Origin of the sequence: Streptosporangium album (assembly GCF_014203795.1) — a bacterium.
GTDB classification, from domain to species: Bacteria; Actinomycetota; Actinomycetes; order Streptosporangiales; family Streptosporangiaceae; genus Streptosporangium; species Streptosporangium album.
This window is the reverse complement of the sequence record NZ_JACHJU010000002.1, coordinates 896,554-954,026: the sequence shown is the minus strand read 5'-3', so window position 1 is coordinate 954,026 and position 57,473 is coordinate 896,554. Positions and strand designations below refer to the sequence as shown.

Annotated in this window: 52 protein-coding genes and 1 riboswitch (2 of these 53 only partly in view); of the genes, 10 read left to right on the top strand and 42 right to left on the bottom strand. The window is 70.2% G+C overall.

All coding sequences use genetic code 11. The annotated features are described in order from the left end of the window. The 3 genes in view from FHR32_RS28235 to FHR32_RS28225 are tightly spaced (each overlapping or abutting the next) and all read right to left on the bottom strand, a layout consistent with a single transcriptional unit that may run on beyond the window. A protein-coding gene (locus tag FHR32_RS28235) for an RluA family pseudouridine synthase (RefSeq protein WP_184757548.1) crosses the window boundary here: on the bottom strand, positions 1-127 show its 5' portion. The gene continues 803 nt to the left of window position 1, outside the view; only the first 127 of its 930 coding nucleotides appear in the window; the start codon lies at positions 125-127; its stop codon lies off the left edge, out of view. Next, entirely contained in the window at positions 120-725 is a 606-nt protein-coding gene (locus FHR32_RS28230; protein ID WP_312882729.1) for a signal peptidase II, read from the bottom strand. The genes FHR32_RS28235 and FHR32_RS28230 overlap by 8 nt, the downstream gene beginning before the upstream one ends. Further along, positions 689-1,108, bottom strand: a complete 420-nt coding sequence (locus FHR32_RS28225) for a TraR/DksA family transcriptional regulator (protein WP_184757547.1) — start codon at positions 1,106-1,108, stop codon at positions 689-691. Before FHR32_RS28225 ends, FHR32_RS28230 begins: the two co-directional genes overlap by 37 nt. Before the next feature lie 455 nt (positions 1,109-1,563). On the opposite strand from FHR32_RS28225, the gene ileS reads away from it, so the two are divergent. Continuing rightward, positions 1,564-4,728, top strand: a complete 3,165-nt coding sequence (ileS, locus tag FHR32_RS28220; protein WP_184757546.1) for an isoleucine--tRNA ligase — start codon at positions 1,564-1,566, stop codon at positions 4,726-4,728. Between the two features lie 139 nt (positions 4,729-4,867). Here ileS and FHR32_RS28215 read toward each other — a convergent pair whose 3' ends face one another. The 18 genes from FHR32_RS28215 to mraZ form a co-directional block, all read right to left on the bottom strand. Next, entirely contained in the window at positions 4,868-6,364 is a 1,497-nt protein-coding gene (locus FHR32_RS28215; RefSeq protein ID WP_184757545.1) for a hypothetical protein, read from the bottom strand. Between the two features lie 64 nt (positions 6,365-6,428). Further along, the gene (locus tag FHR32_RS28210) at positions 6,429-7,286 is read right to left on the bottom strand and encodes a DivIVA domain-containing protein (RefSeq protein WP_184757544.1); all 858 of its coding nucleotides are present in this window, start codon (positions 7,284-7,286) and stop codon (positions 6,429-6,431) included. A 49-nt stretch (positions 7,287-7,335) separates the two neighbouring features. Beyond that, entirely contained in the window at positions 7,336-7,623 is a 288-nt protein-coding gene (locus tag FHR32_RS28205) for a YggT family protein (protein ID WP_184757543.1), read from the bottom strand. Positions 7,624-7,705: 82 nt separating this feature from the next. Beyond that, the gene (locus tag FHR32_RS28200; protein WP_184757542.1) at positions 7,706-8,209 is read right to left on the bottom strand and encodes a cell division protein SepF; all 504 of its coding nucleotides are present in this window, start codon (positions 8,207-8,209) and stop codon (positions 7,706-7,708) included. A gap of 120 nt (positions 8,210-8,329) precedes the next feature. Next, positions 8,330-9,034, bottom strand: coding sequence for a YggS family pyridoxal phosphate-dependent enzyme (locus FHR32_RS28195; RefSeq protein WP_184757541.1), 705 nt, complete (start codon positions 9,032-9,034; stop codon positions 8,330-8,332). Positions 9,035-9,124: 90 nt separating this feature from the next. After that, on the bottom strand, positions 9,125-10,516 hold the full coding sequence (ftsZ, locus tag FHR32_RS28190; RefSeq protein WP_184757540.1) for a cell division protein FtsZ: 1,392 nt from the start codon (positions 10,514-10,516) through the stop codon (positions 9,125-9,127). Between the two features lie 225 nt (positions 10,517-10,741). Next, positions 10,742-11,452 (bottom strand): cell division protein FtsQ/DivIB, encoded by a 711-nt coding sequence (locus tag FHR32_RS28185; RefSeq protein WP_221466241.1) that lies wholly within the window; start codon positions 11,450-11,452, stop codon positions 10,742-10,744. Positions 11,453-11,465: 13 nt separating this feature from the next. After that, positions 11,466-12,872, bottom strand: coding sequence for a UDP-N-acetylmuramate--L-alanine ligase (gene murC / locus FHR32_RS28180; RefSeq protein WP_184757539.1), 1,407 nt, complete (start codon positions 12,870-12,872; stop codon positions 11,466-11,468). A 57-nt stretch (positions 12,873-12,929) separates the two neighbouring features. Continuing rightward, positions 12,930-14,018, bottom strand: a complete 1,089-nt coding sequence (gene murG, locus FHR32_RS28175) for an undecaprenyldiphospho-muramoylpentapeptide beta-N-acetylglucosaminyltransferase (protein ID WP_184757538.1) — start codon at positions 14,016-14,018, stop codon at positions 12,930-12,932. Positions 14,019-14,093: 75 nt separating this feature from the next. Then, positions 14,094-15,371, bottom strand: coding sequence for a putative lipid II flippase FtsW (ftsW, locus tag FHR32_RS28170; RefSeq protein WP_184757537.1), 1,278 nt, complete (start codon positions 15,369-15,371; stop codon positions 14,094-14,096). Positions 15,372-15,402: 31 nt separating this feature from the next. Continuing rightward, positions 15,403-16,794, bottom strand: a complete 1,392-nt coding sequence (gene murD, locus FHR32_RS28165) for a UDP-N-acetylmuramoyl-L-alanine--D-glutamate ligase (protein WP_184757536.1) — start codon at positions 16,792-16,794, stop codon at positions 15,403-15,405. A gap of 40 nt (positions 16,795-16,834) precedes the next feature. Then, positions 16,835-17,893, bottom strand: a complete 1,059-nt coding sequence (gene mraY / locus FHR32_RS28160) for a phospho-N-acetylmuramoyl-pentapeptide-transferase (RefSeq protein WP_184757535.1) — start codon at positions 17,891-17,893, stop codon at positions 16,835-16,837. Next, on the bottom strand, positions 17,890-19,287 hold the full coding sequence (locus FHR32_RS28155) for a UDP-N-acetylmuramoyl-tripeptide--D-alanyl-D-alanine ligase (RefSeq protein WP_184757534.1): 1,398 nt from the start codon (positions 19,285-19,287) through the stop codon (positions 17,890-17,892). Before FHR32_RS28155 ends, mraY begins: the two co-directional genes overlap by 4 nt. Positions 19,288-19,299: 12 nt before the next feature. Further along, positions 19,300-20,844 (bottom strand): UDP-N-acetylmuramoyl-L-alanyl-D-glutamate--2,6-diaminopimelate ligase, encoded by a 1,545-nt coding sequence (locus FHR32_RS28150; protein WP_184757533.1) that lies wholly within the window; start codon positions 20,842-20,844, stop codon positions 19,300-19,302. A 37-nt stretch (positions 20,845-20,881) separates the two neighbouring features. After that, a complete protein-coding gene (locus tag FHR32_RS28145) occupies positions 20,882-22,621 on the bottom strand; it encodes a peptidoglycan D,D-transpeptidase FtsI family protein (RefSeq protein WP_446696840.1) in 1,740 nt (579 codons plus the stop codon). A gap of 686 nt (positions 22,622-23,307) precedes the next feature. Continuing rightward, positions 23,308-23,799, bottom strand: a complete 492-nt coding sequence (ftsL, locus tag FHR32_RS28140; RefSeq protein ID WP_184757531.1) for a cell division protein FtsL — start codon at positions 23,797-23,799, stop codon at positions 23,308-23,310. Next, positions 23,786-24,778 carry a 16S rRNA (cytosine(1402)-N(4))-methyltransferase RsmH gene (gene rsmH / locus FHR32_RS28135; protein ID WP_184757530.1) on the bottom strand — a complete coding sequence of 331 codons (993 nt, stop codon included), beginning with the start codon at positions 24,776-24,778 and terminating at the stop codon, positions 23,786-23,788. Before rsmH ends, ftsL begins: the two co-directional genes overlap by 14 nt. 223 nt (positions 24,779-25,001) lie before the next feature. Continuing rightward, positions 25,002-25,433 (bottom strand): division/cell wall cluster transcriptional repressor MraZ, encoded by a 432-nt coding sequence (mraZ, locus tag FHR32_RS28130; RefSeq protein WP_012889563.1) that lies wholly within the window; start codon positions 25,431-25,433, stop codon positions 25,002-25,004. A 490-nt stretch (positions 25,434-25,923) separates the two neighbouring features. Between mraZ and FHR32_RS28125 the strand changes: the two genes are divergently transcribed. Genes FHR32_RS28125 through FHR32_RS28115 form a run of 3 tightly spaced genes read left to right on the top strand, consistent with a single transcriptional unit; the run spans position 25,924 to position 30,565 of the window. Then, positions 25,924-26,901 (top strand): AAA family ATPase, encoded by a 978-nt coding sequence (locus FHR32_RS28125; protein WP_184757529.1) that lies wholly within the window; start codon positions 25,924-25,926, stop codon positions 26,899-26,901. Next, the gene (locus tag FHR32_RS28120) at positions 26,901-28,154 is read left to right on the top strand and encodes a DUF58 domain-containing protein (protein WP_221466240.1); all 1,254 of its coding nucleotides are present in this window, start codon (positions 26,901-26,903) and stop codon (positions 28,152-28,154) included. The genes FHR32_RS28125 and FHR32_RS28120 overlap by 1 nt, the downstream gene beginning before the upstream one ends. Further along, positions 28,151-30,565 (top strand): transglutaminase TgpA family protein, encoded by a 2,415-nt coding sequence (locus tag FHR32_RS28115; protein ID WP_184757527.1) that lies wholly within the window; start codon positions 28,151-28,153, stop codon positions 30,563-30,565. Before FHR32_RS28120 ends, FHR32_RS28115 begins: the two co-directional genes overlap by 4 nt. Before the next feature lie 117 nt (positions 30,566-30,682). Here FHR32_RS28115 and FHR32_RS28110 read toward each other — a convergent pair whose 3' ends face one another. The 8 genes from FHR32_RS28110 to FHR32_RS28075 form a co-directional block, all read right to left on the bottom strand. Next, positions 30,683-31,090, bottom strand: coding sequence for an SCO2097 family morphological protein (locus FHR32_RS28110; RefSeq protein ID WP_184757869.1), 408 nt, complete (start codon positions 31,088-31,090; stop codon positions 30,683-30,685). 147 nt (positions 31,091-31,237) lie between these two features. Continuing rightward, positions 31,238-32,458, bottom strand: a complete 1,221-nt coding sequence (gene dinB, locus FHR32_RS28105; protein WP_184757868.1) for a DNA polymerase IV — start codon at positions 32,456-32,458, stop codon at positions 31,238-31,240. Between the two features lie 55 nt (positions 32,459-32,513). Next, positions 32,514-33,272: a class I SAM-dependent methyltransferase gene (locus FHR32_RS28100; RefSeq protein ID WP_184757526.1), complete on the bottom strand. Its 759-nt coding sequence runs from the start codon at positions 33,270-33,272 to the stop codon at positions 32,514-32,516. 195 nt (positions 33,273-33,467) lie between these two features. Next, positions 33,468-33,878 (bottom strand): transcription antitermination factor NusB, encoded by a 411-nt coding sequence (gene nusB / locus FHR32_RS28095; protein ID WP_184757525.1) that lies wholly within the window; start codon positions 33,876-33,878, stop codon positions 33,468-33,470. Further along, positions 33,878-34,438, bottom strand: coding sequence for an elongation factor P (gene efp, locus FHR32_RS28090; protein WP_184757524.1), 561 nt, complete (start codon positions 34,436-34,438; stop codon positions 33,878-33,880). The genes nusB and efp overlap by 1 nt, the downstream gene beginning before the upstream one ends. A gap of 25 nt (positions 34,439-34,463) precedes the next feature. Beyond that, positions 34,464-35,531, bottom strand: coding sequence for a M24 family metallopeptidase (locus tag FHR32_RS28085; protein WP_184757523.1), 1,068 nt, complete (start codon positions 35,529-35,531; stop codon positions 34,464-34,466). A gap of 128 nt (positions 35,532-35,659) precedes the next feature. Next, on the bottom strand, positions 35,660-36,952 hold the full coding sequence (locus FHR32_RS28080) for a dicarboxylate/amino acid:cation symporter (protein WP_246467453.1): 1,293 nt from the start codon (positions 36,950-36,952) through the stop codon (positions 35,660-35,662). A 320-nt stretch (positions 36,953-37,272) separates the two neighbouring features. Then, positions 37,273-38,313 carry an LLM class F420-dependent oxidoreductase gene (locus tag FHR32_RS28075; RefSeq protein ID WP_184757521.1) on the bottom strand — a complete coding sequence of 347 codons (1,041 nt, stop codon included), beginning with the start codon at positions 38,311-38,313 and terminating at the stop codon, positions 37,273-37,275. Positions 38,314-38,485: 172 nt separating this feature from the next. Here FHR32_RS28075 and FHR32_RS28070 point away from each other — a divergent pair, with 172 nt between their 5' ends. Continuing rightward, positions 38,486-39,382, top strand: coding sequence for an endonuclease/exonuclease/phosphatase family protein (locus tag FHR32_RS28070; protein WP_184757520.1), 897 nt, complete (start codon positions 38,486-38,488; stop codon positions 39,380-39,382). A gap of 65 nt (positions 39,383-39,447) precedes the next feature. On the opposite strand, the gene FHR32_RS28065 is transcribed toward FHR32_RS28070, so the two are convergent. The 5 genes from FHR32_RS28065 to FHR32_RS28045 form a co-directional block, all read right to left on the bottom strand. Further along, positions 39,448-40,365, bottom strand: a complete 918-nt coding sequence (locus tag FHR32_RS28065) for an NmrA family NAD(P)-binding protein (protein ID WP_184757519.1) — start codon at positions 40,363-40,365, stop codon at positions 39,448-39,450. Between the two features lie 176 nt (positions 40,366-40,541). Next, positions 40,542-41,135, bottom strand: coding sequence for a nucleotidyltransferase family protein (locus FHR32_RS28060; RefSeq protein ID WP_184757867.1), 594 nt, complete (start codon positions 41,133-41,135; stop codon positions 40,542-40,544). A 20-nt stretch (positions 41,136-41,155) separates the two neighbouring features. Next, positions 41,156-42,262: an XdhC family protein gene (locus FHR32_RS28055; RefSeq protein WP_184757518.1), complete on the bottom strand. Its 1,107-nt coding sequence runs from the start codon at positions 42,260-42,262 to the stop codon at positions 41,156-41,158. Then, the gene (locus tag FHR32_RS28050; protein WP_312882728.1) at positions 42,255-43,346 is read right to left on the bottom strand and encodes a vWA domain-containing protein; all 1,092 of its coding nucleotides are present in this window, start codon (positions 43,344-43,346) and stop codon (positions 42,255-42,257) included. Before FHR32_RS28050 ends, FHR32_RS28055 begins: the two co-directional genes overlap by 8 nt. Beyond that, a complete protein-coding gene (locus FHR32_RS28045) occupies positions 43,330-44,226 on the bottom strand; it encodes an AAA family ATPase (protein WP_376773398.1) in 897 nt (298 codons plus the stop codon). The genes FHR32_RS28050 and FHR32_RS28045 overlap by 17 nt, the downstream gene beginning before the upstream one ends. Positions 44,227-44,443: 217 nt before the next feature. Here FHR32_RS28045 and FHR32_RS28040 point away from each other — a divergent pair, with 217 nt between their 5' ends. Together FHR32_RS28040 and FHR32_RS28035 are read left to right on the top strand one after the other, a co-directional pair. After that, entirely contained in the window at positions 44,444-45,784 is a 1,341-nt protein-coding gene (locus tag FHR32_RS28040; RefSeq protein WP_184757517.1) for a TrkH family potassium uptake protein, read from the top strand. Then, positions 45,777-46,445 carry a potassium channel family protein gene (locus FHR32_RS28035; RefSeq protein WP_184757516.1) on the top strand — a complete coding sequence of 223 codons (669 nt, stop codon included), beginning with the start codon at positions 45,777-45,779 and terminating at the stop codon, positions 46,443-46,445. The genes FHR32_RS28040 and FHR32_RS28035 overlap by 8 nt, the downstream gene beginning before the upstream one ends. Before the next feature lie 88 nt (positions 46,446-46,533). Here the strand turns inward: FHR32_RS28035 and FHR32_RS28030 are convergent, their stop codons facing one another. From FHR32_RS28030 to FHR32_RS27995, 8 genes are all read right to left on the bottom strand, one after another. Next, positions 46,534-46,992, bottom strand: coding sequence for a PH domain-containing protein (locus FHR32_RS28030; RefSeq protein ID WP_184757515.1), 459 nt, complete (start codon positions 46,990-46,992; stop codon positions 46,534-46,536). A gap of 189 nt (positions 46,993-47,181) precedes the next feature. After that, positions 47,182-47,652, bottom strand: a complete 471-nt coding sequence (ribH, locus tag FHR32_RS28025; RefSeq protein WP_184757514.1) for a 6,7-dimethyl-8-ribityllumazine synthase — start codon at positions 47,650-47,652, stop codon at positions 47,182-47,184. A 55-nt stretch (positions 47,653-47,707) separates the two neighbouring features. After that, a complete protein-coding gene (locus tag FHR32_RS28020) occupies positions 47,708-48,922 on the bottom strand; it encodes a bifunctional 3,4-dihydroxy-2-butanone-4-phosphate synthase/GTP cyclohydrolase II (protein ID WP_184757513.1) in 1,215 nt (404 codons plus the stop codon). Then, positions 48,919-49,581 (bottom strand): nicotinamide mononucleotide transporter family protein, encoded by a 663-nt coding sequence (locus FHR32_RS28015; protein WP_184757512.1) that lies wholly within the window; start codon positions 49,579-49,581, stop codon positions 48,919-48,921. Before FHR32_RS28015 ends, FHR32_RS28020 begins: the two co-directional genes overlap by 4 nt. Continuing rightward, positions 49,578-50,186: a riboflavin synthase gene (locus FHR32_RS28010; protein ID WP_184757511.1), complete on the bottom strand. Its 609-nt coding sequence runs from the start codon at positions 50,184-50,186 to the stop codon at positions 49,578-49,580. The genes FHR32_RS28015 and FHR32_RS28010 overlap by 4 nt, the downstream gene beginning before the upstream one ends. After that, complete coding sequence (gene ribD / locus FHR32_RS28005; RefSeq protein WP_312882727.1) at positions 50,187-51,329, bottom strand: bifunctional diaminohydroxyphosphoribosylaminopyrimidine deaminase/5-amino-6-(5-phosphoribosylamino)uracil reductase RibD; 1,143 nt, start codon at positions 51,327-51,329, stop codon at positions 50,187-50,189. Between the two features lie 123 nt (positions 51,330-51,452). Beyond that, a riboswitch (FMN riboswitch) is annotated at positions 51,453-51,583 on the bottom strand. Between the two features lie 106 nt (positions 51,584-51,689). Next, a complete protein-coding gene (locus tag FHR32_RS28000) occupies positions 51,690-52,517 on the bottom strand; it encodes an oxygenase MpaB family protein (protein WP_184757510.1) in 828 nt (275 codons plus the stop codon). 268 nt (positions 52,518-52,785) lie between these two features. Further along, entirely contained in the window at positions 52,786-53,613 is an 828-nt protein-coding gene (locus tag FHR32_RS27995; RefSeq protein ID WP_184754848.1) for a transposase family protein, read from the bottom strand. Between the two features lie 234 nt (positions 53,614-53,847). On the opposite strand from FHR32_RS27995, the gene FHR32_RS27990 reads away from it, so the two are divergent. The 3 genes from FHR32_RS27990 to FHR32_RS27980 all read left to right on the top strand — a co-directional run. Beyond that, positions 53,848-54,849 (top strand): ABC transporter permease, encoded by a 1,002-nt coding sequence (locus FHR32_RS27990; RefSeq protein ID WP_312882726.1) that lies wholly within the window; start codon positions 53,848-53,850, stop codon positions 54,847-54,849. Between the two features lie 17 nt (positions 54,850-54,866). Continuing rightward, entirely contained in the window at positions 54,867-56,648 is a 1,782-nt protein-coding gene (locus FHR32_RS27985; protein WP_184757508.1) for an ABC transporter substrate-binding protein, read from the top strand. A 106-nt stretch (positions 56,649-56,754) separates the two neighbouring features. Beyond that, positions 56,755-57,473 carry the 5' portion of an ABC transporter permease gene (locus FHR32_RS27980; RefSeq protein WP_184757507.1) on the top strand. It continues 262 nt past the right edge of the window, so only the first 719 of its 981 coding nucleotides appear in the window; it begins with the start codon at positions 56,755-56,757; the stop codon falls past the right edge of the window.

The following is a 57,473-nucleotide window of genomic DNA, read 5'->3' as shown; positions in this document are numbered from 1 at the left end:
GCACGTCGCCGGAGACGATCAGCTCGGCCGCGCGCGTGCGCGAGAGGCCGAACAGCCGGGACAGGGCGGCGTCGAGGCGCTCGCCCTCCAGACCCTCGGGGACCGGGAGGCTCCGCTGCTCAGCCATCGCTCTTCTTCTCTCCCGTGTCACGCGTGCCGTCGATCTGGTAGCCCCGCCAGGCGAGGAAGACGGCCAGGATTCCGCCGCAGACGATCGCCGAGTCGGCGACGTTGAAGACCGGGAAGTGCCCCGGGAAGGTCTCGATGAAATCGACCACGTGTCCCTGGAACGGTGACGGCCTGCCGAAGCCCGAGGGCCAGCGGAGGACGCGGTCGGTCAGGTTTCCGAACGCCCCGCCGAGCATCAGGCCGAGCGTGACCGCCCACGGCAGGCTGCGCAGTTGCCGCGCGGTGCGCAGGATCGCGATCACCACTCCGGTCGCGACGAACGTGAAGACGATCGTCATGCCGGTGCCGATGCTGAACGCGGCCCCGGAGTTAAAAATGACCCGGAATTGGAGCAATCCGGGGATGACGACAAGCGGCTCCTCGCCTTCGAGCGTCTTCAACACGACGGTCTTCGTGACCAGGTCGAGTATGTAGACGATCGGGGCGATCGCCGCCAGCACGGCGATCCGCCGCACCCCGGACGGGGCGACCGAGGCCGCCCCGTCGACGGTGTCGCCGGTCAGCGGCGCTCCTCCCGCTGCTTGCAGGCCACGCACAGCGTCGCCCTCGGGAACGCCTGAAGACGCTCCTTGCCGATCGGCTTGTGGCACGATTCGCACACTCCGTAGGTTCCCGCGTCGATCCGGGCGATCGCCCGCTCGTTCTGCGCGACCAGGTCGCGTGAATTCAGGGTAAGGGCGATCTCGCGTTCCCGTTCATACGTGCGGGCCCCGGCATCCGCCTGGTCGTCTCCCGCACCGTCGGCCACATCACTTGAGGCGATCTCGGTCTCGGCCTTACTGATCTCCCGGTTCAGCTCCTGGATCTCTGTGGCCAGTCGCTCGCGGACCTCCGCGAGCTCCTCGGCCGACCAGGTGACGACGGTACTGTCCTTCGACGGCGCTACCGCGCTCCCGTCTGCGCGTACAGTCGCGGCCATGTCGGCCTCCTTGCTCGATCGGACCGTATCCAATGCGGTAAACGGTGCGGGCAGCCTAGGTCTTTCATAACAGAACGGCAAACGACCCGCCGTGATGTTTACCACTCCCGTAACATCCGGCACCTTCCTCCCGATTCCCGCGCGCCCTCGACAACCGGGAAGCTTTGGGCAGGCCGGTGCGTTATCGTTTGAGTTCGCAAGGCGTTGATGGGGACAGCCACCTCCGTGCCCCCTCGCACGAGCGACCCGGGGACGGTGTGAGCCCGGGGCGAGGCCCGGAGGGAGAATCACCCCGGAGCCGCCGGAAGAACGGTTCTCGCGACCCAGTAGACCCGGCAGCGGACCAAAGTAAGAGGGCCTTCTCTCGAGAAGGTCAAGGAGGGTGGTACCGCGGGGCCGTCACGGCTTCGTCCCTCCACGCCACTGCCGGCTCCAGCGTGGAGGTCCCACCCGTCATGTCCGCCTATTTCCGTTCTCTTCCCGCGCAGGTCGACCTGCCCGCGCTTGAACACGAGGTGCTCGACCGCTGGCGGGACGGCAAGATCTTCGAGCGCTCGGTCGAGCAGAACACCGGCGGCCCCAACTGGGTCTTCTACGAGGGCCCGCCCACCGCCAACGGCATGCCCGGCGTGCACCACGTCGAGGCCCGCGTCTTCAAGGACCTCTTCCCCCGCTACAAGTCGATGCAGGGCTACAGCGTGCCCCGCAAGGCGGGCTGGGACTGCCACGGCCTGCCCGTCGAGGTGGCCGTCGAGAAAGAGCTCGGCCTGTCCGGCAAGAAGGACATCGAGGCGTACGGCGTCGCCGAGTTCAACGACAGGTGCCGCGCGTCGGTGCTCCGGCACGTGGACGCCTTCGAGGACATGACCGAGCGGATGGGCTACTGGATCGACCTGTCCCAGGCCTACCGCACGATGGATCCCGCCTACGTGGAGTCCGTCTGGTGGTCTCTCAAGGTCATCTTCGACAAGGACCTGCTGTTCCGCGACTTCCGGATCACCCCCTACTGCCCGCGCTGCGGCACTGGCCTGTCCGACCACGAGCTCGGCCAGCCGGGCGGCTACGAGACCGTCTCCAGCCCGTCGGTCTACGTCCGCATGCCCGCCACCTCGGGCCCGCTGGCCGACCTCGGCGCCTCGCTGCTGATCTGGACCACCACTCCCTGGACGCTGGTCTCCAACACCGCGGTGGCCGTGCACCCCGACGTGACCTACGTGGCGGCGCGTCCCGCCGGATCCGACGAGGTGCTGGTGGTGGCCGAGCCGCTGCTGGTCTCCGCGCTGGGCGAGGGCGCCGAGGTGCTGGCCACCTTCCAGGGCGCGGAGCTGGAGCACACCACCTACTCCCGCCCCTTCGACCTGGTCGACATCCCCGGCGCGCACTACGTGGTGCTCGGCTACTACGTCACCACCGAGGACGGCACCGGCCTGGTCCACCAGGCCCCCGCCTTCGGCGCCGACGACCTGACGACCTGCAAGCGGTACGGCCTGCCGGTGGTCAACCCGATCGGTCCCGACGGGCGCTTCCTCGACAGCGTCCCGCAGGTGGGCGGGCAGTTCTTCAAGGAGGCCGACGAGGGCCTCACCGAGGATCTGCGGGCCCGCGGCCTGCTCTACCGGGGCGGCCACTTCGAGCACAGCTACCCGCACTGCTGGCGCTGCCACACCGCGCTGCTCTACTACGCGCTCCCCGCCTGGTACATCCGCACCACGGCGATCAAGGAGCAGCTCCTCGCCGAGAACGAGAAGACCAACTGGTACCCCGAGACGATCAAGTGGGGCCGCTTCGGCGAATGGCTGCGCAACAACGTCGACTGGTCGCTGTCGCGGTCACGTTACTGGGGCACCCCGCTGCCGCTGTGGATCTGCTCCGCCGACGAGTCGCACGTCACCTGCGTCGGCTCGCTGGAGGAGCTGGGCCAGCTGTCGGGCCAGGACGTCTCCGCGCTCGACCCGCACCGCCCCTACGTGGACGACGTCGCCCTGCCCTGCCCCACCTGCGGGGCCGAGGCACGCCGGGTGCCGGACGTGATCGACGCCTGGTACGACTCGGGGTCGATGCCGTTCGCCCAGTGGGGCGCACCGCACCGCAACGCCGACATGCTCGAGGCGGCCTACCCCGCGCAGTTCATCTGCGAGGCCACCGACCAGACGCGTGGCTGGTTCTACTCGCTGATGGCGGTCGGCACGCTCGTCTTCGGCAAGTCGTCGTACGAGAACGTACTCTGCCTCGGCCTGATCCTCGCCGAGGACGGCCGCAAGATGAGCAAGCACCTGGGCAACGTGCTGGAGCCGCTCTCGCTGATGGACGACCACGGCGCCGACGCGCTGCGCTGGTACATGGCCTGCGCCGGTTCGCCGTGGGCGGCCCGCCGGGTGGGGCACGGCGCGCTGGAGGAGATCGTCCGCAAGGTCCTGCTGACCTACTGGAACACCGCGTCGTTCTTCACGCTCTACGCCAACGCCGAGTCGTGGTCGCCGTCCATGCTCGCCGAGGCCCCGCCGCCCGCCGAGCGACCGCTGATCGACCGCTGGGCGCTGGCCGAGCTGCACCGGACGGTGGCCGAGGTCACCGCGTCGCTGGACGAGTTCGACACCGCCCGGGTCGGGCGGCGGCTGGCGGACTTCCTCGACGACCTGTCCAACTGGTACGTGCGGCGCTCCCGCCGCCGTTTCTGGTCCGGTGACGCCTCGGCGTTCGCCACGCTGTACGAATGCCTGGAGACCGTCACCCGGCTGATGTCGCCGGTGGTGCCGTTCATCACCGACTACGTCTGGGACGTGCTCCGCGACGCCGGCAGCCCCGTCTCGGTCCACCTGTCCACCTGGCCCTCCGTGACCGAGGATCTGCTGGACCCCGCGCTCTCGGAGCAGATGGCACTGGTCCGCCGCCTGGTGGAGCTGGGCCGCTCGGCCCGCGCCTCCAGCGGGGTCAAGACCCGCCAGCCGCTCGGCCGCGCGCTGGTGGGTGCCCGCGGCTGGGCCGCGCTCTCCCCCGAGCTGCGTGAGCTGATCGCCGACGAGCTCAACGTGCAGGGACTGGAGGATCTGTCGGGCATGGGGGCCGACCTGGTCTCCTTCACGGTCAAGCCCAACTTCCGGGCGCTGGGCAAGAGGTTCGGCTCGCAGACCAAGCTGGTCGCCGCGGCCGTCACCGCCGCCGACGCCGGAGAGCTCGCCCGTGCCCTCCGCGCGGGGGCGGCGGTCTCGGTGGACGCCGGCGAGCTGGGGGCGGTCGAGCTGAGCGGCGAGGAAGTGATCGTCACCGAGCAGCCGAAGTCCGGCTGGGCCGTGGAGACCGGGGCCATCGGCACCGGCACCGGCGAGACGGTCGCCCTCGACCTGACCATCACCGACGACCTGCGCCGCTCCGGTCTGGTCCGCGATGTCGTCCGCCTGCTCCAGGAAGCCCGCAAGTCGACCGGCCTGTCCATCTCCGACCGGATCGACGTGTGGTGGTCCACCGGCGACGGCGACCTGGCCGAGGCGCTACGCACCCAGGGCGGAACGGTCTCCGGTGAGGTCCTCGCCGTCTCCCTCACCGAGGGCGCCGTCGACGGACTCCCCACCCACCACGACGCCGACCTCGGCCTGACCTTCCAGCTCCGCCGTACCGTCTGATCTCAGGCAGCCGGTCCCCTCCCCCGGAGGGGACCGGCGTGTGACAGCGCGAAGGGCCCCGGGAGGAAAATCCTCCCGGGGCCCTTCGCGCTGGTGCGGCCGATCCGGAGTGACGTCCGTGATCCGGCCGGTGTCCTCCCTAGCGGTCGGCCTGGCAGACCGAGCAGCCGCTCAGACCCGCCTCCTCGGCCTCGGCCCGGGGCATGGTCTCGATGCCGTCGCCGTCCGTGCCCTTGATGAGGGGGCAGATGGAGCTGTGGAAGCGGCGGGTGCCGACGATGACCTTGACCGTTCCCGCGTCCCCCGGTCCGGGCCCGTCCTGCACGGCCGGGATCCCGTGGGGAGCGGTGTCGGTGTCCTCGTCGTCCTCGTCGGGGGCTTCCTCGGGGACGTCTTCTTTCTGGCCGCCCACCGAGGTCTCCGTCTCCTCCGAGGTGGAGTCGGCCGACACCGGCTCCCCGGCGCGCCCGGGTGCGGTCTCAGCCGGCTCCACCGGCTCGGGGGTGCCGTCCGCCTCCGCGGACACGGGCTCACCGAGGGAATCCTGCTCCTCGGCGGAAGGCTCCCGCTCGGCAGGGCCGGGCGGGCCATCGGATCCGGCGGGCGTGGCCGGGGTCTCGTCCTCGGCCACACCGGGCCTTGCCTGGCTGTCGGGCTGGACGGGAGTCTCGGCCTTGGCGGGACCCGGGGGGACGGATTCCGGCTCCGCCGGCGCCTCGTCCCCGGAGTCATCGGATCCGGCCGGCGCCTCCGGGGCGGAAGTGACGGATGCGACCGTCTCGCGGCTGAACCAGCTGGTCGCGGCGGAGTCGTCGGAGGTCTGCGACGGGGGCACCGCGGACGGCTCCTGCACCGGCCGGTCGGCGGGCTTGCCCGCACGCAGCGGCGGTGCCGGTTCCTGGGGCTGTGCCGGCCCCTGAGAGGCCGGGGAGCCCTGGGCGTAGGGCCGGGCCTCGGCGGCCTCCTGCGGGCTGGAGGAGGTGACAGGTCCGTACGGCGGATTGAAGCGGGCGGTGGCGGCGCCGGACTCACGGGTCTCACCGGCGGCGGGCTCCTGAGACGGCGTCGGGGACGCGGCCGGCTCCTGCGCCCCGCGGGAGGCGTCCCGCGGCTGGTTCTCGCGGGTGAGCTCGGGCAGGCACGTGGTACAGGGCGTGAAGCCCTCCTCCCGCGCCTCCTCGTGAGTGAGCTCCTCATGATCTCTGCCGGCCAGCTGCCTGCACCCGGCGACGTGGTACCGCTTGCGACCGGGGATCACCAGGACGATCGCCTGGGCGTCCAGGAGCCCCCGCCGCACGGCGGAGGCCCGCCCCGCCACCGGACTCATCCGGGGCTGGGGCGTGGCCGTCGCCGTCTGCCGCATGCCCTGTGGCGCCATCGCGTGCGGGGCCGAGGGGACATGCCGGTCGGACATCATGTGCGGTGCGGGCATCGGCCCGGCCGGGACCGGTCCCTTGGGCGGGAGCGGAGTCGACCCGGTGTGCCCACCGCTGGGGAACAGCTCATGGCGGCGCAACAACGCCCCGATCACCAGGAAGACCGCGGACAGCACGCTGACCGCGATCGACCACATGACCAGAAAGGCTTGGCCCAGCACAAATCCCGCGATGAGCAGGACGATGGCCGTGACCACCAAACCAGCGCTGATAAGGATCACAGAACAACTCCCGGATACGGGTCAGAGGGAATGACCCGACACCCTAGCGGCGGTCGTTGTGCGGACCGTCAACGCCCTGGAAGGCGCCCGAATGCTGCGACGGCTCACCGCCGAACGGGTTGGGGCCACCCTGGATCGGCTGCGGACCACCCTGAGGAACGGAGTGCGACATGGCCGGGGGGCCGCCCACCATGGGGAACCCGCCACTGCCCTCGGCAGCCACGTTCAGCTCGGCGAGCTGGTTCTCCAGGTAGAGCTTCAGGCGGCTGCGGTACTCGCGCTCGAAGCTGCGGAGCTCCTCGACCTTGCGCTCGAGCTCGTCGCGGGTCTGCACCAGCGAGCCCATGGCCTGCCGGTGCCGTTCCTGCGCGTCACGTTCCAGCGTCTCGGCGCGGGAGCGGGCGTCACCGATGACCTGCTCGGCCTGTCGACGCGCCTTGCCGAGGATGTCGTCGGCCTCGCGACGTGCCCGGGTCACCGTCTCGTCCGCCTCCCGGCGGGCATCGGCGATCGCCTGGTCGGCCGTCTGCTGGGCCAGCGCGAGCACGCGGGCAGCGGTGTCCATGTTGTCCTCAGCAGGGGGCATTCCCATACCAACGGGAACAGGCTGCTGGTGCTGCACCGGCTCGGGGGCACGCATGGGCTCCGGCTGCGGCATCATCATCTCGGGCTTGGGCTCGGCGACGGGGGCGGGCGCCATGGCCATCCCCATCCCGCCGGGCACCTTGCCCCGCAGGCACTCCGCAAGCTTGGCGCGGAGCTCCTCGTTCTCCTGGATGAGACGGTCCAGCTCGGACTCCACCTCATCGAGGAAGGCGTCTACCTCTTCCTCGTCGTAACCCGGCCTGAGCCGGGTCGTACTGAATTGCTTGTTCCGCACATCAGCGGGCGTCAGCGGCATTTCGGTCTCCTTGGCGCGCTTGGAGTCTGTCCGGAGGGACGGTACCCGATCAACGAAGCGCGGACACGAGTTGGATCAAGACCAAGACCACAATGAACAGCACTGTGAAGCTTAGGTCAAAGGCCACCGTACCTAACCGGAGTGGTGGAATGAAACGGCGGAGGAACTTGAGAGGTGGGTCGGTCACCGTGTATACGGCCTCCGCCAGAACGAGGACGACCCCTGTCGGCCGCCATTGACGCGCGAACGCCTGTACCGTCTCAAAGATCATTCTGCCGATCAGCAGAACGAGGTAGAGGGACAGGACAAGGACCAAGATCTCGCTAACGATCCCCACGGTCTGTCCCCGCCTCCACTTCGCTCCGCCATCCCCGGTCTTGTCGGGACCTGTCCGGCCAGTCACTGTTCATGGTGGAACTCTAGCTCTGGTTGAAGAACCCGCGTTCCGCGATTCGGGCCTTGTCCTCGGCGGTCACCTCGACATTGGCAGGGGACAACAGGAACACCTTGTTGGTAACACGTTCAATGCTGCCATGTAGGCCAAAGACAAGACCTGCCGCGAAATCGACTAGGCGCTTGGCATCGCTGTCAACCATCTCGGTCAGGTTCATGATGACCGGGGTGCCGTCACGGAAGTGTTCACCGATTGTCCGCGCCTCGTTGTAGGTGCGGGGATGAAGCGTCGTGATACGCGCCAGATCGGTCGTGCGGCGCTCTATGACAGCCGTCGCGGGCCTCGGGGCGGGCACGCCGGGGTCAGTGTCGTCATCGCGGTCGTGGACCGTGCCAGGCCGCTCGTCGCCGACCCTCCGCGAGTCGTCGAAGTCGTCGTACTCGTCGTCGGAATAGCTGTCATATCTCTCGTAGCGGTCGTCCTCCACAAGACCGAGGTAGACCGCCATCTTGCGCATCGCGCCGGCCATCGCTACTTCTTCCTCCGCCTTACTCCGATTTGCCCGGGGCGGTAGCCGCACCCCCTTGGAGCTCACCACCGATCGACCTCTATCTGGATACGCGGACGCCAAGGTCCACTTGAAGGGACATTACCTGACTAAGGGCTTCCTGCGACCGAGCAACGCCGTACCGACACGCAGGTGTGTCGCGCCATTCGCAATAGCCTCGGACATATCACCGCTCATACCTGCCGAGATGACGTCGGCTCCCGGGTGGGCATCCCGTACGGTCTGCGCGATCTTCCGCAACTCCGCGAAGGCCCGGCCCGGCTCCCCGCCCAGAGGCGCCACCGCCATCACCCCGCCCAGACGCAGGCCCGGGGCGGCGGCGAGGGCCTCCGCCAGCGCGGGCACGTCCTGTGGCCGCGCGCCGCCCCGCCCGGGATCGCCGTCCAGGGCGACCTGCACCAGGCAGACGACCTCCCGGCCCGCCCTGACCGCCTCCTGGCTGAGTGCGGCCACCAGGCGTGGGCGGTCCACCGAGTGGACGACGTCGGCATAGCCGACCACGGAACGGGCCTTGTTGGTCTGCAACTGGCCGACGAAGTGCCAGACGAGGCCGAGCCCGGCGCATTCGTGCGCCTTTGCCGCCGCCTCCTGGTCGCGGTTCTCCCCCACGTCCGTCACGCCCAGCGCGGCCAGCAGACGCACGTCAGAGGCGGGATAGGTCTTGCTCACCGCGATGAGTGTCAGCTCGTCACGGGCACGGCCGGCGGCCCGGCAGGCTTCGGCGATCTCCGCCTCGACCCGGGCCAGACCGGCCGCGATCTCATCACGTCGTGTTGCTTCCGTCACATCTCCGCCGTTCAGTTACCGACAAACCGGCGGAATCCATCTTCCCTGCTCCAGCCGAGTGATCCGTCGCTCACCCGGCCGTGAGGAATGTCACTTCAGGAAGTCGGGAACGTCGAGCTCCTCTTCCTGCTCCTCGAAGATCACCGGACGCCGGCGGGCGGGGTCGGAGAGCCTCGCGGAGATGGGGGTGGGCTGTGACGGCTCGGGAGCCGGGCGCGGGATGGACACCGGCGGGGCCGGCGGCTCGTCAGCGCGGGGCTGCTCAGCCTGCTCAGCGGGGAGATGCGCCGGCGGCTGGGCGGGGTGGATCTGCTGAACCGGCTGCGGGGCGGGCGGTATCGGCATCTCCGCCGGGGCGGACGAGGGGCCGGCGACCGGCCGGGCGTGCGGCTGTGGTTGCTCGGCCCTCGGCTCGGGCCGGAGCTCGGTCTTCACCGTGGGAGGCGCCGGGCGGGCCGGTGGGGCCGCGGGGGCCGGACGCGGCGCCGGCTGCTGACGGGCGGCCGGCTGCGGCATGACGGCCTTGGTCTCCGCGACGGGCTCGTCGAACCCCGCCGCGATCACCGTGACACGCACCTCGTCGCCGAGGGCGTCGTCGATGACCGTGCCGAAGATGATGTTGGCGTCCGGCGCCGCGGCGTTGGAGACGAGCTGAGCCGCCTCGTTGATCTCGAACAGGCCGAGGTCCGAACCGCCGGCGATCGAGAGCAGCACGCCGTGCGCGCCGTCGATGCTGGCCTCCAGCAGCGGGCTGGAGACGGCCATCTCGGCCGCCGCGACCGACCGGTCGTCACCGCGCGCATGGCCGATGCCCATGAGCGCCGAGCCTGCGCCGGACATGACCGACTTCACATCGGCGAAGTCGAGGTTGATCAGACCCGGAGTGGTGATGAGGTCGGTGATGCCCTGGACACCGGAGAGCAGCACCTGGTCGGCCGCCTTGAAGGCGTCCAGCACGCTCACCTGCCGATCGGAGATCGACAGCAGCCGGTCGTTCGGGATCACGATGAGGGTGTCGACCTCCTCGCGGAGGGTCTCTATGCCCGCCTCGGCCTGCATCGCCCTGCGCCGGCCCTCGAAGCTGAAGGGCCGGGTGACCACGCCGATGGTCAGCGCGCCCAGCGAGCGTGCGATGTTGGCCACCACCGGGGCGCCGCCGGTGCCTGTGCCACCCCCTTCTCCGGCGGTGACGAACACCATGTCGGCGCCCTTGATGACCTCTTCGATCTCCTCGCGGTGGTCCTCGGCCGCCTTGCGCCCGACTTCGGGGTTGGCCCCCGCGCCGAGGCCGCGGGTGAGCTCACGCCCGACATCGAGCTTGACGTCGGCGTCACTCATCAGCAGCGCCTGAGCGTCGGTATTGATGGCGATGAACTCGACGCCCTTGAGTCCCTCCTCGATCATCCGGTTGACGGCGTTGACTCCGCCTCCGCCGATTCCTACAACCTTGATGACCGCGAGGTAGTTCTGCGGTGCTGCCACGACGAGGGGCCTTTCCGCTCGTTGACTTGCAATTTCATGCGGCACGGGGCCCGTGCCGTCGTTTCCAAAACCCTCACCCTCAAGTTGAGATTTAGATTTATGTCAACCTGAGGAGTGATACGGACAGTAGGAGTTACGCTCCAGGCGGGTCAACTAACCGCGCCGCAAGCGCGCCCGGCGTGTCGCAGGCCGTCCTTTTCCGGGAGCGCGCGCGACCGGCCAAGATCACTTCACCGTCACGACGTCGGGCGAGCTCACGTCATAGGTGTCGGCCGGACGTTTCAGCAGCGTAACGAGGATCTTCGCTTTGTCCGCCGCACGGTCCCGGCCGCCCCACATGACCGTGCGGCCGTCCTTCAGACGCAGCGAGACGGTCTCGGGCGAGGGGGCGAGCATCTCGGCGATCCGCGGAATCAGATCATCCGGCATTGCCTCCATGACCGCCAGCGCCGCGCCGGTCGCCGGATCGCCGACCTGCGGATGGTCCACGCGTAGCACCGGAAGCGTCGGCGGCGCGACATCCCTGACCTCGGTCATCACGCCATGGCGGTCCATGAGGGCGTAGCGGGTGCCGACCGGCACCACCACGACCGGCTCACGCTCCACGACCTCCACCACCAGCGTGCCAGGCCAGCCGCGGCTGACCGTCACCGACTGGATCTGCCGGATCTTCATGATCCGCTCCTCGACCTCGGGCACATCCACGGTGGCCAGGGGCCTGCCCTCGGGCACCCCCGTCGCCTGCTGGATCTGCTGGGCGGGGATGCCGAGGTTTCCCCGCACCTGGATGTCCCGCACTCCGAGCACGGAGGAGAAGAACACCAGCCAGGCGGCGATGCCCACCACCCCCACGGTGAGCAGGGCCAGGAAGGCCGACCTCCACACCCCGTTCACCGCCTCACCCCGTCCGGCGGCCCGGGCTCCGGCGTCCCGCATCCCCTGCCGCGGGTCACCTGGCGGCCAGCTCCGCCACGATGCGGGGGCCCAACTCGGTCACGTCGCCCGCCCCCATGGTGAGCACGATGTCACCGGGCCGGGCCCGGTCGGCCACCAGGGCGGGGACCACGTCGCGCTGCGGCGCGTAGGTCACCTGACCGGGCGGAAGAGGGACCTTGCCCGCCACCAGGGCCCCGGAGACGCCCGGCTCGGGATCCTCACGGGCGCCGTAGACGTCCAGCACGATGACCTCGTCCGCCAGGCCGAGGGCCGTCGCGAACTCGTCGGCGAAGAATCTCGTCCGGGAGTAGAGGTGCGGCTGGAAGACCGCGACGACCCTGCCGGATCCGGAGAACGACGCCACCACGTCCCGCGCCGCGCGCAGGTCCGCGGCCAGCTCGGTAGGGTGATGCGCGTAGCTGTCGAAAACCGCCACTCCCCCGGCCTCGCCCTTGGCCTCGAAACGGCGCTTGGCTCCGGTGAAGGCGGCCAGGCCGTCTCGTATCTCGTCGAAGGACACACCCAGCTCCGACGCCACCGCGATGACCGCGGTGGCGTTGAGCGCGTTGTGACGGCCGGGTACGGCCAGCCTGACCTCTCCGCGGCCGTCGACCACGAAGGAGATGCCCAGGCCGTCGGGGACGATCCCGCTCACCCGGAAGTCGGCGTCCTCGGCCTCGCCGTACGTGATCACCTTCAGGTTCCGTGCGCGGGCGATGGGGATCAGCGCGGCCGAGCCGGGATCGTCGGCACAGATCACCATGGACGTGCCGACCCGCTCGACGAATCGGGCGAAACTGTCGTAGACCGCGCGCGGCTCACCGTAGTTGTCCAGGTGGTCCGGCTCCACGTTGGTGACCACGGCGATGTCCGGCGCCAGCATGAGGAAGGAGCCGTCGCTCTCGTCGGCTTCGGCGACGAACACCCCGCCCGCGCCTTCGTCCGCCCCCAGACCGGTGGTCACGAGCTGACCGCCGACGCAGTAGGACGGATCGACGCCGCACTTCTGCAGCGCCACCGTGAGCATGGAGGTCGTCGTGGTCTTGCCGTGGGTCCCGGCCAGGGCGACCCCGGTACGGCCCGCCATGACCGAGGCCAGCGCGGCGGCCCTGGGGATGACCCGCAGGCCCTGGCTGAGCGCCTCGCCCAGCTCGGGATTGGAGTCGCGGATCGCGGTGGAGACCACCACCGTGTCGACGTTCTTGATGTGCGAGGCGGCGTGGCCGATGTGGACCCTGCCGCCCAGCTCCCGCAGCTCGGTCACCATGTCCGAGCCGCGCGCGTCACTACCGGAGACCGGCACGCCCCGCTTGAGCAGGATGCGAGCGATGCCGGACATTCCGGCGCCGCCGATCCCGATGAAGTGGACGCGCCCGAGCTCCTCGGCCGCGACCGGATCCACCAACTTGACCAGACTCATCGGTCGCTCACCCCTCCTCATTCGCTACGCGGACGGCCCCGTCCCTCGACCGGCCCATCAGGCCCTCCCCCCCGCCGCGATCTGCAACACCCTGTGGGCGAGCGTCACATCGGCGTCTTTCCGGCCCATCCTGGAGGCGGCCTCCGACATGGTGACCACCCGCTCGGGGTCGGACAGGATGGGCAGGACGTTCTGGATGATCCACTCCGGTGTCAGGTCGGCGTCGTCGATCATGAGGCCGCCGCCGGCCTGCACGATCGGCTCGGCGTTGAGCCGCTGCTCCCCGTTTCCATGCGGAAGCGGGATGTAGGCGGCGGGCAGGCCCACCGCGGTCAGCTCGGCACACGTCATGGCGCCGCTGCGGCACAGGGCGAAGTCGGCCGCGGCGTAGGCCAGATCCATCCGGTCGACGTACTGCAGCGCGACGTACTGCGGGTCACCGGGCGGCGGCTCCTGCTCCAGCGTGTTCTTCGGGCCGATGACATGCAGGACCTGCACCCCCGCCCGGCGCAGCACCGGACCGGCCGCCAGGGCCGCCCGGTTGAGCGATCGTGCGCCCTGGGAGCCTCCGGTGACCAGCAACGTGGGCAGATCGGCCTCCAGGCCGAACCAGGAACGCGCCTTGTCACCCACGGAGAGCCTGTCCAGCGTGACGATCTCACGGCGGAGCGGGATGCCCACGTATTCGGCGTGGTTCAGCGGCGTGTTCTGGTGACCGGTGAACACGTGGTCGGTGAGCCGCGCGCCCAGCCGGTTGGCCAGGCCGGGTCGCGGGTTGGCCTCGTGCACCACGATCGGCACACCGCGCCGCCGCGCCGCGAGGTAGGCGGGGGTCGCCACGTAACCGCCGAAACCGACCAGCACGTCGGCCTGAACCCGGTCCATGATGCCGGCGGCGGCGCTGATGGCGCCCGCCAGCCGTCCGGGCACGGTCAGCAGCTGGGGCGTGATCGCCCGGGGCAGCGGCACCGCGGGCACGAGCTGCAGGTCGTAACCCCGGGCCGGCACCAGTCGCGTCTCCAGACCACGCTCTGTGCCAAGGCACGTGATCCCGATGTCGGGGACCAGTCGGCGGAGCGCGTCGGCAAGGGCCAACGCCGGCTCGATGTGACCGGCCGTCCCGCCGCCGGCGAGGACCACCCTCATGTCGGTCCTTTCACTTATCTCACTTATCGTCTTCCTTGGACCTGCCGTCGTTTCCGCGCAGGACCGCCCAGTCGCCTATCGTCTCGCGCGGGCCGGCCGCCGTTTCTTGACCGGACCACCCAGGCCAAGCCAGCTTAGGCCCCGCGCCACCGGTCCGGGGCCACGCGCCGCCAGAGCTTCACGCGCGCCGGGCTCATGTTTGGCGAAGGCCAGCAGCATCCCCAGCGCGGCGAGCGTCGACAACAGCGCCGACCCACCGTAGGAGACCAGCGGCAGCGGGATGCCGGTGATGGGCAGCACCCCGATGACGGCCCCGATGTTGACGAGCGCCTGACCGACGATCCAGGCGACCGCGGCGACCGCGGCGAGCCGGACGAACGGGTCCTTGACCCGGCTGGCCACCCGCAGGCCCGCATAGCCGAGCAGGCCGAACAGAGCCACCACGACCAGGGTGCCCATCAGGCCGAGCTCCTCACCGAGGATGGAGAAGATGAAGTCGCTCTCGGCGTGCGGGGTCCAGCTCCACTTCTGCCGGCTGGAGCCCAGGCCGAGCCCGAACCAGCCGCCGCTGCCCATCCCGATCTTCCCCTGGACCAGCTGGTATCCCGCGCCCTGCGCGGTGCCCTGCGGGTTGAGCCAGCCCTCGATGCGCTCCGAACGGTAGCCCTCAGAGCTGATCATCGTGATGGCGGCCAGCACGATGACCGAGAGGATGCCGCCGAACAGCTTCAGCGGGGCGCCCACGACCCAGAGCAGGGCCAGAAAGATCATCATCAGGACCAGGGTGGTGCCGAGGTCGCTGCCCAGCATCACCAGGACGGCCATGATCGCCAGACCCGGCATGAGGGGGATCAGCAGCCTGCGCCACTCGATCTGCCCGGCACGCGCCCCTCTGGCCAGGAGGTCGGCGCCCCACACCACCAGGGCGAGCTTGGCCGGCTCCGACGGCTGGACGGTGAGCTCGCCGATGTAGATCCAGCGTTGGCCGCCCTGTTCCGACGCGCCGATGAAGAGCACCAGGACCAGGCCCAGAGCGGCGAAGGCCATCAGCGGGTAACCCGCCAGCCGGAAGAACCTGATGGGCAGCCGGGAGCAGATCCACATCAGCAGGAGTCCCAATGTCATCGAGACGAGCTGCCGGCCGAAGAGCGCGAACGCCGACTGTCTCGTCTGGAGCGCCTCAATGCTCGACGCGGACAGCACCATCATCAGCCCCAGGGCCATCAGCAGCGCGCTGACTCCGAGGAGGAGATGGTAGGAGAAGAGAGGCCGTGCCAGCAGCTCGCGCACGCGGGCGAGGCGGCCGTTGAAGGAGTCGAAGTCCGGCGCTCGATCGGTCTCGGCGGTCGTCATCCGTCCCTCCGCTCCGGGCCGCACGTCATGATCATGCTTCCCCGGCGCCGTGCCGCGATCCGTCCAGGCGCGCCAGAACGGCCTGGGCGAAGGCTCTCCCCCGTGCTCCGTAGTTGGGGAACATGTCCAGGGACGCTCCGGCCGGAGCCAGCAGCACGGTGTCTCCGGGAAGGGCGAGCCTCGCGGCTTCGGTGACGACGCGGTCCATGACCCCAGTGTCTTGGTCGGCCACCTCTACCACCGGGACATTCTCGGCGTGTCGCGCCAGAGCCTGCCGAATTCGCTCACGATCGACGCCTAGGAGCACCGCGCCGCGCAGCCGGGGCGCGGCCCGCCGTACCAGCTCGTCCACGTCGGCGCCCTTGAGCTGTCCTCCGGCGATCCAGACGATCGAGGGGTAGGCCGCGAGCGACGCCGCCGCGGCGTGCGGGTTGGTGGCCTTGGAGTCGTCCACGTAGTCGACCTCGCCGACCCGGGCGATCTGCGCCATCCGGTGCGGGTCGGGGACGAACTCCAGCAGGCCCTGCCGTACGGCCTCGGCGGGCACCCCGTAGGAGCGGGCCAGGGCGGCGGCGGCCAGGGCGTTGGCCACGTTGTGCGGCGCGAACGGCCGGATGTCGGCGAACGAGGCCAGCTCGGTGGCGTTGCGCACCGGGTCGGCCACGAACGCCCTGTCCACCAGCAGGTCCTCGACCACGCCGATCTGGCCGGGTGCCGGCACGCCGAGGGTGAAGCCCACCTTGCGCGTGCCCCCGTCGTACGGCGCGGCCAGGCGGGCCGCCCACTCGTCGTCGGCGTTGTGGACGACCGTCCCCGCCCGGGCGAAGATCTCTCCCTTGACCCGGGCGTACTCCTCCATGGAGCCGTGCCAGTCGAGGTGGTCGGGGGCGACGTTGAGGACGGCGGCGGTGTGCGGGGCGAGGCTGGGCGAGCGGTGGAGCTGGAAACTGGACAGCTCCACCGCCAGTACGTCGGCGGGCCCGGTGACGGCCTCCACGATGGGGGCGCCGACGTTGCCGACCGCCAGCGCCCGGTGCCCGGCGGCGGTCAGCATCGAGGTGAGCATCCGGACCGCGGTGGTCTTGCCGTTGGTGCCGGTCAGCGCCAGCCAGGGCGCGGCGTCCGCCGGGCGGAGCCGCCAGGCCAGCTCGACCTCGCCGATCACCTCCACCCCGGCCTTGGCCGCCGCGACGAGCAGCGGGTGGTGCGGCGGCCAGCCGGTGGCGACGACGAGGGAGGTGCCGGCGGGCAGCTCGGCCGGTTCGCCGAAGCGGACCTCCACTCCGATCTCGGCCAGCTCCGCGGCTGTCGCCCTGGCCCGCTCCCCGTCCCGGCCCTCCAGGACGACCACCTCTTCGCCCCGGGCGGCCATCGCGCGGGCGGCGGCCGTACCGGAGACGCCGAGACCGGCGACGCAGATCACGCGCTCACCTCAGCCGGCCGCACGGCCGAAGACACCGCACTCACGATTTGGGCATCCATTCGATGTAGAACAGCCCGAGGCCGGCGGCGGCGCAGAGGCTGGCGAGAAGCCAGAATCGGACCACGATCGTCGTCTCCGCCCACCCCGACAGCTCGAAGTGGTGCTGGAGTGGAGCCATCTTGAAGACCCGTTTGCCGGTCATCTTGAAGAAGCCGACCTGGATGATCACCGAGAGCGTGATGATCACGCACATCCCGGCCAGGATCACCAGCAGGAGCTGCGTGCGGGTGGTGATGGCCAGGCCGGCGATCACACCGCCCAGGGCCAGCGAACCGGTGTCACCCATGAAGATCTTGGCGGGCGGGGCGTTCCACCACAGGAAGCCGATCAGCGCGCCGAGCACGGCGGCGGCGACCACGGCCAGGTCCAGCGGGTCGCGGACCCAGTAGCAGTTGGGGCCGAGCTGGGTGGTGCAGTTGTTGCGGAGCTGCCAGTTGCCGATCAGCACATAGGAGGCCAGCACCACGCCGGTGGCGCCGCTGGCGAGGCCGTCGAGACCGTCGGTCAGGTTCACCGCGTTGGAGAAGCCCACGATCATGATCAGCACCCAGATGGTGAATCCGACGATGCCGATGGACGGACCGAAGTCCCGCAGGAACGACAGCCGGGTCTCGGCCGGGGTGATCAGGTAGTTGTTCGGGAAGCGGGTCACCAGGACCGCGAAGACCGCGCCGATGACGAGCTGGCCCAGGGCCTTGGCACCGCTGCGCAGACCGAGGCTCCGCTGCTTGTAGATCTTGATGAAGTCGTCGAGGAAACCGACCGCCCCCAGGCCCACCATCAGGAACAGCACCAGGACCGCGGAGACGGTGGGCTCGGTCCAGGTGACCAGATGGGCACAGGCGAACCCGGCCAGCGCCGCGATCACGATCACGGTGCCACCCATGGTGGGGGTGCCGCGCTTGTCATGGTGTCCGGAGGGCCCCTCCTCCCGGATGCTCTGGCCGTAGCCGCGCCGGGAGAACAGGCGGATCGCCAGCGGCGTGCCGAACATGGACAGGAACAGACCCACCGCCGCCGCGATGAGGATCTCCATCATCGGCGATCACTCCCGAGCAGCGTCTCGGCCACGCGCTCCAGCCCGGCGGCGCGCGGCCCCTTGACCAGCACCACGTCGCCGGGGGCCAGGAGCGCCGACAGCGCGGCGCCCGCCGCCTCGGCGTCGGCCACATGCGTGATCGGCGTGACGGCCGGAGCGCCGTCCACGGCGGCACGGGCCCCGGCCAGGACGGGGGCGGCGTCGGGCCCGACGACGAAGAGGCCCGCGAGACCCGCGCCTCCCGCCAGGCGGCCCATGCCCTCGTTCAGAGCGACGCTCTCCTCGCCCAGCTCGCGCAGGGCGGCGATGACCGCGAAGCGGCGGCGCCCGCCCGCGAGGGCGTCGAGGGCGCCGAAGGCGGCCCGCATGGAGTCGGGGTTGGCGTTGTAGGCGTCGTTGATCACGGTGACGCCGTCCTGCCGGTCGGTGACCTCCATCCGCCATCGGCTGCGGGGTTCGGCCTCCGACAGCTCCTCGGCGATGGTGGCGACCGGCAGACCCAGCTCGTAGGCGGCCGCCGCGGCGGCGAGCGCGTTCTCCACGGCGTGCTCGCCGTACAGGCGGAGCCCGACCGGCGCGGCACCGGACGGGGTGCGCAGCGTGAAGGCGGCCCGGCCGCGCTCGTCGAGGGTCACGCCCTCCGCCCGCACTGCGGCGGACTCGGCGCGGCCGTACCAGGTGATCCGGGCGTCGGTGCGGTGGGCCATCGCGGCCACCAGCGGGTCGTCGGCGTTGAGCACGGCCACGCCGTCGGCGGGCAGCGCCTCGACCAGCTCGCCCTTGGCCTGGGCGATCGCCTCCTTGCCGCCGAAGACGCCCAGATGGGCGGTGCCGACGTTGAGCACCACACCGATCTTGGGTGGGGCGACACGGGCAAGGTGGGCGATGTCGCCCGCGTATCTGGCGCTGAGCTCCAGCACCAGGTAGCGGGTGGCCTCGTCGGCCTTCAGCACCGTGAGCGGGTGGCCGATCTCGTTGTTGAACGAGCCGGCCGGGGCGACCGTCGGACCGATCCTGGCGGTGAGGCGGGCCAGCAGGTCCTTGGTGGTGGTCTTGCCCGCGGATCCGGTCACGCCGATGACGGTGACCGACGGCAGCTGGGCGCAGACCGCGGTGGCCAGGGTGGCCAGGGCGGTCACGGTGTCGCCGACGACGATCACGGGGGCGTCGACGGGTCTGGACGCCAGCACGGCGACGGCCCCGGCCTCGACGGCCTGGGCGGCGAAGTCGTGCCCGTCGACCCGGTCACCCTTGATCGCGACGAACAACGACCCCGGCTCGACGGCGCGGGAGTCGATGACGACCGGACCGCGTACGACCGCACGGGGATCGGCCATACCAGCGAGGGCGCCCGAGGTGATCTCGGCGATCCTGGCCAGCGGCAACGGGATCATGATGCGTCTTACCTACTCTCCATACGTGTCTTCGGGGCCCGTCCGGTTGCGCCGTCTGACGATCGCGTCGGCCACCACTTGCCTGTCGTCGAACGGGAGCACTTCGTCTCCGACGTACTGGCCCTGCTCGTGACCCTTGCCGGCCACGACGACGACGTCGCCGGGGCCCGCCCGGCCGATCGCCAGGTCGATGGCCGCAGCCCGGTCCGGCTCAATGATCACATGCGCGCGCTCATGCTGAGACACGCCGAGGACTCCGTTCATCATCTCGGCGAGGATCCGCAGCGGGTCCTCCGAGCGAGGATTGTCACTGGTGAGGATGGCCACATCCGCCAACCGCGCGGCGGCCTCCCCCATCATCGGGCGTTTGCCCCGGTCACGGTCGCCGCCGCAGCCCAGCACCACGGTCAGCTTGCCGGTCGTGATCCGGCGCAGGGCGCGGAGCACCGCCTCCACCGCCCCGGGTTTGTGCGAGTAGTCGACGATGGCCTGGAAGTCCTGACCGCCGGACACCCGCTCCATCCGGCCGGGCACACCGGTCAGCGTACCGACGCCGGCCACCGCGGTCCGCAGCGGCACCCCGGCCTCCACGAGGGAGACGATCGCGCCGAGCGCGTTGGCGACGTTGAACGGGCCGGGCAGGGCCACCGTCGCCTTCTCCTCGACGCCGCCGGGACCGACCACGCGGAAGGAACTGCCGTCGCCGCCGAGGCGCACGTCGACGGCCCGCCAGTCGGCTTCGAGGGCGCCCTCGGCGGAGAAGGTGGTCATCGGGATCTTGCTCAGGCCGAGAAGCTCACGCCCGTGGGCGTCGTCGATGTTGACGACGCCGGCGCGGCTCATCTCGGGCGTGAACAGCCGGACCTTCGTCGCGAAGTAGTCGTCGAGGTCCTTGTGGAAGTCCAGGTGGTCCTGGGAGAGGTTGGTGAACAGCGCGACGTCGTAGAAGACCCCGTCGACGCGGCCCAGTGCCAGCGCGTGGCTGGAGACCTCCATCGCGGCCGCCGTGACGCCGTGCTCGCGCATGAGGGCGAACATGCCCTGCAGGTCGCTGGCCTCCGGTGTGGTCAGTTTGGGCACGGAGCGCAGCTCGCCGACGTGGATCTCCACGCCGCCGATCAATCCCGCCTTGTGTCCGGCGGCCCGCAGCCCGGCCTCCAGGAGGAAGCTGGTGGTGGACTTGCCGCTGGTGCCGGTGACGCCGATGATCATTATATCCGCGGCCGGCCGGCCGTACACCCAGGCCGAGACCTGGCCGAGCACGCGGCGCGGGTCCGGCACGACGAGGACCGGCAGGCCGGTCGCCACGGCGGCCTGCCTGCCCGCCTCGTCCGTCAGGATGGCGCTGGCCCCGGCGGCGAGGGCCTGCGCGGAGAAGTCGGCGCCGTGGGAGGTGGCCCCCGACAGCGCGACGTAGAGATCTCCGCGCTGGACCTGGCGCGAATCGATGGTGATCCCGGACACCGCGGCCAGCGGCGCTCGCGACGTGCCGGAAGGCGCGCCGAGCAGGCTCGCTAGCCCCGAGAGTGGACGGGGTGAACTGGTTGAAGGTCGCATGGACGACGGGGGACGCACGGCGAGAGCGTACCCTCCCTCATCGCTCCCCGGCGCGTATCGGCACAGAGGAGGGTGTCGTTCCAGTGGGCGGGATCTTCTTGCTCTTCAACGCGAACGTCATCACTTTCTTGAAGACCGGGGCGGCGATCTCCCCACCGTAGTAGCCCTTGTGGGGGTCCTGAACGACCGCCAGGACGACCAGGCGGGGCTTGTCCGCCGGGGCGAAACCAACGAATGTCGAGGTGTATCCGCAGTATCCCTGACACTTGACGTCGTAGCGCATCGCGGTGCCCGTCTTCCCGGCGACCCGGTAGCCGTCGATGGCCGCGAGATTACCGGTCCCCTCCGCGCTGACGGCCGCCTCCAGCATCCCGGTGATCTCCCCGGCCGTGCGCTCGCTGACCACCCGGGTCCGCTTGCCCGGCGCGGACGGCACGAACGCGCCGTTCTCGGCGGTGGTGCCGGCCACGATCTGCGGGGTGATGCGGGTCCCGCCGTTGGCGATGGTCTGGTAGACGCTGGCGGTCTGGAGCGCGGTCACCGAGACGCCCTGGCCGTAGGCGATCGTGCAGCGCTGGCTGCCCGACCACTTCTGCCAGTCCGGCAGGAGCCCCGCCTCCTCGCCGAGGAGGCCGGTGCCCGGCCTGGTGCCGAACCCGAAGCGCTGAAGCATCTCGTGGAGTTTCTGGTCGCCGACCTTCTGTGAGGCGAGGATCGTGCCGACGTTGCTGGAGGTCGCGACCACGCCGGAGAAGGTCAGGCGCTCCATGGGGTGCGGGTGGGAGTCCCTCAGCACCTGGTCGGCGCACCTGATGTTGTCGTTGACCTTGAACACGGTCTCCGGCCGCACGGCCCCCGACTCCAGGGCGGCCGCCGCGGTGATGACCTTGTTGGTGCTGCCCGGCTCGAACACGTCCGTCACCGAGCGGTTGACCCAGTTCTCGGGGGCGGTCTTCGACCAGTTCTTCAGGTCGAGCTCGGGCGCGTTGGCCATGGCGACCACCTGACCGGTGGGCACGTCGATCACGATGGCGCTGCCGGTGCGCGCGCCGGTGGCCGCGACCTGGTCGGTGATCGCCTTCTGGGCGGCCCACTGGATGTCGCGGTCGATGGTGAGCCGCACGTCCCTGCCCTCCACGGGCGCCTTGAGGCTGCTGCGGGTCATCGGGATGCGCTGCCCGCCGCGGCCTGTCTCGACGAACTGCTCGCCGTCGCGGCCGGCGAGCAGTTCGTCATAGGTGCTCTCCAGCCCGCTCAGGCCCGTGCCGTCGGCGCCGACGAAGCCCAGCAGGGTGCCCGCCAGGTCACCGCCCGGGTAGTCGCGCCGGTAGACGTGCTTGCTCCCGACCCCCACGAGCCTGGGCTTGCGGTCCATGATCCGCTGGGCGACGGACGGCTCGACGGCGGCGGCCACCTGCTGGTAGCGGCTGGCGCTGTTGACGAGCTTGGCCGCGATCTGCTCCTTGGGCTGGTTCAGTTCGGCGGCCAGGACCGTGGCCACCTCGTCGCGCTTGCCCGGGGTGATCTCCGAAGGGTCGACGAAGATCTCGCGCGCCTCCAGGGTCAGCGCGAGCTCGTGCCCGTTGACATCGGTGATCGAGCCCCGTCGCGCGGTCAGCTTCTCGCTCTGGACCCGCTGCTTGGCCGCCTGCGCGGCGTAGACCTTGGAGTCCAGGCCCTGGAGCTGGATCAGCCGGCCGGCGAAGATGGTCAGCACGAAGGTCATCGCGATCAGGCCGATGTTGATCCGCCTGCCGGGGTTGCCCAGACGCAGCACCGCCGGCGGGCGCACCGGCGGCCGGGGCGGTCTGCCCCCCGCCCCGCTCCTGCCCGGCGTGCGGCCGGGATCGGCCGGTCGGCCGCTCCCGCGTCCCGCTCCGCTGCGGCCCCGCTCCGGGGGTGCCTGCGGAGCGTCCGGCCGCGGGGAACTGCGCGGCCTGCGCGGCCTGCGCGGCGTCTCCGGGCCCGACGACCTGCCGGACCTCCCCGTGCCTTCGGGACGGGCGGATCTGCCCGCCGCCGGAGGACCACCCGATCTGGCGGGACCGTCGGAACGCTGCCTGCCCGCCCCGGCGGAACCACGGGCCTTGCCCGAGGCGCCGGACCTCCCCGAAGCACCGGACGTGCCTTGCGGGCCGGACTTACCTGAAGATCCGGACTTGTCTGCTTTCGGAGCCCCGGCCTTGCCCGGGCCCGCCGGACCGCCCTGCCTTCCGGCCCCGTCCGAGCGGCCTGGTGCGCCCTGCCCCTCGGAGCCGGACGGCCTGCCGGGACCGCCGGTGCCGTCGGGTCTGCCCGAGCCCTCCGGGCGGGCGGGCCTGCCGGAGGGACCCGGCTTCCCCGCCGCGTCCGGGCCGTTCGGCTTGCCGGCACGGCCGGGCCCTCCCGGGGCCCGGCGGCCGGATCCTCCGGCGGATCCGTTGCCGGAGCCGCCACGGCCGGGTCCCCGGCCGCCGGTCTCTCTCACCGGCCCGTGCCCGGCACTCGCTCCTGTCCGGTGGGCGTCTGGCCTTCACTGGCGACCCGGCTGCCGTTGGAACGGTCAGGGGTGATGGCCCTGACCTTGTTCCAGTCGGGCCCCTGCCCCTGGTTCACGGAGTTACGGGAGAGCGCGTTGGGCTGCTCCAGCAGCATGTTGTCGTACTTCAGCTCCTCCTTCTGCTGGCGGAGCTTGTCATTGGCCCTGGTGAGCTCATCCGCCTTGAAGGAGTCCTGATTGAGGACGGTGTTCAGCAGCAGCAGGCTGATCAGGCCGCCGCAGAGCAGGCCCACCACGAGCAGCACGAAAGGAGCGCGCGGCGTGCGGCCCCGCCGGGCCGCCGGGGCTGCGGCGCCGGTGACCGGCACGGTCCTGGCCGGCCTGGTCCTGCGTGCCTGCGGCGTCGCGCGGGGGACGCGCGCAGGTCGTCCACCGCGGCTCGGCGCGGTGCGGACGTCTGAATCACTCCTCGTCAACTGCCTCACGGATCCTCTCTGCTGCCCGACACCGGGCAGAGGCCGCCCGCGGGTTGCGGGCCACCTCTTCTTCGCTCGGAAGTTCGGCTCCCCTTGTCAACAGGGCGAACCGCGGCTGGTGAGCCGGCAACGGGACGGGCAGCCCCGGTGGGCCGGTCTCCCTGACGCGTGCCGCCAGAACCTGCTTGGTCAGCCGGTCCTCAAGGGAGTGGTAGGCGAGCACGACCACGCGCCCGCCAAGCGTCAGCGCGTCGAGCGCGGCGGGCAGCGCGCGTTCCAGTGCCGTCAACTCCGCGTTCACCTCGATCCGCAACGCCTGAAAAGTCCTTTTGGCGGGGTTTCCCCCGGTTCGTCGGGTAGCGGCAGGGATCGCCGTACGGACGATCTCCGCAAGCCGCTTAGTCGACGTTATGGCCTCGTTGCCCCGTTCCTTGATGATTAGGCGTGCGACACGCGGGGCGAATCGCTCTTCGCCGTAATCGCGGAGAATCCGGATGAGTTCGGCGGCCGAGTAGGTGTTCACGACGACCTCGGCCGTCAGCTCCTGATCGCGGTCCATCCGCATGTCCAGCGGAGCGTCGTAGGAGTAGGCGAAGCCGCGCTCGGCCTCGTCGAGCTGGGGCGAGGAGACGCCCAGGTCGAACAGGACGGCGTTGACCCGGGGTCGGCCGGCCTCCGCCAGCACCTCGGCCAGCTCGTCGGAGACCGCGCGGACCAGGGTGATCCGGTCGGCGTACGGCGCCAGCCGGGCCGTCGAGCGCTCGATCGCGGTGGGGTCGCGGTCGATCCCGATCAGATGCAGCGAGGGGTGGGCGGCCAGCAGGGCCTCGGCGTGACCGCCGAGGCCCAGGTTGGCGTCGACCGCGACGGGGTCGGGACCCGCGAGCGCGGGAGCCAGGAGCTCAAGCACTCGGTCGAGCATCACGGGCACGTGGCCGCCCGGGGCCTGAAAATCACGCATGTCGTTCTCGGCGCGCATGAAGCGCAAACCCCCCTCTTGCCGCCGCGCTCGCGGATGCGCGGCGGGCGTTCACCGGTGTCCCTGCTGGCCCCCACCCCCGGGCCGTCCGGCCAGGTCCCCATCCGCACCCACGTGTCCGCCCGTCACCTGACACCGGGGAAGGTGCATCAGCTGACGTGCATGATGGTTGCGGGTGGAGACCTCGCCGAACGACGTTTTCACCGATGAGTCGACCGTGAAGTCACAGAATCCCTGGCAGCACCTCCTCCGACAGATCGGCAAAAGCCTGCTCTTGGTCGGCCAGATAGGTGTCCCACGCGTGTGCGTCCCAGATCTCCAGCCGTGTGTTGGCTCCGATGACCGTGCAGTCACGGCGCAGGCTGGCATACTCACGCAGAGCCTGCGGAATGGTGACCCGGCCTTGTTTGTCGGCGACCTCGTCAGACGCGCTGGCGAAGAAGACACGGCTGTAATCGCGGACCGCCTTGGCGGTCACCGGCGCTGTGCGCAGGGCCTCGGTTATGCGCTGGAACTCCTCTACGGGAAAGACGTAGAGGCAGCGCTCCTGGCCTTTGGTGATCACCAGACCCTCCGCCAGCTCCTCGCGGTACTTCGCCGGCAGGAACAGCCGTCCCTTGTCATCGAGACGCGGATGATGAGTGCCGAGGAACACCGGCCCCACCTCCCGTGCCTAGCGGAGCGCCTGGCGCTGTAGCCCCTGCTCTCCACTGCGCACCACCATACTCCACTTCTCTCCACCGTCAACTGATTCCGCCCGCCCGAACAGCCGACTCCGGCGATATTTCCCCAGGTCAATATGGGTGGAGCGGAGTGGAGGGGGGACGCGTCCCCGGGACGTGCTGGGCGTGTCGAGAAGGACCCTGATGGCCGAGTGATTACGGAATCGACTGACCGGCAGTGACGGGGGGTGAAAAATTGAGCACCCTACGGACTTGTCACGAGATCAGTACATCTGTCGCACAAAAACGCCATGATCAGAGCAGACACTATGGCTGTTCACCCGGAATGCCCCTTAATGCCCGCATAGAGTCGCCCGAGAAGGCACGGCGTCGTAGTGTCGGTACTCACAATGGAAAGGGACCGCAAAGGTCCCGAAAACACGCACCCCCGGCGCGAAACCGCCGCACCTTCATGGAGGCCTGGTGGCAGTAACCCATGACGTCTCACCTCGGCTCGATGATCTGGTCGTCACGGCGCACCGGATCCGTCAGGCGATCGAGTCCGTGATCGAAGGCAAAGGCGACGTCATCCGCCTGACCTTGACCGTTCTCCTCGCCGAGGGACATCTACTCATCGAAGATGTTCCCGGAGTGGGCAAGACCATGCTCGCCAAGGCCCTGGCACGATCCATCGACTGCCCGGTACGCCGGGTGCAGTTCACCCCGGACCTGCTGCCCAGCGACATCACAGGGGTGAGCGCGTACAACCAGCAGACCAGGGAGTTCGAGTTCAAGCCCGGCCCGGTGTTCGCCAACATCGTGGTGGGCGACGAGATCAACCGGGCCTCGCCGAAGACGCAGTCGGCTCTGCTGGAGTGCATGGAGGAGCACCAGGTCACCGTCGACGGCACGACCTACCGGCTGGACAGCCCGTTCATGGTGATCGCCACCCAGAACCCCATCGAGATGGAGGGCACCTATCCCCTCCCCGAGGCGCAGCGCGACCGCTTCACGGCCCGGATCGCGATGGGCTACCCGGAGCCCATGGCCGAGCTGGAGATGCTCGACGTGCACGGCGCCGCCTCCCCTCTGGACAAGCTGGAGCCGGTGGCGACCACCGCCGAGGTCCGGGCGCTGATCGAGGCGGTGCGCGCGGTCTACGTCTCACAGTCGATCAGGAAGTACGCCATCGACCTGGTGACCGCCACCCGCCAAAGCCCCGACCTGCGACTCGGCGCCTCCCCGCGTTCGACCCTGCAGCTGGTCCGCGCGGCGCGGGCGCATGCCGCGCTCTCCGGCCGCGACTATGTCATCCCCGACGATCTGCAGGAGCTGTGCCTGCCCGTCCTCGCCCACCGGTTGCTGCCCAGCGTCGAGGCCCAGGGCCAGCGCCGCACACCCGAGCAGGTGATGGCCGAGCTGGTCCGCCGGGTGCCTGTGCCCGAGACACAAGGCAAGTGATGTCCGGCCTCAAGGCGCTCACCGCCCGTGGCCGGTCGTTCCTCGCATCCGGCGTCGCGGCGCTGGTGTGCGCCTTCGTCCTCGGGGAACACGACCTGCTCAGGATCGGGGTGCTGATCGTCTCCCTGCCGCTGCTGGCGGCCATGGTGGTGGCCCGCACCCGTTACCGGCTGAGCTGCGCGCGGCGCCTGGATCCCCCTCGGGCGGAGGTGGGCAGCGAGGCCACCGTGACGCTGCGGCTGGAGAACGTGACCCGGCTGCCGACCGGCCTGCTGATGATCGAGGACACCGTCCCCTACGCACTGGGGGCACGGCCCAGATTCGTCCTGGACCGGGTGGAGTCGCACGGCATCCGGGAGATCGACTACCGGGTCCGGTCCGACCTGCGCGGGCGCTTCGGAATCGGCCCGCTCACCATCCGGATCGCCGACCCGTTCGGCCTGGTCGAACTGACCAGGTCGTTCAGCATCAGCGACACGCTCATGGTGACGCCCCAGGTCGTGGCGCTCCCGCACGTCCGCCTCTCCGGCGAGTGGACGGGCGGGGGCGACAGCCGTACCAGGAGTGTGGCGGCCGCGGGTGACGACGACATCGCACCGCGGGAGTACCGGCAGGGCGACGACCTGCGGCGCGTGCACTGGCGCTCGACCGCCCGGTACGGCGAGCTGATGGTGCGGCGCGAGGAGCAGCAGTGGCAGAGCCGGGGTGCCCTGCTGCTGGACACCCGCCGATACGCCCACCGCGGTGAGGGTCCTCGCTCGTCGTTCGAGGTGGCGGTCTCGGCCGCGGCCTCGATCGGCGTCCATCTGGCGCGTGAGGGGCTCGGCCTGCGCCTGGTCACCGACCAGGGTGCCGAGCACCTCACCGACACCGGGCTGAGCTGGTCGCTGCTGGACACCCTCTCCGTGGTGCGCACCAGCTCGGCACGGTCGCTGGAGTACGGCGTGAACGCGCTGCGGCAGGGCGGCGGCGACGGCCTGATCGTGGCGGTCCTCGGCGGGGTCGACGTGGCCCAGGCCCAGGCACTGGCCAGGCTGAGACACGGCAACGTGACCGGCGTGGCCGTGATGCTGGACGTGGCGGGCTGGGAGCGGCCCGAGCTCGGCCAGAACGAGGAGTACCAGGCGGCGCAGGCGATCCTCGCCGGGACGGGCTGGCGCATCGTGCGGCTGCCCGCGGGCACCTCGATCGCGAGTGTGTGGCCGGATGCCGCGCAGCGCGGGCGATTCACACTCAGTGGGGGCGGCTCATGAGACTTCCCATAGCGGCGGGCGCGGCCACGGGAGCGGTCGCGATCGCGCTCTACCCGCTGTTTCAGGGGGGCAGCTGGTTCTGGGCATGCCTGGGGATCATCCTGGCGGTCACCGGAGTCGGCATGCTGGGCACCCGCTACACCCTGCCGAACTGGCTGGTACCGCCGGCCCAGCTTCTCGTGGTGTGGATCTACCTGACGGCGGTGTTCACCGGCGGCAAGGCGTGGGCGGGGCTGGTCCCCACCCTGGAGTCGGTCATCGGGCTGGCGAAGCTGCTGGCCACCGGTTTCGCCGACATCCAGCGATACGCCGCGCCGGTGCCGGCCAACACCGGCATCACCCTGCTGGCCTGCGGCGGCGTCGGCCTGATCGCGATCATCGTCGACCTGCTGGCCTCCCGGCTGCGCCGGGCCGCGCTCGCCGGACTGCCGCTGCTGGCACTGTTCACCGTCCCGGCCGCGGTGATCTCCGAGCCGATCAGCTGGCCGGCGTTCATCATCGCGGCCCTGGGCTACCTGGGACTGCTGGCCGCCGACGGGCGCGAGCGGATCAACCACTGGGGCCGGGCGGTGCTGGTGCGCCGCACCCCGTCCTTCGTCGCCCCGAAGCCCGCCTCCGACGCCGGGAACCTGCGGCTGTCGGGCAGGCGCATCGGCCTCACGGCGATCGTGCTGGCCATTCTGCTGCCCATGCTGCTGCCCACGCTGGAGCCGAACCCGCTTTTCAACTTCGGCGTGGGCAACGGCAAGGGCCGGGGCGGCAACTCGATCAGCATCCCGAACCCGATAGCCAACCTGCGGGGACGGCTGTCGCTGCCGGACAACTCCACCGTGCTGACCTACACGGTCAACGACGGCGCGCCACGCTACCTGCGGCTGTACGCGCTGGACGTCTTCGACGGCGAGCAGTGGACCATGACGGGCCCGCAGGGTCGTCCCGAGGACCGGGTCTCCGAGGGTCCGCTTCCGCCGCCCCCCGGCCAGGCCGCCGGCCTGGCCGTCACGCAGGCGACCACCAGGATCAAGGTGAGCGAGCAGGTCAGGGACATGGAATTCCTGCCGCTGCCCTACCCCGCCGGCCAGGTCCGGATCGAAGGAGACTGGCGGGCCGACCGGGACACGCTCATGGTCTTCTCCACCGAGGACACCGCCGAAGGCCTGAGCTACGAGGTCACCACCAACGAGCCCAAGCCGACACCGGAGACCCTCAAGGCGTCGGCCCCCGCGCAGGTCGGCGGACGGTACCTGCAGCTGCCGGAGAACCTTCCCCGGGAGATCGGGGAACTGGCCAGGCGGGTGACGGAGCGGGACTCCAGCCCCTTCGAGCAGGCGATCCAGCTCCAGGACTTCTTCACCAAGAAGGGCGGATTCACCTACACCCTGTCGACCCAGGGGAACAGCGGGCCGGCGCTGACGGACTTCATGATCCGAAACCGGTCCGGGTACTGCGAGCAGTTCGCCACCTCGATGGCGGTGCTGGCACGGATCCTGGGCATCCCGTCCCGGGTCGCCATCGGCTACACCGGCGGCAGCTACGTCTCCGGGGAGTGGCAGGTGCGCACGCATGATTCCCATGCCTGGCCCGAACTCTACTTCGAGGGCACCGGATGGCTGAGGTTCGAGCCCACCCCCGGCGGCAGCACGGGGCAGAGCAGTGCGACGGTGCCGTCCTACACCCGGCCGCAGGCCGCGCCGGTCGATGACGGCGAGGCCGGCTCGACCCCGGCCCCGGACTCGACCGGAGCCGACCTGCCGGGCGGAACGGCCCGCGACCGCCGGGACCTGTTGCTCGATCGCGAGTTCGGCGGGGTGCCGCTCGCGGTGGACGAGGGCATGCCCCTGGTGGGGCGGATCGGTATCGGGGTCGTCGTCGCGTTGCTGATCGCGCTGATCCCCGGGATGCTCCGCTGGGAGCTGCGCGCCCGGCGGCGCCGGTCCTACTCCCGGGAGGTGAACGCCCCGGCCGGCCCGGAGCCCACCGGTGTCAAGGGAGTCAGGGCCGACCGGCGGGAGTCACCGGCGGTGAGCGCGGCATGGGCGGAGCTCGACGACGCGTTGTACGACTACGGCATGGCGCGGCAGCCGAGCGAGAGTCCCCGAGCGCTGGCCCGGCGGCTCACCGAGCAGTGCGGGTTCGACGCGGAGGCCTCGGCCGCGATGGCCAGGATCACCACGGCGGTGGAGCGGATGCTCTTCGCCCGCACCGCGGGCGAGATCGGCTCGCTGCCCGAGGATCTCCGCCGGGTACGGCGGGCACTGGCGGCCACGGTGACACGGGGCAGGCGGATCCGCGCGGTCTTCCTGCCGCCCTCGACCATCCTGCGGGCACGCCGCCTGGGGACGCGGATGCTGGACGGCTTCGACCGGTTGGAGAACCTCCGGCTCCGCCGACCGGCACGCAGGGACGCCTGAGGGCGCGGGCTCCGGGACCGGGGGAAGGCCGGATCGATCCTGAGTGGGCCGTCTCCGGCGGAGACGGCCCACTCAGGATCGGGGTCCCGCCACCGCGAAAGGGGCGGGACCTTCCCGCTAGCGCTCGTCGTGACGGCGGCGCCAGCGCTCTTCCATGCGCTCCATGAAGCTCTGCCGGGAGCCGCCACGGCGCCCGCCCTTGCTCGGCTGTCCGGACGGTGAGGCGGTGGCCTCACCGAACCCGTTCATCCGCTTCCAACTGGACAGACCCCACAGACATGCGGCGAGCATGATCACAAAACCGCCGACACCCAACGGGATGCCCAGCGGGATGTTGTTGATCACGACGCCGACCATCAACAGGACGATGCCCAGGACGAAGCCGATGGAGGCCTTTACCAGGCGGCGCTTGTAGTGGCTGCGTGGATCACTGATCCTCACGGTGTTGGCCCATTTAGGGTCCTCAGCGTAGAGGGCCTGCTCGATCTGGTCGAGCAGGCGCTGCTCGTGATCAGAGAGCGGCACGGCGCCTCCCAAGGACAGCCCCAGGACGGGGAAGACGGTGACGAACGACACGGGGTGTCCGAACCTCGCGGTCGGTTATCCCCAGAATACGAGGCTGTAGACGTAGACGAAAGAAAACGTCCAACGTAGTCCAAACCGGAGGAGGCGTCATGGGTCTATTTCACCAAATGGTGGGCGAACAAGCGACGCCGGGAGCACCGCATCGCGGCCGAATCTCCGGGCAGCTCTGTCCATCGCCTGTTCGGCCTCCCGCCAGCCCGACTCCCGCTCCCCCAGACCGAGCTGCCGGGGCGTCTCGCCGGCCGGACGCAGGCTCTCCACCCGCACTCCGACCAGGCGGAGCCGGACTTTCTCCAGGCCGGCGGCGGCGTAGAGATCGCAGGCGGTCGCGTAGAGCACCTGGGCGACGTCCGTGGGCTCTCGGAGCGTCCGGGACCGGGAGATGGTGCTGAAATCGGCCCGGCGGAGTTTCACGCTGACCGTGCGGCCGACGTGGCCGCCCTCCCTGAGCCTGGCGGCGACCCGTTCGGAGAGGCGGAGCAGCTCTCTGCGGATCTTCACGGGATCGTCCACATCTGTGGCGAATGTCTCTTCGGCCCCGATGCTCTTGTCGGGCACGTGCGGGGTCACCGGGCGCTCGTCGCGGCCCCAGGCGAGTGCGGCCAGATGGGCGCCGGCGGCCTGGCCGAGCTGGTGTTGCAGGGTGGCGAGCGGGATGGCCGCGAGATCACCGACGGTCCTGACACCCAACCGGACCAGAGACTGCTCTGTGCGCTCCCCTACGCCCCACAGTGCCCCTACCGGGAGGGGGTGAAGGAAATCCACCACCTTGTCCACCGGAACGACCAGAAGGCCGTCTGGCTTGCAGTGCTGGGACGCGAGTTTGGCGACGAACTTGCTGTTCGCGACCCCGACGGAACAGGTGATCCCCTGCTCCCGCGCGACCCGCTCACGGATCATCGCGGCGATGGCGGCCGACGGGCCGAGCCTCTTGCGCGCCCCGCCGACGTCGAGGAACGCCTCGTCGGAGGCGATCGGCTCCACCTCGGGGGTGAACGTGTGGAAGATCTCCATCACACCTCGCGACACCTCGGCGTACTTTCCCCGGCTGGGAGGGATGATCACCGCCTGAGGGCAGAGCCGGCGGGCCCGGGTCATGGGCATGGCCGAGTGCACCCCGAATCTCCGGGCCTCGTAGGTGGCGCTGAGCACCACGCCGCGCGCGCCGGGCGCGCCGATGATAACGGGCGAGCCCACGAGCTCCGGGCGCTCGCGCAGCTCAACGCCGGCGTAGAACGCGTCCATGTCGACGTGGAGGATCGGGCAGCCGGTGTCGTCGTCGCCCAGATCGGACTTCGGGCGCGGCATCTGCTGCTTCCTCGACACGGCACCATCCTATGAGAACACGCGTTCGATGCAAGCCTCACCGGTGGCCGAGGACGTGCAACTGGGTGGCGATGTCCCGGAGCACGGGATGGGCGGCCGCCGCCTGTTCCAGGGCGACCAGGGCACGTGCGGCCCCCGGCTCGCCGTCGAGCAACCGGCTGGGCACCAGGTCGGCGAAGATCCGCACACCGTGGACCTCGCCGAGAGCGAAGCCGGTCACGGTGAGAAGTCGCGCCAGGGCCTCCCGGGTGAAACGCCGGGGGGTGGGGTCACGGTCGCCCCAGCGCCCCTCGGGGTCGTCCAGCACCTGACGGGCCTCGTCGAACCGGCCCGCGATCGAGCGGTGCAGCGCGGCGGCGAGCGGGTTGGCGGCCAGCACACTGATCGCCCCGCCCTCACGCAGCAGCGCGGCCATGGCCGTCAGCGCACTGGCCGGATCCTCCACGTACTCCAGCACGCTGTGGCAGAGAACCAGGTCGGCGCAGTCGGCGGGGAGCAGCTCCCCCAGGTCGGCGGCGTCACCCTGCAGCGCGCGCACCCCCACACCCGCCTCCGCGGCGCGGCGCTCCAGCGCGGCCAGCGAGTCGGGGCTGGGATCGACGACCGTTACGGAGTGCCCGAGTTCGGCCAGCGGAACGGCGAAGCCTCCCGTGCCGCCTCCCGCGTCGACGATGTCGAGGCGGTCACGCCCGGTGGCGGACACCCTTTCGGCCAGCACTGCCCGCAGGACGTCCCAGACGACGGCGGTGCGGACCGCCGGAGTGCCTGCCTGCCGCGAGATGCCTACGGCGTGCAACTTCAGATCGCCTCCTATTTCGGGTGACGAGCCCAGCCTACGCCGGACAGCCCCCGGGACCACCCAAGGACGATCCATACTCGTGCTTGATCGAGTCTTTTTCCGGCACGGAAGAACCCGGGCGGATAAAGGGGATCGAACCACGCGAGAACAGCATCGCCGCGGGAGACCGGGATCGGTCCCCCGCGGAGCGCCCTACAGCGTCAGGGAGGGCTTGAGCTGCTTGAACCGGGCCATCAGGCCGTTGACGAACTGCGGCGACTCGTCGGTCGACAGCTCGGAGGCCAGGCCGACCCATTCGCTGATGACGACGCCCTCGGGGACGTCGGGCATCCACAGGAGCTCGTAGGTGCCGCCGCGCAGCAGGTTGCGGTCGACCGCGGGCATGCGGTCGAGCGTCCACCCCTCGGCGTAGGTGGTGATCAGTTCGTCGATGCGCGACCGGTGCCGGCACACGCCCTCGACGATCGTCGTGGTGTATTCGTTGACGGGCGGCTCCGCCCGCTCCAGGCGCTCGGCCAGGACGCTCAGCGGATCCTGGCTCCGCGCCTCGGCCTCGAACAGGATGTCCAGCGCGCGCCTGCGCGCCTTACCCCGTGCCGACATCAGGCCCGGCCGAGGTAATCGCCGGTGCGGGTGTCGACCTTGACCTTCTCGCCGGTCGTGATGAACAGCGGCACCTTGATCTCGGCGCCGGTCTCCAGCGTGGCGGGCTTGGTGCCGCCGGTGGAGCGGTCGCCCTGGAGGCCGGGCTCGGTCTCGGAGATGATCAGCTCGACGGCCGCGGGCAGGTCGACGTAGAGCACGTTGCCCTCGTTGATCGCCACGGTGGCGAGCATGTTCTCCAGCAGGTAGTTGGCGGCGTCGCCGACCCCGGCCCGGGAGACATGGAGCATGTCGTAGGTCTCGGTGTCCATGAAGACAAAGTCGTCGCCGTCCATGTAGGAGAACTGCATCTCGCGCTTGTCGACGTTGGCCACTTCGACCTTGACCCCGGCGTTGAAGGTTCTGTCGACGACCTTGCCGGAAAGGATGTTCTTCATCTTGGTGCGGACGAACGCACCACCCTTACCGGGCTTGACGTGCTGGAACTCCACGACCGTCCAGAGCTCACCGCCGTCGAGCTTGAGCACCAGGCCGTTCTTGAGGTCGTTCGTCGTCGCCACTAGTTTCTCCTGCGTACGGCCGCTCTTAAAGGACAAGCAGCTCTTTGGTCGTCCGTGTGAGAAGTTCCGGTCCGTCATCACGCGTCACGAGCGTGTCCTCGATGCGGACGCCGCCCCTGCCCGGTAGGTAAACCCCTGGCTCAACGGTGACCGGAACTCGATCCTCTAGTCTAGCGTGCTCGTAGTCGGGCTCTGGCTTCGCCGGAGACAGGAACGGCACCTCGTGGATCTCCAGTCCGACGCCGTGGCCGAGGCCGTGGCCGAAGTAGTCTCCATAGCCCGCCTCGGCGATGACGTCACGGGCGGCGGCGTCCACCTCGTGGGTGACCGCGCCGGGCCGTACGGCATGGCGACCGGCCCGCTGGGCGGCGTGGACCAGGTCGTACAGCTCCCGCTGCCATGAGGCGGGCTCGCCGATCGCCACCGTCCGGGTCATGTCGGCGTGGTAGCCCTCGTACAGCGCCCCGAAGTCCATCGTGACCAGGTCGCCTCGCTCCAGCGGCCGGCCCGAGGGCGAGTGGTGCGGGATCGAGCCGTTGGGACCGCTCGCCACGATCGACTCGAAGGCGGGCTTCTCGGCCCCCAGTTCGATCATCCGCGACTCCAGCGCCCTGGCGATCTCCCTCTCGGTCACCCCGGGCCGCAGCGTGGGCAGGACGTCGGCGAGAGCCTGGTCGGTGAGCGCGCACGCGGTGCGGATGAGGTCGATCTCGGCCTCGTCCTTGACCCGGCGCACCGACTCCACCACTCCGGACAGGCGCAGCAGGTCGTCTCCGAGCCGGAAGTAGTCGGCGACGGGCATGTGATGGGCCTCGACGGCGACCCTGTCGGCCATCGAGACGAGGCATCCGGCGACGTCACGCTCCTCGATCACCTCGATGTCGGAGCAGGCCCGGCGCGCGGTCTCGGCGTAGCGGGAGTCCGTGGCCAGCGTGGCGCGGGCGTCGGCCCGGACGAGCACCGCGGCGTTGGAGCTGGCCAGACCGGTCAGGTAGCGCACGTTGACACCGCGGGTGACCAGGATCGCGTCGGCCTCGTGGGCGGGGAGCAACGCGGCGAGACGTTGACGGCGGAGAGCGTGGGTGGCGGTCATGACTCGCATGCTATGGCCGTTCGCCGGCGTCGTTCCCCGTCCCCGCCGGGGACGGTTCACAGACGGGTTTGACCCGGGATGATTCGCGGGCGGGCTCCAGTCGCCTGGAGCCCGCCCGATGGCCGCTGTCAGGCCGGAAGGGGATCAGACACCCGGACGGTGGAGCGGGGGGCCTCGTCCAGCGGCTGCGGCGGAGCGTTGAACACGCTCTCGTCCAGTCTTCCCTCCGAACGGGCCACGATGACCGGCACCACGAGCTGCCCCGCCACGTTGGTGGCGGTACGGATCATGTCGAGGATCGGGTCGATGGCCAGCAGCAGGCCGACGCCCTCAAGGGGCAGGCCGAGCGTGCTCAGGGTGAGGGTGAGCATCACGATCGCGCCGGTGAGACCGGCGGTCGCGGCGGAGCCCACCACGGAGACGAACGCGATCAGCAGGTACTGCCCGACGCCGAGCGGGATGTTGAACACCTGGGCCACGAAGATCGCAGCGAGTGCCGGGTAGATCGCGGCGCAGCCGTCCATCTTGGTGGTCGCGCCGAACGGCACCGCGAAGGAGGCGTAGTCGCGGTCCACGCCGAGACGCTCGGTGGTGACGCGCTGGGTGAGCGGCATGGTCCCGACCGAGGAGCGGGAGACGAAGGCCAGCTCGATGGCGGGCCAGGCGTTGCGGTAGAAGGTGACCGGGTTGACCTTGGCGACGAACGCCAGCAGCAGCGGGTAGCTCACCAGCAGGACCAGAAGGCATCCGATGTAGACACCCGCGCTGAGCTTGGCGAGCGGGGCGAGCAGCTCCCAGCCGTAGCTGGCGACGGACTTTCCGATGAGACCGGCGGTGCCGATCGGGGCCAGCCGGATGACCCACCACAGGGCCTTCTGGACCAGTTCGAGCACCGAGCGGCTGAGGTTCAGGAACGGCTCGGCCTTGTCGCCGACCGCCAGGGCGGCGGCGCCGAGGACGACTCCCAGGAAGACGATCTGGAGGACGTTGAGCTCGGTGAAGGCGGTGACGATGTTGGTCGGGATGATGCCGGTCAGGAAGTCGACCCAGGTTCCGGCGCCTTCCAGGTCCACCGCCTTGGCGCCCTCGGTGGCGATGGTGACGCCCAGGCCGGGGTTGAGGATCAGCCCGAGGCCGATCCCGAAGGCCACCGCGATCAGCGAGGTGACCAGGAACCACAGCAATGTCTTGCCCGCGAGCCTGGCGGCTCCGTTGACGTTGCGCAGGTTGGCCACACTGACGACGACGGCGGTGAAGACCAGCGGCGGGACGGCCAGCTTGAGGAGCTGGACGAAGAGCTTGCCGACCTCGGTCAGGGTGGTGGTGAGCCAGGTGACGTCGCCGGCACGGGCGACGAACCCGAGGGCGACGCCGACGACCAGGCCCAGCAGCAACTGCAGGGAGAAAGAGAATCTCTTCATGTACGGGACTCCGTGAAAGGGCATGCCGGAGCGGACACGGTCATGCGGGTGAGGAGATGAGGGGTGGGGGGACAGCGTTCAGCGACAGAGCTGGCTGTTCAGGCGGCACAGGTCGACGTGTAGCCGCTCGACAAGCCACACGATCACCGGGGAAAACCTCACGAGGGGGAAGAACCTCCTCATAACGTATGTCTATTCCTCTCTACTCTGTGACTCATATCACATTGAGTAGAGAAAAGAATCTTGTCAAGGACCGGAGGAACGGCGGGCACCGGAAAGGGGGCCCCGGCCGGAGCCGGGACCCCCTTCACACAGGGGCGTCAGGACGCGAGCTCTCTGACCCTCTCGATGAGCCGGACGCGCTCCTCGTGCGTGTGGCCGAGCGGGGCGACGTTGACGGTCGTGACGCCCGACTCCCTCATGGCCTGGATGCGCTCGCGGACGTGGCCCTCGGAGCCGATCAGGGACATCTTCTCCAGCAGCTCCTGCGGGACGAGCGCGGCGGCCTCGTCCTTCTTGCCGTCGAGGTAGAGGTTCTGGATCTGCTCGGCCTCTCGCTCGTAGCCGTACCGGCGGGCGAGGTCGTTGTAGAAGTTCTTGCCCTTGGCGCCCATGCCGCCGATGTAGAGGGCGGCCATCGGGCGGCCCAGCTCCAGCCAGTCGGACACGTCGTCACCGATGGCCAGCGCCGCCTGGGCGATGACGTCCAGCTCCCCCAGGGCCGGGTCGCGCCTCGCCTTGCCGGCGGCCAGCGAGGCGCCCCAGACGTCGGCGGCCTTCTCCGGCATGTAGAAGATCGGCTCCCAGCCCTCGGCCAGCTCCGCCGACAGCTCGACGTTCTTGGGGCCGATGGCGGCGATCACGATGGGGATGCGGTCGCGGACGGGGTGGTTGATGATCTTCAGGGGCTTGCCCAGGCCGGTGCCCTGGCCGGCGGGGAGCGGGACCGTGTAGTGCTTGCCCTCGTAGGTCAGGCGCTCGCGCTTCCAGACCTGACGGCAGATCTCGACGACCTCGCGGGTACGGCCCAGCGGAGCGGTGTACGGCACGCCGTGGAAGCCCTCGATGACCTGGGGGCCCGAGGCGCCGAGACCGAGGGTGAAGCGACCGTCGGAGACGTAGTCCATGCCCGCGGCGGTCATGGCCAGCAGGGTGGGCGTCCGGGAGTAGATCGGCAGGATGCCGGAGGCGATCTGCAGGCGCTCGGTCTTGGCCGCGATGTAGCCCATCTGGCTGACCGCGTCGAAACTGTAGGCCTCGGCGACGAAGACGATGTCGAGACCGGCCTTCTCGTAGTCGGCCAGCGCGGCCACCGTCTGCTTGAAGCCCCCCGAGTAGTTCAGGGCCATACCGATACGCATCCTGAGATCGTCCTTCCGCACCCACAAAACCGAATGATGTTCCGTTGCCTCGGGACAGAAGGTTATCGACTCACCGCCGAAGCACCAAGCCCCGCGTCCCCGGGGCAGGGCCGGTAGCGTACGCATTCCGGGGCAGAAGCGGCTCCCGTAGGCCAGGCAGACGAGGAGCGGCGTGCTGAGACGGCTGATCATCACGGTGGCGGGGGCGCTGGCCCTGATTCTCGGCGGGCACCGGCTCCTGCCGGAGCTGGGCGGCTTCACCCCCGTGCTGGAGAGCGTGCTCCCCTGGCTCGGCGTCGCCGTGCCGGTGCTGCTGGTCGCCGCGCTGTTCACCCGTTCGTGGCAGACGGTCGTCGTGGCACTGCTCCCGGCGGCCGTGTGGGCGGTCCTGTTCGGCCCCACCCTGCTGCACACCCCGCCGGGCGGCCCGAGCGACCTGTCGGTCGCCACGCTCAACGTGGGGGTGACCAACGCCGCCTCCGGGCAGGCCGTACGAGCCCTCTCCAAGGGCCGGGACCTGGTCGCCGCGCAGGAGCTGACCAACGGCGGCCCGGCGGCGAAGGCGCTCAACGGACGGTTCCCGCACCACTACCAGATCTCCACGGTCGGCCTGTGGAGCCGGTTCCCGATCACCGACGCCCGCAAGGCGGACATCGGCCTCGACTGGGTCCGGGCGCTGAGAGTCGTGGTCAGGACGCCCAAGGGGGACCTGACCGTCTACGTCATGCACCTGGCCTCGGCCCGCCCCGGCAAGACGGCCCAGCGCGACGAGACCCTCGCCTACGCCCGCAGGCTCATCGACAGGGACGACAGCGAGCACCTGCTCCTGCTCGGCGACCTCAACACCGCCACCACCGACCGCAAGCGCGCCAACCTGGTGCCGCCGCTGCTGGACGCCCAGCAGGAGGCCGGCTCCGGGTTCGGCTTCACCTGGCCGTCGTCCTTCCCCGTCACCCGTCCCGACCACATCCTCTACCGGGGCATGTCCGCCACCGGCGCCGGAGTCGAGCAGGCCGCCGGCAGCGACCACCTCGCCGCCGTCGCCACGCTGCGCATGGCGGGGAGCTAGGCCTGGCCGGGCAGGCTGGCGGCGATGCCGTCGAGCACATCGTCGAACGGCGCGGCGGGGAACATTCACCGGGTGAAAAGGCCGGCCCGTTCCGCGACGAACTCCTCCACCGTCTCCGCGGCCTTTCCCGTGATCGATTCGACGTCGCGGGTCGTCCGGTCGTAACGGTTCCGGCGGTGGAGGCGGGCCATGGTGACGATGTGTTCTTCCACGTGCGGCGGGAATCCCGCGGGGGTGACGACCTGATCGACCCAGGCGTCGAACGGGACGTCCACATAGGTGACCTTCCTTCCCAGCGCGCGGGAGTACTCCTCGGCGACGCCGGTCATCTCCTGCGAGCGGGGGCCGGTCAGCTGGTAGACGTGCCCGAGATGTGGCCGGGGATCCTCCAGCACGGTGGCGACGACACGTGCGACGTCGCCGGCCGCGACCGGTGACGTGCGACCGGTTCCGAAGGGGAGCCGGATGGTCCCGCTCTCGGCTATGGAACGCGCGGCCAGCGTCGTGAAGAACGGGTTGTCCAGGAAAACGGTGGGGCGGATGTGCACGACAGGAAGCATGGACCAGTCAAACACCTGTTCGGACAGCCAGTGCAACCGCTGCTGATGGGATTCTTCGGTGCTCACCGCGTCCATCTGCGACACGGTCATCTGCGACATGCCGACCAGGACCTCAAGCGCACCCACCGCGCGGGCCACCGTCGCGACGGTGGCGGCGGCCTCCAGGTACGACGGCGACACGCTCATGCTGAAAAACATCCGAGGGCTGCCGTCAAGGGCATCCGCCACATCGGCGGGCCGGGTGAGGTCACCGACGATCACCTGTGCACCGAGGTCGCGCAGCGCCTCGGCGCGCCCGTCGTCGTGATGCACCATCGCCCGCACGGGCAGACCGCGCCCGCGCAGCAGCTCGACGACGGTACGGCCCACACCTCCGACGCCCCCGCCCGCACCGGTGACGAGGATGGGACCGCCCTCGGCCATCGCGAGATCCCCCTGCCCGTGACCAGAGCGCTTCGACGGCCGACGCCCTGGCCTGTTCACCGGCCAGTCCGCCGTCTGCGGGCAGAAGCCCACGCCATGGTCGGCACTCAGACGTATCGTCACTCGAACGTTACCCTGAGCTACGGGGACACCGGAGCGGTGGGGTGCCTGCCGGCTCACCGCACCTCCGGCCGGGCCCCTGTCTCGCGCAGGGCGGACAGGTCCGCCGGGGTGTCGATGTCGGCGGGGTCGCCGACATCGTCGCAGGGCACCTCGACGACCAGCTCCGGGTGGGCCCGGAGGAACGGCCGGGCGCCGACGTCGCCGGTCGCGAGGGCGGCGACCTCCTCGAAGTGCTCCCTGGCGATCAGCACCGGGTTCCTCGGCGCTCCCCCGTAGGTCGCGACGGCGACCGAGGCGCCGTCCCGGGCCGCGCCGATCAGCCGCTCCACCGCCCGCGGGCCGATGAACGGCTGGTCGACCAGGGCGATCACCACACGTTCCACCTCATCGGAGAGCGCGGCCAGCCCGACGCGCAGCGAGGAGCCCATCCCCGAGTGCCACAGCGGGTTGCGCACGGCCACCGCTCCGCGCACCTGCGCGGTGGCGGCCCCGAGCACGACGACCACGGGATGGCAGCCGCCGTCGCGGAGCAGCCGGACTCCGTGGTCCACCAGCCGCTCCCCGCGGAACTCCACCAGCGCCTTCGGCGTGCCGAGCCGCGAGCCCGATCCGGCCGCCAGCAGGAGCCCCGCGCTCGCCACCCGCATGGACGCCTCCGCCCGTGTGATCACGCCTGGGTCCCGTCTCCGTGGATCCGGCCGGAGCCGTCGGTGAGGGGCCGCCCCGAGCCGCCCCAGCGGAGCTGGATCAGCTCGGCGGCGATGGAGACGGCGGTCTCCTCGGGGGTCCGCGCACCCAGGTCCAGCCCGATCGGCGAGCGGAGCCGCTTCAGCTCGGCCTCCTCCAGGCCCGCCTCACGCAGCCGTGTCAGCCGGTCCTCGTGGGTACGGCGCGAGCCCATCGCCCCGACGTACCCCGCGGAGGTCCGCAGGGCCACCTCCAGCAGGGGGACGTCGAACCGGGGATCGTGGGTGAGGACGCAGATCGCGGTCCGCTCGTCCACGGTGGTCGAGGTCAGGTAGTCGTGCGGCCATTTGACGATCACCTCGTCGGCGTCGGGGAAGCGCTTGGCCGTGGCGAAGACCGGGCGGGCGTCGCACACGACCACGTGGTAGCCGAGGAACTTGCCGACCCTGGCCACCGCCGCGGCGAAGTCGATCGCGCCGAAGACCAGCATCCGGGGAGGTGGGGCGAAGGAGTGCACGAAGATCGACAGCTCGTCGAGCCGCCGCTCACCGTGCGAGCCGTACCGCCGGACCCCGGTGAGCCCCTGCGCGAGCATGCCGCGCACGTCGTCGTCGACCGCCTCGTCCAGGCGGGCGACGCCCAGCGAGCCTGAGGAACGGCCCGGCCAGACGATCCTGCGGGCGCCGACGACACCCGGCCCGGACAGCACGGTCGCCACCGCCACCGGCTCACGTTCCCGCACCGATCCGGCGACCGCCCCCAGCTCGGGGAACGTCTCGCGCGAGACCGGCTCGACGAACACGTCCAGGATGCCCCCGCAGGTCAGGCCGGCCGAGAAGGCGTCGTCGTCGCTCACGCCGTACCGCTGCAGGACCGGGGTCCCGGAGGCGACCACCTCCTGGGCCAGTTCGTAGACGGCCCCCTCGACGCAGCCGCCCGACACGCTGCCCTCCGCCTCCTCGCCGAGCACCGCCATGGACGCGCCCGGCGGGCGGGGCGCGCTGCGGAAGGTGTTCACGACGGTGGCCAGACCGAATGTCTGCCCGGACTCCCACCACCGCACGATCTGTGACAGCACGTCACGCATGTGTCTCTCCCAGCAGTCCGGCCAGTTCCTCGAACGCGGCCAGGCTGTGCCCGGCCACGAAGTCGTCGATGTGGGGCAGCGCGGCGCGCATCCCCGCGGTGAGCGGCTGGTAGCCTTCCTGCCCCTTGTGGGGGTTCACCCAGATCACCCGGTGCGCCATCCGGGACAGCCGGGCCATCTCCGCGCCGAGCAGCGAGACGTCGCCGCGTTCCCACCCGTCGGAGGCGATCACCACCACCGCCCCCCGTGCGTCGTTCAGCGCCAGGAACCTCCGGAGCTCCTCGCCCAGCCGGGTGCCGCCACTCCAGTCGGGGATGGCTCGTGAGACGGCGTCCATCGCGGTGGCCGGGTCGCGGTGACGCAGCTCGGCGGTGATCCGGGTGAGCCGGGTGCCCGCGCTGAACACCTCGGTGGCCCGGGGCTCGCACCGGACGAGCGCGTGGGCCAGGCGGAGCAGCGTGTCGGCGTAGGGGGTCATCGAGCCGCTGACGTCCACCAGCAGCACGACCCTGCGGGGCCTGGTGCGGGGCACGCGGTAACGGAGACGGGCGGTCTCCCCACCGCGCCGCAGGGCCTCACGGATCGTCGCCCTGCTGTCCAGCCGTCCCCGGTGCGAGGGCCGCAGCCGCCGCGACCTGCGCTGCTCGCGCCCCGCCCGGAACAGGGCGAGCAGCCGGTGCACCTCGGCCAGCTCGGTCCCGGTCATCTTGGCCACGTCCCGGTTGCGCAGCACCTCCGCCGATCCGGCGCTGGCCACCGGAGCGGGGCCGTCGTCGCGGCCGGGTGCGGTGAACATGCCGACGGTGTGGCGGGTGACGGTGACCGCGGCCGGTTGCCGGCGGCCCGCGCGCAACCCGCCGAAGTAGGCGTGGAAGACCCGGTCGTAGCGGGGCAGGTCGTCCGCCGAGGCGCACAGGGTGAACCGGCCCGCCCAGTAGACGTCGCGGGGCTCGGCCGCGTCCAGGTGCGCCAGTGCGCGCAGCAGGCCCTGAATCCTCTCATGGTCGGCGGGGACCCCGGCGGCGCGCAGCGTCCTGGCGAATCCGGTCATGACGGCGACCAGGTCCTCAGCCGCGGAGGTCACCGAAGAACCCGTTCCCGAGCACGGCCTCGTGGTCCTCGCGGTGCTTGAGCAGAGCTCCCAGCGTGGCCGCGGCCAGGTCGGGGTCCAGCTCGCGCGCGCCGAGGGTCAGCAGCGCCTCGGTCCAGTCGATGGTCTCGGCGATCCCGGGCGGCTTGACGAGGCCGGCCTCGCGGAGCCGCCCGGCCGACTTGGCGACCTGCTCGGCGAGGGTCTCGGAGCAGGAGGGCAGGCGCCGCAGCAGGATCGCCACCTCCCGGTCGAAGGAGGGATGCTCCAGCCAGTGGTAGAGGCAGCGCCGTTTGAGCGCGTCGTGCACCTCACGGGTGCGGTTGGAGGTCAGCACGACCACCGGGGGCCGCTCGGCGCGGATCGTGCCGAGCTCGGGGATGGAGATGGCGAAGTCCGAGAGGACCTCCAGCAGGATGGCCTCGAACTCCACGTCGGCCCGGTCGATCTCGTCGATCAGCAGCACGCTGGGCTGGGTCTCGATGGCCCGCAGCAGCGGCCGGGCGATGAGAAACCGCCGGTCGTAGACCTCGCCCTCCAGCCGGGCCGGGTCGGTGAGCCCGCCGGCCTCGGCCGCCTTGAGGTGCAGGAGCTGACGGGCGAAGTCCCAGTCGTAGAGCACCTGAGGGCCGTCGAGACCCTCGTAGCACTGCAGCCGGATCAGCGGCGCGCCCAGCACCGCCGCCAGGGTCCTGGCCAGCTCGGTCTTGCCTACCCCGGCCTCACCTTCGAGCAGCAGGGGGCGGCCCATCCGCAGCGCCAGGAACGCCGCCGTGGCCAGTCCCTCACCGGCGAGGTACGCGTGCCGGTCGAGCAGCTCCGCCAGCTCCCCGGGCGAGCCCACATCCGATGCCTCGATCGTCTGCCTCACCACCACCTCAGGTTACGCCCGGACGGCCGATCCGGAATCGGCGGACAGTGACAGGGATCGGGTGGGCGGTGGGCCACGGACCCGGCCAGGTGGATCGCGGGCTCCGCGAGGCGCCGTCCCGCCGGCCCGGCACCCCCTCGTGGACCTCGCCGCCCGCGCAGCCGGGCCTGTCGAGGGCGCGGCGAAAGGCCCGGTTCCGGACGGGCTATTCTCACCGTCTGTGAGGAACCTGGTCCGGCAGATCAACACCCCGTCGCGCGCCGTGGTCGCCGCCTTCCTGGCGGTGGTCCTCGGCGGCTCGGCGTTGTTGTCGCTGCCCGTCGCGGTCGAGGCGGGCCAGGAGGCGTCATGGACCTCCGCCCTGTTCACCGCGGCCTCGGCGGTGTGTGTCACCGGCCTCGCCGTGCACGACACGGCGACACACTGGACGTTCTTCGGCGAGACGGTGATCCTGGTGCTGATGCAGATCGGCGGCTTCGGGATCATGACGCTCGCCTCGATCCTCGCGATGGTCGTCTCCGGCAAGCTCGGCCTGCGCGCCCGGCTCAACACCCAGGCCGAGACCAAGACCTTCGGCCACGGTGACGTCCGCCGGATGATCGCGGGTGTCGCCAAGGTCACGCTGGCGGTGGAGGCGGCGACCGCCGTGGTGCTCGCCGCGCGCTTCGTCACCGAGTACGGCGAGCCACTCGGCCGTGCCGCCTATCTCGGGATCTTCCACGCGGTCTCGGCGTTCACCAACGCCGGGTTCGCGCTCTGGCCGGACAGCATGACACGGTTCGTCACCGACCCGTGGGTCTGCCTCCCCCTCGCGCTGGCGGTGGTCTCCGGCGGGCTCGGCTTCCCGGTCTACGCCGTGCTCCGGCAGAGCTGGCGTCGCCCGTCACGCTGGTCGCTGCACACCAAGATCACGCTGGGGATGACCGCCGTCCTGCTGTCCGCCGGGACGACGGCCGTCACCGCCATCGAGTGGGGCAACCCCCACACGCTGGGCGGCCTCTCCCCGGGACTGCGCGTGCTGGCCGGGTTCTTCCACAGCGCCATGACCCGCAGCGGCGGCATGAACTCCGTCGACGTCTCCCAGATGAACGAGAACACCTGGCTGGTCAGCGACATGCTGATGTTCGTCGGCGCGGGCAGTGCGAGCACCGGCGGTGGCATCAAGGTGACGACGTTCGCGCTGCTCGGCTACGTCATCCTGGCCGAGCTGCGCGGCGAGCCCGACGTCACGTCGGGGCGGCGCCGCATCCCCGAGCAGCTCCAGCGGCAGGCGCTGACCATCGCCCTGCTCAGCGTGGCCTCGGTCGCCGCCGGAACCTTCATCATGATGATGGTCACCCCGTTCAAGCTCGACCGCGTACTGTTCGAGGTGATCTCCGCGTTCGGCACGGTCGGGCTGTCGACGGGGATCACCTCTGACGTCGGCACCGCCGGGCGTCTGACCCTGACGGCCCTGATGCTCGTCGGCCGGCTCGGGCCGGTGACCCTCGGCGCCGCGCTGGCGCTGCACGTCCAGACCCGTAGGTTCCGCTATCCGGAGGAGCGTCCTTTAGTTGGCTGACAAGAAGAGCCGTGACGAGGCGGTCGTGGTGATCGGCCTGGGCCGGTTCGGCGGCGCGCTGGCGGCGGAGCTGGTGGGGCGTGACATCGAGGTGCTGGGGGTGGACCGCGACGCCAAGAACGTCCAGGAGTTCTCCGGGCGGCTCACCCATGTGGTCTGCGCCGACTCCACCGACCCCGACGCGCTCACCCAGCTGGGGGTCGCCGAGTTCGGCCGGGCCGTGGTCGGCATCGGCACCGACATCGAGGCGAGCATCCTGACCACCTCGATCCTGGCCGATCTCGGCGTGCCCGACATCTGGGCCAAGGCGATCAGCCTCCAGCACAGCCGGATCCTGGAACGGGTCGGCGCCCACCACGTGGTGCAGCCCGAGCACGACATGGGCGAGCGGGTCGCGCACCTGGTCACCGGCCGGATGCTCGACTACGTCGAGGTGGACGACAACTACGCCCTGGTCAAGACCAAGGCACCCCGGTGGGCGGACGGCAGGACGCTGGGCGAGCTGGGCATCCGCAAGAAGTACGGGGTGACCGTGGTCGGGATCAAGCAGCCCGGCGGCAGGTTCACCTACGCCACCTCCGACACGGTCGTCAACAGCGGCGACACGCTGCTCGTCGCGGGCGAGACCGACAAGACCGAGCGGTTCGCCGAGGAGACCTGAGGCCGCCGGGTGCCCGTCCAGGAGAACGGCTCCGCCACCGGGCACACGGCAGAGCGGCGGCCCGCAGACGCCCGCCCAGCGGGCGGGCCTAACGGGTCTCCTCGGCCTCACCGCGCTGGCGGATGAGGGCGGCGAGCTCGCGCACCTGCTGCACGGTCCGTCCCTTCTCCGATCCCTGCAGTCCCATGGCCCCGATCGTCGCCCCGTCCGTGAAGTCGATCTTCGCCCAGGGCTCGCTCTGGCCCAGCGTGACCCCCAGCACCTCCGGCCATTCGTAACGGTGCACCCGCAACGCGTTGACCACGGTGATCCCCTGCTCGTCCGCCTCCACCCGGCAGCGCCCCAGCAGGTGCAGCACCCCGGCGATCAACGCGCCGAGCACGACCATGCCGACCTTGTCGGGCAGGCTGAACGGCGGGGGCAGGAAGATCGCCAGCAGCAGCGCACCCAGCATGATCGCCGCAGCGAAGCCGTACGCCACGATCCGGCCCTTCTGGGGCCGCCACACCACGGGCAGCTCGGGCGGAGAGACGCTCTCGGGGTTCACTTGAAGATCACGATCCTTCGGGAAAACCGCCGGTCACAACCCGTGTGACGGCCGACACAGTGCCGAATGAAATTTACCGCACCACCTTGCCGCCCCCCGACTCCGCCGGGGATCGGGGTCCTCCCCCCCGCCCGCCGCGGAGCGCGGCGGGCGTCGTGCGGTGCGGCCGGGAAGGGTGCCGGACCCCGGTCAGTCCCGGAGGTCTTTCAGCAGCAGGGCGGTCTCCAGGGCGGCCAGGGTCGCCTCGTAGCCCTTGTCCTCGTGGCTGCCCGGCAGCCCGGAACGGTCGACGGCCTGGTCGAGGGAGTCGCAGGTCAGCACGCCGTTGCCGACCGGGGTCTCCTCGTCGAGGGAGATCCGGGTCAGGCCCGAGGTCACCGAGTCGCAGACATAGTGGAAGTGGGCGGTCTCCCCCCGGATCACGGCCCCGAGGGCGACGACCGCGTCATACCGCCTGGCCAGGGTCTGGACCACGACCGGGATCTCCAGGGTCCCGGCCACGCGGACCACGGTCGCGGCGGCGCCGCTGTCACCGGCGGCCTGTACGGCCCGGGCCACCAGCTGGTCGGTGATCTCCTCGTGCCAGCGGGCGGCGACGATGCCGACGGTCAGCCCCGCGGCCTCGACCGCCGAGGCCGCCGGCCGTCCGGTGCCGCTCATGTGGGCCCTCCTCCCAGCGGGCCGCAGTGCGCCGCCCGTCCGCCATCGCGCTCGATCATGGCTTCTCCTCGTGGATGTCGTGGCCGAGACGCTCGCGCTTGGCCTGCAGATACTTCTCGTTGTAGGGGTTCGTCGACACCGGCATCGGCTCGCGGCCGAGCACCTTGATGCCGTAGCCGTCCATGCCGCGCAGCTTGGCCGGGTTGTTGGTCAGCAGCCGGACCGACTTCACGCCGAGGTCGGCGAGGATCTGCGCGGCGTTGGAGAACTCCCGGGCGTCCACCGGCAGCCCGAGCTCCAGGTTCGCGTCAACGGTGTCCCTGCCGTCGTCCTGCAGGCTGTACGCCTTGAGCTTGGCCAGCAGGCCGATCCCGCGTCCCTCGTGCCCGCGCAGGTAGACGACCACACCCCGGCCCTCGGCGGCGATCGTCGCCATCGCGTGGTCGAGCTGGACCCCGCAGTCGCATCGCAGTGACCCGAACACGTCGCCGGTCAGGCACTCGGAGTGCGCCCGGACCAGGATGTTCTCCCCGTCCTCGATGTCGCCGCAGACCAGCGTCAGGTGCTCGCCGCCGTCCAGTGCGCTCGCGTAGCCGTAGGCACGCCACATCCCGTACTTGTTGGGCAGGCGCGTCTCGGCGACCCGGGTCACCATCTGCTCGCTGCGGCGCCTGAACTCCACGAGCTGCTCGATCGAGACCAGCGCCAGATCGTGCTCGTCACAGAACCGGCGCAGCTCCGGCAGCCGCTTCATGGTCCCGTCGTCGTTGACGACCTCCGCGAGCCCGCCCGCGGGGCTCAGCCCGGCGAGTCTGGCCAGGTCGACGGCCGCCTCGGTGTGGCCGCGCCGGGCCAGCACGCCGCCGGTGCGGTAGCGGAGCGGGAACACGTGGCCGGGCCGTACCAGCTCGAACGGCTCGGTCGCCGAGTCGCACAGGGTCCGGATGGTCCGGGCCCGGTCCGACGCCGAGATGCCGGTGCTCACCCCGTCGCGGGCGTCCACACTGACCGTGTAGGCGGTGCGGAGCCGTTCCCTGTTGTCGTGGACCATCAGCGGCAGGCCGAGCCGGTCGAGGTCCTCTCCGGGCATCGACACGCAGATCACGCCGCTGGTGTGGCGGACGGTGAAGGCCAGCAGCTCCGGCGTGGCCTTCGCCGCGGCGAAGATGATGTCGCCCTCGTTCTCGCGGTTCTCGTCGTCGACGACCACGACGGGCCGGCCGTCGCGGATGTCGGCGATCGCCCTGTCGATCGAATCCAGGCGGGTCACACTGCCTCCTCGGGGATGAGCACGGCCCTCGACCGGTACTCCTTCAGCCAGTTGAAGAATCCGACCAGGACGAGCACGAAGAACACCCCGTACACCGCCCCGGAGACGACCAGCCCCGAGCTGAAGGCCAGCGGCACGCCGATCAGGTCGACGGCGATCCAGATCAGCCAGAAGTCGACCAGCGCCTGACCCTGGGCCCAGGTGGCGACCGCGCTGCCGACGAAGATGTAGGCGTCGGCCAGGACGAGGAAGTAGCCCTTGGGCGGCGGGATGGAGGCACCCCAGGACAGCTTGGTAACGAAGAAGATCACAGCGACCGCGAGCGTGCCCAGAAGCATGATCCCGACCAGCCCGGACCGCTCGAGGGTCGTCGCGGGGCGCACGGCCAGCTCCCGGCCGTCCTGGGTGCCGCGCGTCCAGCGCCACCAGCCGTAGACGGCCAGGGCGCCGAACATGAACTGCTTGAGCGCGTTGCCGGTGAAGTGCGCGTTGATCGAGGCGATGAACAGCAGCACCGAGCCGGTGAGCTGCACCGGCCAGGTCCAGATCGACTTGCGGATGGCCAGCAGTACGGTGGACAGGGCGGCCGCGTTTCCGGCCAGGTCCGTCCAGAGGACCTTGGTCCCGAATGCCTCGAAGCCCGCTTCGGCCCAGTTCACCGGCCGGCCCCCGGTATGTATGAGCCCACGAGCTTCTCCACGTGCTTGGCGATCACGTCGACCTCGAGGTTCACCGGGTCTCCCGGCTGCTTGGCGCCGAGGGTGGTCATCCGCAGGGTGGTCGGGATGAGGCTGACGGCGAATCCGCCGCCGTCCACCCCGACCACGGTCAGGCTGATGCCGTCCACCGCGATCGAGCCCTTCTCGACCACGTAGCGGTCCAGCTCGGCCGGGAGCGAGATCCGGACCATCTCCCAGTGCTCGTCGGGTTCGCGCGACAGCAGCACGCCGGTCCCGTCCACGTGGCCCTGCACGATGTGGCCGCCCAGCCGCGCATCGGCGCGGACCGCACGCTCCAGGTTGACCCGCGAGCCAGGCCGGAGCGCCCCCAGGCAGCTGCGGTCCAGGGTCTCCTTCATCACGTCGGCGGTGAACATCTCACCGTCCACCTCCACCACGGTCAGGCAGACGCCGTTGACGGCGATCGAGTCGCCGTGCCCGGCGTCGGCCGTGACGACCTTCCCGCGGATCGACATCCGGGCCGCGTCCCGTAGCGGCTCGATCGCGGCGATCTCGCCCAGTTCCTCGACGATTCCGGTGAACACTCACATCTCCTTAAGGGGTACCGGCCGGGCGGTCAGACGCAGGTCCGGTCCGGTGGGGGTGACATCCTCGAACTCCAGGCGGTGGGTCTCGGCGATCGTGGCGACGCCCGCCGGGCCGAGCGCGGCGGCTCCCGCGCCCAGCAGTGCCGGAGCGAGATAGCCGACGACCCGGTCGATCAGGCCCTCCCGCAGGAACGAACCGGCGAGGGCCGGTCCGCCTTCCAGCAGCACGCTGACGATCTGACGGCGATGCAGCTCGGACAGGAGTCCCGCCAGGTCGATCCCGTACGGCCGCCGCCGTGCCAGCCGTACCACCTCGGTTCTGGCGGCGAGCGCACCGGCGTCGGCGTCGGCGGCGACGGCCACCAGCGTCGGCGCGCGGCCGTCCAGGACGCGGGCGGTGAGCGGGGTCCTGGCGTCGCTGTCCACGACCACGCGGAGCGGCGGCCTCATGGCGGGAGCGCCGTCCGCGGGTGGGAGAGCGGGATCCACGCCGGCGGGCGAATCCTCCGCGGCCGGGCGGCGGACGGTGAGGCGGGGGTCGTCGGCGAGGACGGTGCCGATGCCCGCGACGATCGCGCCGGCCTCGCCGCGCAGGCGGTGCACGTCGGCGCGGGACTCGGGCGAGGTGATCCACTGGCTGGTGCCGTCCGCGGCGGCCGAACGGCCGTCCAGCGTCGCGGCGTACTTCCAGGTGACGTGCGGCCGGCCGAGACGGACGGAGGTCAGCCACTCGGCGTTGCCGCGTCCGGCCTCCTCCGCGAGCAGGCCGGTCTCGACGGTGACGCCGTGCCGCCGGAGACGGTCGGCGCCGCCGGCCGCCGTGGGGTTGGGGTCGCTCACCGCGACGACGACGCGGGCGACCCCGGCCTCCAGCAGGGCGAGCGCGCAGGGCCCGGTGCGGCCGGTGTGGTCGCAGGGTTCGAGGGTGACGTACGCGGTGCCGCCCCTGGCGCGCTCCCCGGCGGCGCGCAGCGCGACCACCTCGGCGTGCGGGCCGCCGGCGTAGGCGTGGAATCCCTCTCCCGCGACCTGCCCGGAGGCGTCGAGGATCACGCATCCGACGACGGGGTTGGGGCTGGTGGCGCCGCGTCCGTGCGCGGCGAGGTCGATCGCCCGGCGCATGTGCGCCTGATCAGTCACCCGGGTCTCCTACTCGCCAGTAGCTTCTTGCCACGGCGGGCCCCGGGGGATCACAGGTGTGTGCACACCCTTCCGGTCTGTGCACACCCTTCTAACGGAAGGGTGCCCGAAGACACTCTCCGTTCGCGCGCTGCCTCCCATCCGGACTTTAACCGTCGGTCCCGGAATTTCACCGGGTCAACCGGTCGATGGATTCGACCGGGTCGCGGACTGTAACCGCCGGTTCGGACTTTCACCGACCCCGGAGCACGCTGTTTGCCTGACGGGTCGCTCGCCCAGAGGGCTCGCTTCCCATACATCAGTGTGCCATGACCGGCAACCGAGGGAACACCCCCCTGGGTCTACCGGCGTTCCGCGAGGTCACGCGGCCTGGTCGGCCGTCACCTGCCGAGCCCTGCGGGCGGCCGGGCTGTACCTGACCGGGGCGGGCACCAGGCCGATCCCGGTCTGCAGGGCCTTCAGCGTGACCGTCGCCCACAGGTCGCCGAGCGGCGTCGCGGGCAGGCCGTACAGCCTGCGTGCCCAGCGCGGCAGGGTCGCGAAGGCCAGCACGGTCAGCATCGGGATGACCGGCTTGAGCGGGAGCAGGTACGGCGGGAGCGGCGCGTTGAGGGACTGACTGAGGGACTGGCGCATCGGGTGGGGCACCTCGGGGGCGAAATAGAGGCCGGGACGGCACCCCTGGATGTAGTCGCGCATCTCGCCGACCGAACCGGGCACGTCGTCGGGGCGCAGGCCGACCACCTCGGCGGCACGCCGCCACTCGTGCACGAACCGGTCGGCCTCCTCGTCGGTCAGGCGCACCCCCGCCCGCCGGGCCACCGACAGATAGGAGTCGACCTCGCCGACGTGGACCCACAGGAGCGCGCCGGGGTCGTCGAGGCGGAAACGCTCGCCGGTGTCGGGGTCGAAGGCGGTGAGACGGGAGTGGATCTTCTTGACCCGGGCGCCGGCGGCGGCGACCTCGGCGCTGGTGCCGTAGGTGCGCACGCGGACGAACTCGGTGGTGCGCAGGAAACGCGACCACGACTCGGCCGGGTCCATGAGCGAGGAGTTCTGGGCGACCCCGCGCATCGCCCGGGGGTGGAGTCCCTGCATGAGGAGCGCCCGGAACCCCCCGACCAGCAGGATCGGCTCCCCCATCACCCGCCAGGTCACCGAACCCGGCCCGAACAGCCCGTGGTCCATGCGCCACCTCCCTCGCACGTGCCTGAACTACCCCGTCGGGCGGACGGCCACACATCCCGCAGACCTTGACACGGGCTGCGATATCGGAATGCACCGTCATGAATGCGTCATCAGCCTGTCACAGAACCGTGAATATCGAATTTCGGGGGATTCCATTATCCTACCCGCCCCCCGGGGGAGGTCAACGGAATTACAGCCACAAGCCGATCGATATTACACAACAAAAAAAGAATAAATGGCCGGACCATTGAGGTGATCTCAGCGACTTTCATTTCAAGTAGCCGTGTTCGAAATGGGTGAGAACGAGCGCGGCTTTGACGATGTCGCCGATTCTGCTGGGGCTGGCGGTGATGCGCTGGAGGGTGCGCCAGCGTTGTGTGAGCAGGGCGAAGCCTCGTTCTCCCAGGCAGCGCAGGGCGCGCAGGAGTGCGTTGCGGGTGCGGGTGTCGAGGTCGAGGGGCCGGCCGTCGGAGGGTTGTTTGACCGGGGTGAGAATGCCGATGCCGGCGCCGTCGTAGCCGGAGTCGGCCAAGGTGGGCAGCCCGTCGGCGGCGGCCTTGTACAACGCTCCCAGGACGTGTGCGCGGGCGGCGGTCAGGTCGTGAACCGATCCGGGTTCGACCTCGGACACCCACAGCGGCAGGCCGCAGGGCGCGGACAGGGCCTGGATGTTGCCGCCGTGGTGGTGGGCCTTTCCGGAGTACCACAGGTCGATGGGTTCGCCTTTGACGCTGATGGTCTTCTCCCGGCAGCGGTCGGTGGCGATGACGGTGCCGTCCAGGATCAGGTGGGTGAGGCCCTCGTCGACAGCGCGTTGCAAGGCGTGGTGCAGGTCGGGTGCCTGGTCGGCCAGGACGTCGATGACCTCGTCGATGTAGCGGTAGGCGGTGGCGCGGGAGATGCCGTGGTCGCGGCCGAGGGCGGCCCGGTCGGTGCGGTCGCGGAACCAGCGCAATCCCATCACCGCCTGCTCAAAACAGGTCAGAGCCCTGGAACCCGAACGGGTGCCCAGTCGGCGGCGTTCGGCCGCCAGCAGCAGGGAGAGATGGCAAACCAGTTCCCGAGGGACGTCGAGCGTGGCACGATAGGTGATCACGTGGGGCTTTCTGGGCTGAAGAAGACTTGTGGTGAGACCTCTTCTACCGAAAGCTCCACGCCTATTTCAGGGGGATCGCGATCCATCCCGATTCATGTCTGTCGGCGTCGCTTTGAAGACATCGAATCACAACCGCCCTTATTGATCTTGCTGAGATCACCTCATTGATTTGCATGGATTGTTTTGCGATGGTTCCCCCAGATCCCGCTTCAGCGCTCGTTGGGGGCCCGAAAGATGACCATCCCCGCACCAGCCGAGAGTACGGCCGGCGAGATGTTAACGGCGAGGGCACCGGAAACGGCGGGCCGCTCCCCCGGACAGTTGATGTGGCTCCGTTTCCGCCGCGACCGGACCGGTGTCGCCTCCGCCGTGGTGGTGATCATATTCTTTCTGGTCGCGATATCCGCGCCGATCATTTCCTGGCTCTACGGAAAGGACCCTTATATTCTCTACGGCCAGGACGGCCCCGGGCTGCTCAACGATTACGGCTATCCGGTGCTGCCCAACGGGGGCGTCAGCGCGGATTTCTGGTTCGGCGTCGAACCGGGCCTGGGACGGGACGTGTTCACCCAGCTCGTCTACGGGATCCGGACCTCCCTGCTGATCGCGGTCACCGCGACGGCACTGACGACGGTGATCGGCATCGTGCTCGGCATCGTGGCCGGCTACGCGGGAGGCAGGACCGACTACGCCATCGGCCGCGTGATCGACGTCGTGCTCTCCTTCCCCTCCGTGCTCTTCATCATCGCGTTCATGCCGGTGGTGGAGAACCTCATGGTCAGGCCGGACGAGGAGACCCCCGTCTGGCTGCGCGCCGTGACGCTCGTGATCGCGCTGACGGTGTTCGGGTGGGCCGGACTGGCCCGGCTGCTCCGCGGCCAGGTGCTCTCCCTGCGCGAACGCGAGTTCGTCGACGCGGCCCGGGTCACCGGCGCCTCCTCCGCCCGGATCGTGTTCAGGGAGCTGCTGCCCAACCTGTGGACGCCGATCCTGATCCAGTCGACGCTGCTGCTGCCCGCACTGGTGACGTCCGAGGCCGCGCTCTCCTTCCTCGGGATCGGGATGATCGAGCCCATCCCCGACTGGGGCCGCATGTTCCTGCGCGGCACCGAGGTCTACCAGGACGACATCACCTACCTGATCTTCCCCGGCGCCGCCCTGCTGATCTTCGTGATCGCGTTCAACCTGCTCGGCGACTCGGTCCGCGACGCCTTCGACCCCAAGATCAAGCACTGACTCCGAACGGGAGAGAGATGACAGTCCGCAAGCGGTCAGCGGTGGCCGTACTGGCCATCGGCGTTCTCGCACTCACCGGCGCCTGCGCCAAGGGCAACCAGGGCGCCCCCGCCGTCTCCAGCGGTGGGCCCGGCGCCCAGGCCGGCGCCGAACCCTACAAGCCGCCGACGATCACGGTCGGCACCGCCGACGACTCCAAGGGGCCGGCCATCGAGCCCGAGGGCGTCGTCAGGGGCGGCGCCGTCACGATGATCGACAGGGACGACTTCTCCCACCTCGACCCCGCGCAGGTCTACAGCAACACCGAGGCGAACTTCGGACTGCTGATCGCCCGCACCCTGACGGGCTACAAGCGGGTCGCCAAGGGCGACTACAAGCTGGTGGGCGACCTGGCCACCGACGCGGGCACCCCCTCCGACGGCGGCAGGACCTGGACCTTCACCCTCAAGGACGGCGTGAAATGGCAGGACGGCACGCCGATCACGTCCCAGGACGTGAAGTGGACCATCGAGCGGACGTTCGCGCCGTTCATCACCCAGGGGCCGACCTACGTCCAGCAGTGGCTGACCGAGGTCGACCACAAGAAGGCCTACCAGGGGCCCTACGACGGCAAGCACCTGGAGAACGTCGAGACCCCCGACGACAAGACGGTGGTCTTCAGGTTCAAGGCGCCGCACGCCGACGCCAACTACGCCCTGGCGATGGGCGGCTACGGCATCGTCTCCAAGGCCGGGGACACCAAGCAGAAGTACGACCAGGAGCCCGTCTCCAGCGGGCCGTACGTCATCAAGGCGCACGCGGTGGACAAGTCGATGGATCTGGAGCGCAACCCCAGCTGGGACCCGGCCACCGACCCGATCCGCGGTGGCTACCCCGACACGTGGCACCTGGAGTTCGGTCAGGAGGCCCTGCAGGTCACCGACCGCCTCATGGCGGACGCCGGCCCGGACAAGACGGCGTTCACCTTCTACTCGCCCACCCCGCCGGAGCGGCTGCAGCAGGTGCTGGGCGACCCCGCCCTGACCCCGCGCCTGATGAGAAGCCCGTCGCCCTACGGCAACTACTACTACTTCAACCTCGACCGGATGAAGGACGTCAAGATCCGCCAGGCCGTCAACTACGCGTGGCCGTCCAAGCAGATCCAGCAGATCTACGGCGGCCCCGCGGCGGTCGCGCTGCCCACCACGATCCTCAACGAGAACAGCACGCTCGGCTACACGTCCTACGACCTGTTCGGCAGGCAGGCCAACCCCGGCGGTGACATCGCCAAGGCCAAGGAGCTGCTGGCCCAGTCGAGCAACCCGGCCCCGACCATCGTCTACGCCTACAACCAGACTCCGCTCCAGGAGCGGATCACCGTCGCGATCAAGAACGCGCTGGAGAAGGCCGGGATCAAGGTCGTGGCCAAGCCACTGGACCGCAAGACCTACTACGACTCCATCGGCCTGGTGAAGAACGAGTTCGACATGTACTGGGGCGGCTGGGGCGCCGACTGGCCGTCCGGCTCCACGGTGCTGCCGGTCATCTTCGGCCCCGTCGCCGACGGCGCGTCCAACTACTCGCACCTGAACGACCCGGCGCTCAAGAAGGAGATGGCGAAGATCACCGCCATGACCGACCTCGACGAGGCGAACGCCGCGTGGATGGCGCTGGACAAGAAGGTGCAGGAGACGATCACCCCGCTGGTCGTCGCCGAGAACCGGATCGCCAACATGCTCCACGGTTCCAAGGTGGGCGGCGCCGAGATCGACCCGCAGCAGTGGATCGTCTCGCCGAACACCATCTTCGTGAAGCCGTAGGGACACCAGCGGCCGTGGTCTCGCAGGCACGCGCCCTGTGAGACCACGGCTCAGGGGGGCGCCCCGCCCCCGCAGCGACCCCAGCCACCCGTCGGGAAACCAGGCAATGCTTCGATTCATCGCTCGCCGTACCGTCGGCGCGGTGGTCACCCTGCTGATCATCGCCGCCGTGACGTTCTTCCTCTTCTTCGCCGTGCCGGCCGACCCCGCCCGGCTCGCCTGCGGCAAGGTCTGCCCACCCGAACTGCTCGAGCAGGCACGGCACAACCTGGGACTGGACCAGCCGTTGTTCCTCCAGTTCCTGAGCTGGGTGGGCGGCATCTTCGCCGGTCGCGACTACGAGGGCCTGGGCCACTGCCCCGCCCCCTGTCTCGGCTACTCCTTCGTCAACCGGGCACCGGTGCTGGAGACGATCCTGGACCGGCTCCCGGTCACCGTCTCGCTCACGATCGGCGCGTCGGCCGTCTTCCTCGTCTTCGGCGTGACGACCGGCATCGTCGCCGCCCTGCGGCAGGGCAGGCCGCTGGACAAGATCGCCAGTGTGTCGTCGCTGATCGGCGCGTCCGTGCAGATCTACTTCGTCGGCACGCTCGCGCTGTACTTCCTGGTCTACAAGAACAACATCCTCGACCAACCCGCCTACGTGCCGTTCACCGAGAACCCCATGGCCTGGGCCGGAGGGCTGTTCCTGCCCTGGGTCGTGCTGGCGATCATCTTCACCGCCAACTACACCCGGATGACCCGCTCGACGATGGTGGAGCAGCTCAGCGAGGACTACGTCCGCACCGCGCGGGCCAAGGGCATGCCGGGCCGGACCGTCGTGCT

Bases quoted from the DNA above. Each gene is read 5' to 3' on its own strand.
- FHR32_RS27990 (WP_312882726.1), top strand. From the start codon at position 53,848: ATGACCATCCCCGCACCAGCCGAGAGTACGGCCGGCGAGATGTTAACG.
- FHR32_RS28055 (WP_184757518.1), bottom strand. From the start codon at position 42,262: ATGCGTGACGTGCTGTCACAGATCGTGCGGTGGTGGGAGTCCGGGCAG.
- FHR32_RS28075 (WP_184757521.1), bottom strand. From the start codon at position 38,313: ATGCGTATCGGTATGGCCCTGAACTACTCGGGGGGCTTCAAGCAGACG.
- FHR32_RS28200 (WP_184757542.1), bottom strand. From the start codon at position 8,209: ATGGCCGGCGCGATGCGCAAGATGGCGGTCTACCTCGGTCTTGTGGAG.
- FHR32_RS28185 (WP_221466241.1), bottom strand. From the start codon at position 11,452: ATGCGGGACGCCGGAGCCCGGGCCGCCGGACGGGGTGAGGCGGTGAAC.
- FHR32_RS27985 (WP_184757508.1), top strand. From the start codon at position 54,867: ATGACAGTCCGCAAGCGGTCAGCGGTGGCCGTACTGGCCATCGGCGTT.
- FHR32_RS28120 (WP_221466240.1), top strand. From the start codon at position 26,901: ATGTCCGGCCTCAAGGCGCTCACCGCCCGTGGCCGGTCGTTCCTCGCA.
- FHR32_RS28085 (WP_184757523.1), bottom strand. From the start codon at position 35,531: ATGACCGCCACCCACGCTCTCCGCCGTCAACGTCTCGCCGCGTTGCTC.
- murC (WP_184757539.1), bottom strand. From the start codon at position 12,872: ATGAGTCTGGTCAAGTTGGTGGATCCGGTCGCGGCCGAGGAGCTCGGG.
- FHR32_RS28150 (WP_184757533.1), bottom strand. From the start codon at position 20,844: ATGCGACCTTCAACCAGTTCACCCCGTCCACTCTCGGGGCTAGCGAGC.
- FHR32_RS28060 (WP_184757867.1), bottom strand. From the start codon at position 41,135: ATGCGGGTGGCGAGCGCGGGGCTCCTGCTGGCGGCCGGATCGGGCTCG.
- ftsW (WP_184757537.1), bottom strand. From the start codon at position 15,371: ATGACGACCGCCGAGACCGATCGAGCGCCGGACTTCGACTCCTTCAAC.
- FHR32_RS28000 (WP_184757510.1), bottom strand. From the start codon at position 52,517: ATGGACCACGGGCTGTTCGGGCCGGGTTCGGTGACCTGGCGGGTGATG.
- FHR32_RS28225 (WP_184757547.1), bottom strand. From the start codon at position 1,108: ATGGCCGCGACTGTACGCGCAGACGGGAGCGCGGTAGCGCCGTCGAAG.
- dinB (WP_184757868.1), bottom strand. From the start codon at position 32,458: ATGCCGCGCCCGAAGTCCGATCTGGGCGACGACGACACCGGCTGCCCG.
- mraY (WP_184757535.1), bottom strand. From the start codon at position 17,893: ATGATGGAGATCCTCATCGCGGCGGCGGTGGGTCTGTTCCTGTCCATG.
- FHR32_RS28115 (WP_184757527.1), top strand. From the start codon at position 28,151: ATGAGACTTCCCATAGCGGCGGGCGCGGCCACGGGAGCGGTCGCGATC.
- murG (WP_184757538.1), bottom strand. From the start codon at position 14,018: ATGAGGGTGGTCCTCGCCGGCGGCGGGACGGCCGGTCACATCGAGCCG.
- ileS (WP_184757546.1), top strand. From the start codon at position 1,564: ATGTCCGCCTATTTCCGTTCTCTTCCCGCGCAGGTCGACCTGCCCGCG.
- rsmH (WP_184757530.1), bottom strand. From the start codon at position 24,778: ATGCGCGCCGAGAACGACATGCGTGATTTTCAGGCCCCGGGCGGCCAC.
- nusB (WP_184757525.1), bottom strand. From the start codon at position 33,878: ATGTCGGCACGGGGTAAGGCGCGCAGGCGCGCGCTGGACATCCTGTTC.
- FHR32_RS28065 (WP_184757519.1), bottom strand. From the start codon at position 40,365: ATGGCCGAGGGCGGTCCCATCCTCGTCACCGGTGCGGGCGGGGGCGTC.
- ribH (WP_184757514.1), bottom strand. From the start codon at position 47,652: ATGAGCGGCACCGGACGGCCGGCGGCCTCGGCGGTCGAGGCCGCGGGG.
- FHR32_RS28080 (WP_246467453.1), bottom strand. From the start codon at position 36,952: ATGAAGAGATTCTCTTTCTCCCTGCAGTTGCTGCTGGGCCTGGTCGTC.
- FHR32_RS28210 (WP_184757544.1), bottom strand. From the start codon at position 7,286: ATGCCGCTGACGCCCGCTGATGTGCGGAACAAGCAATTCAGTACGACC.
- FHR32_RS28155 (WP_184757534.1), bottom strand. From the start codon at position 19,287: ATGATCCCGTTGCCGCTGGCCAGGATCGCCGAGATCACCTCGGGCGCC.